45 protein-coding genes (1 of these 45 cut by a window edge) are annotated in these 57,671 nt (G+C 71.9%); 26 read left to right on the top strand and 19 right to left on the bottom strand.

Features of this window, described 5'->3' with window-relative positions; translation table 11 throughout:
* Positions 1-28 carry part of the coding region annotated (locus AB0A95_RS03145) for an anti-sigma factor (RefSeq protein WP_357553899.1) on the bottom strand (this coding region is incomplete at its 3' end). Its footprint begins 611 nt before the window's first position, so 28 of the 639 annotated nt are shown.
* Positions 29-153: 125 nt separating this feature from the next.
* Between AB0A95_RS03145 and AB0A95_RS03140 the strand changes: the two genes are divergently transcribed.
* From AB0A95_RS03140 to AB0A95_RS03115, 6 genes are all read left to right on the top strand, one after another.
* On the top strand, positions 154-807 hold the full coding sequence (locus tag AB0A95_RS03140) for a class F sortase (RefSeq protein WP_357553898.1): 654 nt from the start codon (positions 154-156) through the stop codon (positions 805-807).
* Positions 808-898: 91 nt separating this feature from the next.
* Positions 899-2,074, top strand: a complete 1,176-nt coding sequence (locus tag AB0A95_RS03135; protein ID WP_357553897.1) for a cysteine desulfurase family protein — start codon at positions 899-901, stop codon at positions 2,072-2,074.
* Positions 2,075-2,297: 223 nt separating this feature from the next.
* Positions 2,298-3,371 (top strand): tRNA 2-thiouridine(34) synthase MnmA, encoded by a 1,074-nt coding sequence (gene mnmA / locus AB0A95_RS03130; RefSeq protein WP_357071412.1) that lies wholly within the window; start codon positions 2,298-2,300, stop codon positions 3,369-3,371.
* 37 nt (positions 3,372-3,408) lie between these two features.
* The gene (locus AB0A95_RS03125) at positions 3,409-4,413 is read left to right on the top strand and encodes a methionine synthase (protein ID WP_357553896.1); all 1,005 of its coding nucleotides are present in this window, start codon (positions 3,409-3,411) and stop codon (positions 4,411-4,413) included.
* Positions 4,414-4,449: 36 nt separating this feature from the next.
* Positions 4,450-4,815, top strand: coding sequence for a VOC family protein (locus tag AB0A95_RS03120; protein ID WP_357553895.1), 366 nt, complete (start codon positions 4,450-4,452; stop codon positions 4,813-4,815).
* Positions 4,816-4,845: 30 nt separating this feature from the next.
* Positions 4,846-5,856: an ADP-ribosylglycohydrolase family protein gene (locus tag AB0A95_RS03115; RefSeq protein ID WP_357553894.1), complete on the top strand. Its 1,011-nt coding sequence runs from the start codon at positions 4,846-4,848 to the stop codon at positions 5,854-5,856.
* Positions 5,857-5,975: 119 nt separating this feature from the next.
* On the opposite strand, the gene AB0A95_RS03110 is transcribed toward AB0A95_RS03115, so the two are convergent.
* Positions 5,976-6,518 (bottom strand): type II toxin-antitoxin system PemK/MazF family toxin, encoded by a 543-nt coding sequence (locus tag AB0A95_RS03110; protein WP_357553893.1) that lies wholly within the window; start codon positions 6,516-6,518, stop codon positions 5,976-5,978.
* A 361-nt stretch (positions 6,519-6,879) separates the two neighbouring features.
* Here AB0A95_RS03110 and ligA point away from each other — a divergent pair, with 361 nt between their 5' ends.
* The 6 genes from ligA (at position 6,880) to AB0A95_RS03080 (ending at position 17,746) form a co-directional block, all read left to right on the top strand.
* Positions 6,880-9,015: an NAD-dependent DNA ligase LigA gene (gene ligA / locus AB0A95_RS03105; protein ID WP_357553892.1), complete on the top strand. Its 2,136-nt coding sequence runs from the start codon at positions 6,880-6,882 to the stop codon at positions 9,013-9,015.
* A gap of 157 nt (positions 9,016-9,172) precedes the next feature.
* Positions 9,173-11,890 carry an EAL domain-containing protein gene (locus AB0A95_RS03100; RefSeq protein WP_357553891.1) on the top strand — a complete coding sequence of 906 codons (2,718 nt, stop codon included), beginning with the start codon at positions 9,173-9,175 and terminating at the stop codon, positions 11,888-11,890.
* Positions 11,891-12,035: 145 nt separating this feature from the next.
* Entirely contained in the window at positions 12,036-12,341 is a 306-nt protein-coding gene (gene gatC / locus AB0A95_RS03095) for an Asp-tRNA(Asn)/Glu-tRNA(Gln) amidotransferase subunit GatC (RefSeq protein ID WP_007456314.1), read from the top strand.
* The gene (gene gatA / locus AB0A95_RS03090; RefSeq protein WP_357553890.1) at positions 12,338-13,813 is read left to right on the top strand and encodes an Asp-tRNA(Asn)/Glu-tRNA(Gln) amidotransferase subunit GatA; all 1,476 of its coding nucleotides are present in this window, start codon (positions 12,338-12,340) and stop codon (positions 13,811-13,813) included. The genes gatC and gatA overlap by 4 nt, the downstream gene beginning before the upstream one ends.
* 13 nt (positions 13,814-13,826) lie before the next feature.
* Positions 13,827-15,326 (top strand): Asp-tRNA(Asn)/Glu-tRNA(Gln) amidotransferase subunit GatB, encoded by a 1,500-nt coding sequence (gatB, locus tag AB0A95_RS03085; protein ID WP_357553889.1) that lies wholly within the window; start codon positions 13,827-13,829, stop codon positions 15,324-15,326.
* A gap of 62 nt (positions 15,327-15,388) precedes the next feature.
* Positions 15,389-17,746 carry a pyruvate dehydrogenase gene (locus tag AB0A95_RS03080; protein ID WP_357553888.1) on the top strand — a complete coding sequence of 786 codons (2,358 nt, stop codon included), beginning with the start codon at positions 15,389-15,391 and terminating at the stop codon, positions 17,744-17,746.
* A 308-nt stretch (positions 17,747-18,054) separates the two neighbouring features.
* On the opposite strand, the gene AB0A95_RS03075 is transcribed toward AB0A95_RS03080, so the two are convergent.
* The 3 genes from AB0A95_RS03075 to AB0A95_RS03065 form a co-directional block, all read right to left on the bottom strand.
* The gene (locus tag AB0A95_RS03075; RefSeq protein WP_357553887.1) at positions 18,055-19,617 is read right to left on the bottom strand and encodes a metallophosphoesterase; all 1,563 of its coding nucleotides are present in this window, start codon (positions 19,615-19,617) and stop codon (positions 18,055-18,057) included.
* 61 nt (positions 19,618-19,678) lie between these two features.
* Entirely contained in the window at positions 19,679-20,851 is a 1,173-nt protein-coding gene (locus AB0A95_RS03070; protein WP_357553886.1) for a PQQ-dependent sugar dehydrogenase, read from the bottom strand.
* Between the two features lie 81 nt (positions 20,852-20,932).
* A complete protein-coding gene (locus AB0A95_RS03065; RefSeq protein WP_357553885.1) occupies positions 20,933-22,750 on the bottom strand; it encodes a SpoIIE family protein phosphatase in 1,818 nt (605 codons plus the stop codon).
* A 186-nt stretch (positions 22,751-22,936) separates the two neighbouring features.
* Between AB0A95_RS03065 and AB0A95_RS03060 the strand changes: the two genes are divergently transcribed.
* Complete coding sequence (locus AB0A95_RS03060) at positions 22,937-23,863, top strand: 2-hydroxyacid dehydrogenase (protein ID WP_357553884.1); 927 nt, start codon at positions 22,937-22,939, stop codon at positions 23,861-23,863.
* 14 nt (positions 23,864-23,877) lie between these two features.
* Here AB0A95_RS03060 and AB0A95_RS03055 read toward each other — a convergent pair whose 3' ends face one another.
* Positions 23,878-24,252 carry a PH domain-containing protein gene (locus tag AB0A95_RS03055; protein WP_357553883.1) on the bottom strand — a complete coding sequence of 125 codons (375 nt, stop codon included), beginning with the start codon at positions 24,250-24,252 and terminating at the stop codon, positions 23,878-23,880.
* A gap of 215 nt (positions 24,253-24,467) precedes the next feature.
* On the opposite strand from AB0A95_RS03055, the gene AB0A95_RS03050 reads away from it, so the two are divergent.
* The gene (locus AB0A95_RS03050) at positions 24,468-26,858 is read left to right on the top strand and encodes a GGDEF domain-containing phosphodiesterase (RefSeq protein WP_357553882.1); all 2,391 of its coding nucleotides are present in this window, start codon (positions 24,468-24,470) and stop codon (positions 26,856-26,858) included.
* A gap of 6 nt (positions 26,859-26,864) precedes the next feature.
* Here the strand turns inward: AB0A95_RS03050 and AB0A95_RS03045 are convergent, their stop codons facing one another.
* Positions 26,865-27,890 (bottom strand): LacI family DNA-binding transcriptional regulator, encoded by a 1,026-nt coding sequence (locus AB0A95_RS03045; protein WP_357553881.1) that lies wholly within the window; start codon positions 27,888-27,890, stop codon positions 26,865-26,867.
* Positions 27,891-27,995: 105 nt separating this feature from the next.
* Here AB0A95_RS03045 and AB0A95_RS03040 point away from each other — a divergent pair, with 105 nt between their 5' ends.
* The 3 genes from AB0A95_RS03040 (at position 27,996) to AB0A95_RS03030 (ending at position 32,561) form a co-directional block, all read left to right on the top strand.
* On the top strand, positions 27,996-30,440 hold the full coding sequence (locus AB0A95_RS03040; protein ID WP_357553880.1) for a glycoside hydrolase family 2 protein: 2,445 nt from the start codon (positions 27,996-27,998) through the stop codon (positions 30,438-30,440).
* 94 nt (positions 30,441-30,534) lie between these two features.
* Positions 30,535-30,873: a metalloregulator ArsR/SmtB family transcription factor gene (locus AB0A95_RS03035; RefSeq protein ID WP_357553879.1), complete on the top strand. Its 339-nt coding sequence runs from the start codon at positions 30,535-30,537 to the stop codon at positions 30,871-30,873.
* Positions 30,870-32,561, top strand: a complete 1,692-nt coding sequence (locus tag AB0A95_RS03030; RefSeq protein ID WP_357553878.1) for a SulP family inorganic anion transporter — start codon at positions 30,870-30,872, stop codon at positions 32,559-32,561. Before AB0A95_RS03035 ends, AB0A95_RS03030 begins: the two co-directional genes overlap by 4 nt.
* Before the next feature lie 184 nt (positions 32,562-32,745).
* Here AB0A95_RS03030 and AB0A95_RS03025 read toward each other — a convergent pair whose 3' ends face one another.
* From AB0A95_RS03025 to AB0A95_RS03005, 5 genes are all read right to left on the bottom strand, one after another.
* Entirely contained in the window at positions 32,746-34,143 is a 1,398-nt protein-coding gene (locus tag AB0A95_RS03025; protein ID WP_357553877.1) for a stress response protein, read from the bottom strand.
* A 338-nt stretch (positions 34,144-34,481) separates the two neighbouring features.
* On the bottom strand, positions 34,482-34,745 hold the full coding sequence (locus tag AB0A95_RS03020; protein WP_357553876.1) for a hypothetical protein: 264 nt from the start codon (positions 34,743-34,745) through the stop codon (positions 34,482-34,484).
* Between the two features lie 93 nt (positions 34,746-34,838).
* Positions 34,839-35,819: a hypothetical protein gene (locus AB0A95_RS03015; protein WP_357553875.1), complete on the bottom strand. Its 981-nt coding sequence runs from the start codon at positions 35,817-35,819 to the stop codon at positions 34,839-34,841.
* Entirely contained in the window at positions 35,816-36,076 is a 261-nt protein-coding gene (locus AB0A95_RS03010) for a hypothetical protein (RefSeq protein ID WP_357553874.1), read from the bottom strand. The genes AB0A95_RS03015 and AB0A95_RS03010 overlap by 4 nt, the downstream gene beginning before the upstream one ends.
* Positions 36,077-36,163: 87 nt before the next feature.
* Entirely contained in the window at positions 36,164-36,334 is a 171-nt protein-coding gene (locus tag AB0A95_RS03005; RefSeq protein WP_357553914.1) for a DUF397 domain-containing protein, read from the bottom strand.
* Positions 36,335-37,157: 823 nt separating this feature from the next.
* On the opposite strand from AB0A95_RS03005, the gene AB0A95_RS03000 reads away from it, so the two are divergent.
* Positions 37,158-37,976: a DUF3152 domain-containing protein gene (locus tag AB0A95_RS03000; RefSeq protein WP_357553873.1), complete on the top strand. Its 819-nt coding sequence runs from the start codon at positions 37,158-37,160 to the stop codon at positions 37,974-37,976.
* Between the two features lie 84 nt (positions 37,977-38,060).
* Here the strand turns inward: AB0A95_RS03000 and AB0A95_RS02995 are convergent, their stop codons facing one another.
* Both AB0A95_RS02995 and ilvD read right to left on the bottom strand, forming a co-directional pair.
* A complete protein-coding gene (locus AB0A95_RS02995) occupies positions 38,061-38,900 on the bottom strand; it encodes a hypothetical protein (RefSeq protein ID WP_357553872.1) in 840 nt (279 codons plus the stop codon).
* Between the two features lie 124 nt (positions 38,901-39,024).
* Positions 39,025-40,872: a dihydroxy-acid dehydratase gene (gene ilvD, locus AB0A95_RS02990; protein ID WP_357553871.1), complete on the bottom strand. Its 1,848-nt coding sequence runs from the start codon at positions 40,870-40,872 to the stop codon at positions 39,025-39,027.
* Between the two features lie 111 nt (positions 40,873-40,983).
* On the opposite strand from ilvD, the gene AB0A95_RS02985 reads away from it, so the two are divergent.
* From AB0A95_RS02985 to serA, 5 genes are all read left to right on the top strand, one after another.
* Positions 40,984-43,353 (top strand): EAL domain-containing protein, encoded by a 2,370-nt coding sequence (locus AB0A95_RS02985; RefSeq protein WP_357553870.1) that lies wholly within the window; start codon positions 40,984-40,986, stop codon positions 43,351-43,353.
* Between the two features lie 188 nt (positions 43,354-43,541).
* Positions 43,542-45,425 carry an acetolactate synthase large subunit gene (locus tag AB0A95_RS02980; RefSeq protein ID WP_357553869.1) on the top strand — a complete coding sequence of 628 codons (1,884 nt, stop codon included), beginning with the start codon at positions 43,542-43,544 and terminating at the stop codon, positions 45,423-45,425.
* Between the two features lie 69 nt (positions 45,426-45,494).
* Positions 45,495-46,010, top strand: coding sequence for an acetolactate synthase small subunit (ilvN, locus tag AB0A95_RS02975; RefSeq protein ID WP_088946549.1), 516 nt, complete (start codon positions 45,495-45,497; stop codon positions 46,008-46,010).
* Between the two features lie 92 nt (positions 46,011-46,102).
* Positions 46,103-47,116, top strand: coding sequence for a ketol-acid reductoisomerase (gene ilvC, locus AB0A95_RS02970; RefSeq protein WP_357071524.1), 1,014 nt, complete (start codon positions 46,103-46,105; stop codon positions 47,114-47,116).
* 500 nt (positions 47,117-47,616) lie between these two features.
* Positions 47,617-49,215, top strand: a complete 1,599-nt coding sequence (gene serA, locus AB0A95_RS02965) for a phosphoglycerate dehydrogenase (RefSeq protein WP_357553868.1) — start codon at positions 47,617-47,619, stop codon at positions 49,213-49,215.
* Between the two features lie 106 nt (positions 49,216-49,321).
* On the opposite strand, the gene AB0A95_RS02960 is transcribed toward serA, so the two are convergent.
* Together AB0A95_RS02960 and AB0A95_RS02955 are read right to left on the bottom strand one after the other, a co-directional pair.
* Positions 49,322-49,678, bottom strand: a complete 357-nt coding sequence (locus AB0A95_RS02960; protein WP_357553867.1) for a hypothetical protein — start codon at positions 49,676-49,678, stop codon at positions 49,322-49,324.
* Between the two features lie 468 nt (positions 49,679-50,146).
* Complete coding sequence (locus tag AB0A95_RS02955) at positions 50,147-50,989, bottom strand: FAD:protein FMN transferase (RefSeq protein WP_357553866.1); 843 nt, start codon at positions 50,987-50,989, stop codon at positions 50,147-50,149.
* Positions 50,990-51,216: 227 nt separating this feature from the next.
* On the opposite strand from AB0A95_RS02955, the gene AB0A95_RS02950 reads away from it, so the two are divergent.
* Entirely contained in the window at positions 51,217-52,248 is a 1,032-nt protein-coding gene (locus AB0A95_RS02950) for a 3-isopropylmalate dehydrogenase (RefSeq protein WP_357553865.1), read from the top strand.
* Between the two features lie 146 nt (positions 52,249-52,394).
* Positions 52,395-53,492, top strand: coding sequence for a branched-chain amino acid aminotransferase (locus tag AB0A95_RS02945; protein WP_357522206.1), 1,098 nt, complete (start codon positions 52,395-52,397; stop codon positions 53,490-53,492).
* 64 nt (positions 53,493-53,556) lie between these two features.
* Here AB0A95_RS02945 and AB0A95_RS02940 read toward each other — a convergent pair whose 3' ends face one another.
* From AB0A95_RS02940 to AB0A95_RS02930, 3 genes are all read right to left on the bottom strand, one after another.
* Complete coding sequence (locus AB0A95_RS02940; protein WP_357553864.1) at positions 53,557-54,312, bottom strand: tyrosine-protein phosphatase; 756 nt, start codon at positions 54,310-54,312, stop codon at positions 53,557-53,559.
* A 56-nt stretch (positions 54,313-54,368) separates the two neighbouring features.
* Positions 54,369-54,827 (bottom strand): PRC-barrel domain containing protein, encoded by a 459-nt coding sequence (locus AB0A95_RS02935; RefSeq protein ID WP_357071545.1) that lies wholly within the window; start codon positions 54,825-54,827, stop codon positions 54,369-54,371.
* Between the two features lie 217 nt (positions 54,828-55,044).
* On the bottom strand, positions 55,045-55,575 hold the full coding sequence (locus tag AB0A95_RS02930; protein WP_357553863.1) for a carboxymuconolactone decarboxylase family protein: 531 nt from the start codon (positions 55,573-55,575) through the stop codon (positions 55,045-55,047).
* A gap of 426 nt (positions 55,576-56,001) precedes the next feature.
* Between AB0A95_RS02930 and cimA the strand changes: the two genes are divergently transcribed.
* Positions 56,002-57,585 (top strand): citramalate synthase, encoded by a 1,584-nt coding sequence (gene cimA / locus AB0A95_RS02925; RefSeq protein ID WP_357553862.1) that lies wholly within the window; start codon positions 56,002-56,004, stop codon positions 57,583-57,585.
* Positions 57,586-57,671: the final 86 nt, after the last annotated feature.

Below are 57,671 nucleotides of genomic sequence, written 5' to 3'. Positions count from 1 at the left end.
GCACCAACGGTCGGCGGATCTCGGTCACCGACGGTCGGCTCTCCGCCGCGCTGACCTGGGCCTGGGCACGTGGTGGTACGCGCTCACCGGTGCCGGCGTACTCCTGCTGTTGGTTGGTGGTGTGCGGATGGCGACCGCGCGGACCGGTCGCAGGTGACGGTGCGCAACCGCGGCGCGCTGGCGGCCCTGGCCGCCGGCGTTGCCGCGCTCACCGTCGCCGCGGTGGTGGCGTGCGGCTCCCAGCCGGCCGGGACCGTGGGCGCCGCGGAGGCGAGCGCGTTGGCCAGCACCCCGACGACCGCCGCCAGCGTTGCGTCGGTCCCGGTGACCGCCGGCGAGTTGCCGGCCGACGCGGCGATCATCCCGCCGGTACGGCTGGTGATCCCGGAGATCGACGTCACCGCCACCGTCAACGCGGTAGGCGTCAACGAGCGGACGAACGAGTTCGAGGTGCCGCCGAGCGTCGACCAGATCGGGTGGTACCGCTACGGACCCGGGCTGGAGGCCCCCACCGGCTCGGTGGTCATCGCCGGTCACGTGGACAGTGCCAGGCAGGGCAGGGGGGCGTTCTTCCGGCTCCGTGAGCTGGACCAGGACGACACCCTGACCGCGACCGGCAGCGACGGCACGGCACGGCGGTACCGGGTCGTCGCCCGGGAGGAGTACGCGAAGACCAGGATTCCGTTGGACCGCTACTTCGCCCGGGACGGCAAGCCGCGACTGACCCTGATCACCTGTGGCGGGCCGTTCGACGCCACGGCGCGCAGGTACCGGGACAACATCGTCGTCACCGCGGCGCCCGCCTGACCGGGCCGGGGTGGGACGTCCCACCCCGGCCGTCGCGCCGGGTCCCCTCCGCCATCCGGGCTCCGCGGTGTCGGCCGTAGGCTGAGCGGTGATGGCTTACCTGGATCACGCGGCGACGACTCCCATGCTCGATGAGGCACTGGAGGCGTACGTCGCTACCGCCCGCGAGGTCGGCAACGCGTCCTCCCTGCACGCGGCGGGTCGCCGTGTCCGCCGCCGGGTCGAAGAGTCCCGCGAGAGGGTGGCCGCGGTGCTGGGCGCGCGGCCGTCCGAGGTGATCTTCACCGGTGGTGGCACGGAGAGCGACAACCTCGCGGTCAAGGGCATCTTCTGGGCCCGCCGGGGAGCCGCCCCGCAACGCCGTCGGGTGGTCTCCAGCGCCGTCGAGCACCACGCGGTGCTGGACGCGGTGGACTGGCTCGTCGAGCACGAGGGCGCCGAGGTCGGCTGGTTGCCGGTGGACGCCGCCGGTCGGCTCGACCCGGAGGACCTGCGCGCCGAGCTGGCCGCGCACGCCGACCGGGTGGCGGTGGTCACCGCGATGTGGGCGAACAACGAGGTCGGCACCGTCCAGCCGGTCGCCGAGCTGGCCGCGGTCGCGGCCGAGCACGGTGTGCCGTTCCACACCGACGCCGTCCAGGCGGTCGGTCAGGTGCCCGTCGACTTCGGCGCCAGCGGTGTCACAGCGCTGACCGTCACCGGGCACAAGTTGGGCGGCCCGACCGGGGTGGGCGCGCTGCTGCTCGCCCGGGACGTGGCGGCCACGCCGCTGCTGCACGGCGGCGGCCAGGAGCGCGACGTCCGCTCCGGCACCCTGGACACCGCCGGCATCGTCGCCTTCGCGGTCGCCGTCGAGAGCGCCGTGAAGGGCCAACAGGAGTACGCGGCCCGGGTGGCCGCACTCCGCGACGACCTGATCGAACGGGTTCGTCGGGCGGTGCCCGAGGTGATCTACAACGGTGACCCGGCCGACCGGCTGCCGGGCAACGCGCACTTCTCCTTCCCGGGCTGCGAGGGCGACGCCCTGCTGCTGCTGCTCGACGCCCAGGGCATCGCCTGCTCGACCGGGTCGGCCTGCTCCGCGGGTGTGGCCCAACCCTCACACGTGCTGCTGGCGATGGGCGCCGACGACGACCGCGCCCGCTCGTCGCTGCGCTTCTCCCTCGGCCACACGAGCACCCAGGCCGACGTCGACGCCCTCATCGCGGCCCTACCCGCAGCGGTAGACCGAGCCCGCCGAGCCGCAGCCCTCCGCACCCCCCGCTAGCCGGCCCCCCACCCCCACCCCCCCCACCCCCCGGGCCCACCCCCTTCCCTCCGCGGTCGATCATGGAGTTGTGGTGCCGAGAAGATGGCGAATGGCGGCTTTTGTCACCCACCACAACTCCTTGATCGACCGCGGAGGGAAGGGGTGGAAGACGTCACTTCGCCGCCGACGGAGCCGGTACGGGGTGGGTGGGTAGGCTGGCGGTGGGGAAGGGAGTGCGCTGGTGAGGGTTTTGGCGGCTATGTCGGGCGGGGTCGACTCGGCCGTGGCGGCGGCGCGGGCGGTGGCGGCCGGGCATGACGTGACAGGCGTACACCTGGCGCTGGCCCGCAATCCACAGACCTACCGGACCGGGGCGCGCGGCTGCTGCACCCTGGAAGACTCCCGGGACGCGCGACGGGCCGCCGACGTGATCGGCATCCCCTTCTACGTCTGGGACATGGCCGACCGCTTCCACGAGGACGTGGTCGACGACTTCGTCGCCGAGTACGCTGCCGGCCGCACCCCGAATCCCTGCCTGCGCTGCAACGAGAAGATCAAGTTCACGGCGGTGCTGGACCGGGCGGTGGCCCTGGGCTTCGACGCGGTGGTCACCGGGCACCATGCTCGGCTCGGTCCGGACGGGCTGCTGCGGCGCAGCGTCGACATCGCCAAGGACCAGTCGTACGTGCTGGCCGTGCTCACCCGCGAGCAACTGGACCGGTCGATCTTCCCGCTTGGCGACTCGACGAAGGCGCAGGTCCGCGCCGAGGCCGCCGAGCGTGGCCTGGCGGTGGCCGACAAGCCGGACTCGCACGACATCTGCTTCATCGCCGACGGCGACACCCGCGGCTTCCTGGCCGGACGGCTCGGCGAGGCGCCCGGCGACGTGGTCGACGCGAGCACCGGCGCGGTGGTCGGCAGTCACCGCGGCGCGTACGCGTACACGGTGGGGCAGCGTCGTGGGCTGCACCTGGACCGGCCCGCCCCGGACGGGCGGCCACGCTACGTGCTGTCCATCACGCCGAAGACCAACACGGTGACCGTCGGCACCGCCGAGGCGCTGGAGGTGTCCGAGGTGCGCGCCGTTCGTCCGGTCTGGACCGGCGGCGCACGCCCGGACGCGCCGGTCGAGTGCGAGGTGCAGCTGCGTGCGCACGGCGACGTGGTCCCGGCGACCGTCGCCCTCGACGGTGACCTGCTGCACGCCGAACTGCGCCGGCCGGTCCGCGGTGTCGCCGCCGGTCAGGCTGTGGTCGCGTACCGGCCGGACCCGGCCGGCGACGTGGTCCTCGGCTCGGCGACCATCACCGCCTGACTGCGCGGCACGGCCGTTCGCGGGATAGCCTTCGGCCGTGACAGATCAGGCGTGGCCCTGGCCGGCCGGCGCGGCAACCGGACTTGGTTCGCTGCCCGGCACCGACATCGGCGAGGCCCAGCGGGTGGTCCTCGGTGAGCTTCCCGAGCTGCCCCACCTGCCCGAGTTGCCGGCCCGTGGCCCCGGCGCGGACATGATCGGCCGGTCCGCCGGGCTGCTCGTCGAGCTGCCCGTCGAGGTGTACGCCGGACGGTGGCGGGTCGCCCCACGCCCGGGGCGCGACCTGCGCCGGGCCGCTGACCTCATGGAACGCGACCTGGACCAGCTCGCCGAGCAGGCCGAGGAGTACGACGGCCCGATCAAGGTGCAGGCCGTTGGCCCGTTGACGCTGGCCGCCTCCCTGGAGTTGCCGATCGGTGGCCGCCTGTTGCGTGACCCCGGCGCGGTCCGTGACCTGACCGGCTCCCTCGCCGAAGGGCTGCGCGCGCACGTCGCGGCGGTCACCCGGCGGTTGCCCCGGGCGTCGGTGCTGCTCCAACTCGACGAGCCGTCACTGCCGACAGTGCTGGCCGGACGCGTGCCGACCGAGAGTGGCCTGGGCGCGTACCGGGCGGTCGAGTCGGTGGACGCCGCCGCGCTGCTGCGTGAGGTCGTCGACGCGGTCGGCGTGCCGACGCTCGTGCACTGCTGCGCCCCCGACGTACCGCTGGAGCTGATCCGCTCCACCGGCGCCGTCGCGGTCGCCCTCGACCTCGACCTGGTCACCAAACTGGACCCGCTGGGCGAGGCGATCGACGCCGGCCTCGGGTTGCTGGCCGGGGCCGCGCCGACTCGGCCGCCGTCGGCCGGTGGCACGCCGACCTCCGCGCAGATCGCCGATCGGGTACGTCAGGTCTGGGACCGCCTCGGCTTTCCTCGTCGGCAGTTGGCCGAGCAGGTGGTGCTCACCCCGGCCTGCGGTCTCGCCGGTGCCACCCCGGAGTACGCGCGTGCGGTGCTCGCGGCCTGTCGGGACGCCGGCCGGCGGCTGGCCGAGGACTGAGGTTTCCCGTCGTACCGGGTGGGCAGGATGACGGTCATGATTGGACAGCTGCGTTCAGTGGTGATCGATTGCCCGGATCCCCGGGCGTTGGCGGAGTTCTACGCCGAGCTGCTCGGCGTGCCCATCGCCGAGGGTGAGACGGAGTCCGACTGGGTGGTGCTTGGCGGTCCGCCCGGCCACCAGCCGCGTCTGGCCTTCCAGCAGGCGCCCGACCTGCGGCCACCGGCCTGGCCGGACCCGGAGCGTCCACAGCAGTTCCACCTGGATGTGACGGTGGACGACATCGAGAGCGCGGAGAAGGCGGCGCTTGCGCTCGGGGCTCGGCGGCTGCCGGGCGAGGGCGAGGGTTTCCGGGTGTACGCCGACCCGGTCGGCCACCCGTTCTGCCTCTGCTGGGACTGAGCCCGACGTGGGTTGCGGCGGCCGGGCATCATGGCCGCCGTGATCCCCACCTCTTCGCAGCGCGCCTCCGGTTCACTCTTCGGCCTCGCCTACGGTGACGCGCTCGGCAAGCCGACCGAGTTCCTGACCGTCGCCGAGATCGCGCACCGGTACGGCCCGACCGGCCCACGTGAGCTGTCCGGCGAGCCGGCACCTGTCACCGACGACACCCAGATGGCACTCGCGGTGGGCTGGGCGCTGCACGAGGCGCCCTCGCTCACCCCGGAGGCGGTGGAGCCGCTGCTGCGGCAACGCTTCCTCGCCTGGTCGGTCAGCCCGGACAACAACCGTGCCCCGGGCATGACCTGCCTGCGAGCCTGCGCGGAGCTGGGCCGTGGGCTGCGCTGGCAGGAGGCGACAGTGGCCGGGTCGAAGGGGTGCGGCGCCAACATGCGGGTCACCCCGGTCGGGTTGCTCGACGTCGACCTGGACACGCTGGCCGGGCTGGCCCAGTTGCAGGCCGGGATGACCCACGGCCACCCGACCGGGCTGGCCGCCAGCGAGCTGACCGCGTACGCGGTCTTCGCGCTGCGCGCGGGCGCCACACTGCCCGAGCTACCCGCCCTGCTCACCGAGCGGGCGCTCGCCCAACGCCTGATCTACCGGGAGCGGTGGCTCGGTGACCTCTGGCAGCGTCCCGGTACGCCGTCGCCGGAGACGTTCATCGCCCGAGGCTGGGACGAGTGCCTCGTCGCCCTGGGCCGACTGACGACCGCCCTGAGCCAGCCGGACGACGGCGGCGACCCGTGCCGGGCCACCGGGGAGGGCTGGGTTGCCGAGGAGGCGCTGACCACCGCGTTGCTCTGCGCCATTCGGCACGCCGACGACCCGGTGGCCGCCCTGGCCCGGGGCGCGACCACCGCCGGCGACTCCGACTCGATCGCCGCCCTGGCCGGCGCGTTCGTGGGTGCGGCCGTCGGCATGGCCGCCTGGCCGACCGGTTGGATAAACCGCATCGAGTACGCGGACCAACTCACCACCCTCGGCGCCGCCTGGGACTGACCTCACCTGCCTCGCCGGCCTGCCTCGCTGTGATCCACTCGGTTTCCTGAAAGTCGGGGTGTCCCGTGGTGTCGGATGCCGCGTTTTGCAGGAAGCCGAGTCGATCACGCCGTCTTTGGTCAAGGGGTGGGCAGGTGACGCAGGCTGCGGACCCTGCGCCACAGGTCGGCGTCGCAGCGGCCGGCGCGGTCGGCGAACGCGGCCGAGCTGAGTCGGATCGGCTCGGTCAGGCTCAGGTAGCTGTCGTGCTCCGCGCCGGGATCCCAGTCCCGGGTGGGGATCCGTACGTGGTCGTCCCGGTCACTCTTGTCCTGACTGGTGATCTTCAGGACGTCCGCTCCTCGGGAGTCCGCCCGCAGCACCAGACAGGGCCGCACCTTCGAGCCGCTGCCATCGGCGTACGGCACGTCGGCCCACCAGATCTCGCCCGGTGCCGGGGCGTCCCGCCGGTCGGTGTCGCGTGAGCGGGGCTTGGCACCCGGCCGGTCCGTGCCGCGCGGTCGAGGTGGGGTGGGCCGACGACCACCGGTGCCGCCCGTGGCACGGCGATCCGGTCGGGGGCCCGACGGGCGGGTGGAAACCCGGTGCCGCCAGCTGTTCCATGCCCAACCCGCACCCACGGCCAGCAGGATCGCCACCGCCCAGAGCAGCGCCTCGCGCATAGCGTTACCTCCTGCCACCGACGGAGGGCATCTCCGCCGCCTGCCCACCGGGGACGAACCCCCGCCTGACGGCTCGCGGGCCGCGCTGTCCGGCGATCCTCGCACGTCGCCGCCCATGCCGCCCGCCAACCACACCGCGGCTGCCCCAACCCCCAACGGAACCCCGGGGAAATCCCCTTGATCACTTGATGCTGAGCAAGGGGATCGGCCCGTCCGAGCCACCGAGCATCAACTGATCACGGAACGCGGCGGAGAGGAACGTCGCTGCGATCGCGGGCGGGCAACGGATTGTCCCACCGGCCCGATACCGTGCCGGAGTAGCGTGATCAGGGAGGTCGCAGGCGTGTCCGAAGGTGGCGGTGTGTCCGAGGAGCAGATCGGTCAGCAGGTCAGCCCGGAGCAGGAGGCGGCGGCCGGGGCTGAGCCGACGCCGCAGGCCCGGGAACGGCACGCCATGCTCAGTCAGGAGTTGACCGAGCATCAATACCGCTACTACGTGTTGGACGCGCCGATCATCGCCGACGCCGAGTTCGATCGGCAGCTGCGCGAGTTGGAGGCGCTGGAGGCGGAGTTCCCGGCGCTGCGCACGCCCGATTCGCCGACCCAGCGGGTGGGCGGCACGTTCTCCACCGACTTCACCCCGGTCACCCATGCCGAGCGGATGCTGTCGCTCGACAACGCCTTCGCCGACGAGGAGTTGGCGGCCTGGGCCGAGCGGGTCGAACGGGACGCGGGCGGCCCGGTGCCCTACCTGTGCGAGCTGAAGGTCGACGGGCTGGCCATCAACCTGACCTATGAGAAGGGCAGGCTGGTCCGGGCCGCCACCCGGGGTGACGGTCGCACCGGTGAGGACGTCACCGCCAACGTACGCAGCATCCGGGACGTGCCCGGCGAGCTCGCCCCCTCCGCCGAGTTCCCGGACATCCCGGAGCTGTTGGAGGTCCGGGGCGAGATCTACTTCCCGATCGCCGCCTTCGCCGATCTCAACGCAAGTCTGGTCGAGCAGGGCCGGGCACCGTTCGCCAACCCGCGCAACGCCGCCGCCGGCAGCCTGCGGCAGAAGGACCCGCGGATCACCGCCTCCCGGCCGCTGCGCCTGGTCGTGCACGGCATCGGCGCCCGCCGGGGGTTCCAGCCCACGGCCCAGTCCGAGTCGTACGCGGCGCTGAGGTCGTGGGGGTTGCCGACCAGCGATCGGTGGCGGGTCGTCCCGGATCTGGCTGGCGTGGCGGAATACATCGCCCACTACGCCGAGCACCGGCACGACGTCGAGCACGAGATCGACGGGGTGGTGGTCAAGGTCGACCCGGTCTCCATCCAGGGTCGGCTCGGTTCGACGAGCCGTGCCCCGCGTTGGGCGATCGCCTTCAAGTACCCGCCGGAGGAGGTCACCACCAAGCTGCTCGACATCGAGGTCGGTGTGGGGCGCACCGGGCGGGTCACGCCGTTCGCGGTGCTGGAGCCGGTGCACGTGGCGGGCTCGACTGTCGCCCAGGCCACTCTGCACAACGCCAGCGAGGTGGAACGCAAGGGCGTGTTGATCGGTGACACGGTGGTGGTGCGCAAGGCGGGTGACGTGATCCCCGAGGTGCTCGGCCCGGTGGTCGACCTGCGTCCCGCCGACGCGCGTGCGTTCGTGATGCCCACCACCTGCCCGTCCTGCGGCACGCCACTCGCCCCCGCCAAGGAGAGCGACGTCGACATCCGCTGCCCCAACACCCACAGCTGCCCGGCGCAGTTGCGGGAGCGGGTGTTCCATCTGGCCGGCCGTGGCGCGTTCGACATCGAGGTGCTCGGCTACAAGAGCGCGGGAGCACTACTGGACGCGCAGATCATCACCGACGAGGGCGATCTGTTCCAGCTCGACGCCGAGCAGTTGGCCCGGTCCCCGTTCTTCGTCAACAAGGACGGCACCCTCGGCAGCAACGCGGCCAAGTTGTTGGACAATCTCGCGGTCGCCCGGCAGCGCGAGTTGTGGCGGGTGCTGGTGGCGCTCTCCATCCGGCACGTCGGCCCCACCGCGGCTCGGGCGCTGGCCCGGCACTTCCGCTCAATGGACGCCATCGAGGCGGCCACGGAGGCGGAGCTGTCCTCGGTCGACGGGGTCGGGCCGACCATCGCGGCGAGCCTCCGGGAGTGGTTCGCGGTGGACTGGCACCGCGAGGTCGTCCGCAAGTGGGCCGAAGCCGGCGTACGAATGGCGGAGGACGTGGTCGACGAGGGGCCGCGCCCGTTGCAGGGGTTGACAGTGGTGGTGACCGGCACGCTCGCCGGTTTCTCACGGGACCAGGCCGTCGAGGCCGTGGAAACCCGGGGCGGCAAGGTCAGCGGGTCGGTCTCGAAGAAGACGGGCTTCGTGGTCGTGGGGGACAACCCGGGTTCCAAGGCCGACAAGGCGGCCAGCCTCAAGGTGCCGGTGCTCGACGAGGCAGGGTTCCAGCTTCTGCTGGACGCGGGGCCGGATGCCGCACGGGAGGTCGCTCAACCGGGCGGCTGACCCGGCACGCGACGTGGTGCGGTGACAGGTCGCGTATACCAACTTAATTACGACTACGACCGATTCGTGACTGTCATACCGGGAAACTGGGGGCTGAGGGCGTTTCATTGGGTCACGACGCGCGCACCGGCACGTCGACGGTCGGTCGGGAGGTGTGGTGGAGGTCGCCGATCCACGCAACTCGCTGCCCCCGGGGCGAGTGGCGCCGTTCGCTGCCTTCGTCGCCGGCATCCTGGTGGTGGCCACGCTGACCGCGGCCGTTCCACTCGCGACGCTGCCCGGTGAGGTGTCCGGGCTGCCTGTGGCGTTCTGGACGATGGCCGCCCTCGCCGTGGTCTGCGATGCCCGCCCCTTCGTCCCGCCGGGGCGCCGGCAGACCTCGGCGGTGTTCCCCTCCACCTGCTTCACCTTCGCGATCCTGCTGGGTTGGGGCCTCGGCCCGGCGGTGGCGGTGCAGGCGGTGGGTGTCGTCGTCTCGGGCTGGCGGATGCGGCACGCGGCGTGGCGGACGGCGTTCAACGTGGGGCAGTACGCGTGTGCGCTCGCCGCCGCGTACGGGGTGATCCTGCTCGGGCCGGGCACCATCTTCTCCGGCGGACGGTTGCACTGGACCGACGTGGCCGCCGTCGGCGGCGCGACACTGGCCTGGTTCGTCGTCAACTACGGGTTGGTCAGCTGGGCGGTGCGGCTGCGCTTCGGGGACCGGTGGTGGCCCACCCTCCGCCAGGGGCTCGGCTTCGAGTTGCTCTCCACCGGTTCGCTGCTGTTGCTCGCCCCGGTGCTGGTCGCCGCCGCGCGGGTCAGTGCGGCGCTGATCCCGCTGGTGCTGGTGCCGCTCTTCGCCGTCTACCGGATGGCCCGGCTGACCGTCGAACAGCAGCACCTCGCCGCCGCCGACCCGCTGACCGGCCTGCCCAACCGCAAGGCCCTGTTGGTCGAGGTGGCGGAGCAGGTGCACCTGCATGCCGAGCGGACGGCCCGGGGCGGCCCGGACGGGCAGTTGGCGCTGCTGCTGATCGACCTGGACCGCTTCAAGAACGTCAACGACGCCCTCGGGCACGCGGTGGGCGACCGGTTGCTGGTCGAGGTGAGCGCGCGGCTCACCGACGTGCGGCCCCGACCCCAGATGATCGCCCGGCTGGGCGGCGACGAGTTCGCCATCGTGATGACCGGGCTGACCGACGTCGGTCAGGCGCGGGAGTTGGCCGACCAGGTGGTCCAGGCGTTGGCCGAGCCGGTGCCGCTCGACGGGCTTCCGTTGGATGTGGGCGGGTCGATCGGGATCGCCCTCTTCCCCGAGCACGGGGAGGACTTCGCCACTTTGATGCGCCACGCCGACGTGGCGATGTACGACGCCAAGCACCGCAACGACACGGTTGCCGTCTACGCCCCCGAATCGGACCACAACTCCGCCGAGCGTCTCGGCCTCCTCGCCGATCTGCGCCGGGTGCTGGAGTCCGGCCCACCGGTCGTCGAGCCGTTCGACGCCAACCCGGCCACCCAGGCCGAGCAGGGCGACCAGGGTGAGCGGGCCGGGCCGGGCGAGCGAGCCGGCGAGAGCGAGCGGGCCGGCGAGAGCGAGCGGGCCGGGCGGGGCGACGGGAACGGCCGGCACTCCGTACCGGATGAGGTTGCCGCGGAGCGGGCGGTCGGCGTACCCCTCAATGCGACGGCCGAGGTGCGCGGCGGTGACGGGGCGGCGCTGCCCACCGGGGCCGCGGCCGAGGCCGCGCCACACGCGGACCCGGCACCGGCGATCGTGACGGCACCGCCGCCCGGTCGACGGTGGGGGCGTCGTCGGCGCGGCGACGCGGAGGTGGCGCACGCCGACGAGCTGATCAAGCGGATCGCCACCGGAGCCGACCCGATCCGGGGCCGCAACACCCGCGCCACGGTCGGCGGCAACCGGCCGGGCCAGACCGGGGAGCGACGTGCCGGGCTCGGAAACGACAGGCGGTCGCCGAACGGAGGCGCTGTCGCCGCGATGGGCAACGGTGGCCTCGGGCCGCTGCGGGACATCGGGCCGGGCTCACCGGGGCGACCGCTCGAATCGACGGGGTGGGCGCACGCGGATGGCGGTCCGGCCGACGACGCCGGGGAAATCACTATGTATTACCAGCCGCAGATCGCCATCGCGACCGGCGAGGTGGTCGGTGTCGAGGCCCTGCTGCGGTGGCGGCACCCGCGGCGGGGCATGGTCGACCCGGAGGAACTCATCCGGGTCGCCGAGCAGAGCGCCGTGATGCGGCTGCTCACCCGTCGGGTGGTCGACGACGTGGTGGAGCAGCTCGCCACGTGGTCGGCGGCCGGCGTCGGCCTGCGCGCGGCGCTGAACGTGAGCGTGCGCGACCTGCACACCGGCGAGATCGCCGACCAGATCGCCGACCGGCTGGCCCGTTACGGGGTGCCGGCCGAGCGGCTACAGGTGGAGATCACCGAGGGCGCGTTGATGGCCGACCCGCGCCGGGTGCTGGCGACCATCTCCCAACTGCACCGGATCGGGGTGGGCATCGCGCTTGACGACTTCGGCACCGGCTACTCGTCATTGCAGCACCTGCGCAGGTTGCCGCTGTCCGAGGTGAAGGTGGACCGGTCGTTCGTCCTCGGCATGGCCGACGACGCCGACGACGCGGCGATCGTCCGGTCGATGATCGACCTGGCCGGCGCCCTGGGGTTGCGGGTGGTGGCCGAGGGCGTCGAGGACGAGCGGACCTGGCGGATGTTGCACGCCGCCGGTTGCGACGCGGCGCAGGGCTGGTTCTACGCCCGACCCATGCCCGCCGCGGAGCTGGTCACCTGGCTGGCCCGGTACCGGCCGGTGCGCCCCACCGGCGGGCACCCGCAGGCCGACGTCACGCGTCGCCCCACCCGCTGACCCGGCACGTGGCCGGCGGAGGGGGAGTCCGGGGACGCGGCACCGGAGCGGAGCAATAGACTCGCTCCGGTCACCGCGCGTCACGCTCCAGTCGTCGCGCGGCCGGCACACCGCCCGACCAGCAGGACATCAGAAGGGGGCACGGATGGCCGCCATCTCCCGCGAGGAGGTCGCGCACCTGGCACGCCTGTCGCGGCTCGCCGTCACCGAGGAGGAGCTGGACACGTTCGCCGGCCAGCTCGACGTGATCCTCCAGGCGGTCGCCCAGGTCGGCGAGGTCGCCGCCGCGGACATTCCGCCGACCTCGCACTCGGTGCCGTTGACCAACATCTTCCGCGAGGACGTGGTCACGCCGTGTCTGACCCCGCAGGAGGCGCTGTCCGGCGCGCCCGACGCCGAGGACCAGCGGTTCCGCGTTCCGCGGATCCTGACCGAGGACGTGGCTTCATGACCGATCTGACGAGAATGACCGCGACGGAGATCGCCGCGCTGGTCGCTGGCGGCGAGGCCTCCGCCGTCGAGGTGACCCAGGCGCACCTGGACCGGATCGCCGCTGTCGACGACCGGGTGCACGCCTTCCTGCACGTCGACAGCGACGGCGCGCTCGCCGCGGCCCGCGCGGTGGACGAGCGCCGGGCCGCCGGCGAGGAGTTGGGCCCCCTGGCCGGTGTGCCGGTCGCGGTGAAGGACGTGCTCGCCACCCGCGGCGTGCCGACCACCGTGGGGTCGAAGATCCTGGAGGGCTGGCGCCCGCCGTACGACGCGACGATCGTGCAGCGGCTGCGCGAGGCCGGCACGGTGATGCTCGGCAAGACCAACATGGACGAGTTCGCGATGGGCTCCTCCACCGAATACTCGGCGTACGGCCCAACGCACAACCCGTGGGACCTGAGCCGGATCCCGGGTGGCTCGGGCGGTGGCAGCGCTGCCGCGCTGGCCGCGTACGAGGCGCCGCTGGCGATCGGATCGGACACCGGCGGCTCGATCCGCCAGCCCGGCGCGGTCACCGGCACCGTGGGCGCGAAGCCCACCTACGGCGGCACCTCCCGGTACGGGCTGGTCGCCTTCTCCTCGTCGCTGGACACTCCCGGCCCGTGTGCCCGTACCGTGCTCGACGCGGCGCTGCTGCACCAGGTGATCGGTGGGCACGACCCGCGGGACTCCACCTCGATCCCGCAGCCGGTGCCGGACGTGGTGGCGGCGGCGAAGCTCGGTGCGACAGGCGACCTGACCGGGGTGCGGCTCGGCATCGTGAGCGAGTTCGTCGGCGAGGGCGCCGAGCCGGGCGTGATGGCCGCGTTCCGCGAGTCGGTGGACGCGCTGACCAAGATGGGCGCCGAGGTCGTCGAGGTCTCCTGCCCGACGTTCGCGTACGCGCTGCCGGCGTACTACCTGATCGCCCCGAGCGAGTGCTCCTCCAACCTGGCCCGGTTCGACGGCGTCCGGTTCGGCCTGCGGGTCGGCGACGACGGCAACAGGTCGCTGGAGGAGGTCATGTCGTTGACCCGGGAGGCCGGCTTCGGCCCGGAGGTCAAGCGCCGCATCATGATCGGCACGTACGCGCTGTCGTCGGGTTACTACGACGCGTACTACGGGCAGGCGCAGAAGGTTCGCACGCTGATCACCCGGGACTTCACCGCCGCGTTCGAGCGGGTCGACGCGTTGATCTCGCCGACCACCCCGTTCACGGCCTTCCCGATCGGTGCCCGCACCGCCGACCCGTACCAGATGTACCTGGCCGACCTGTTCACCATTCCGACGAACCTGTACGGCGGGCCGGGCATCTCGGTGCCCTGCGGCCTGTCCGACGGGCTGCCCGTCGGCCTACAGGTGATGGCCCCGACGCTGGCCGACGACCGGATGTACCGGGTCGCCGCCGCGTTGGAGTCCGCGATCGGCACGTTCACCCCACCGGCACTGTGAGGCAGGAGCCCAGATGACCACGACACTGCCCGCGTACGACGAGGTCGTTGCGCGCTTCGAGCCGGTGATCGGCCTGGAGACCCACGTCGAGCTGGGCACGAACACCAAGATGTTCTGCGGTTGCCCGACCGACTTCGGTGGCGAGCCGAACACCCGGGTCTGCCCGGTGTGTCTGGGCCTGCCCGGTTCGCTGCCGGTGGCCAACAAGGCGGCCATCGAGGCGATCATCCGGATCGGCCTGGCGTTGAACTGCTCGATCGCCGAGTGGTGCCGGTTCGCCCGGAAGAACTACTTCTACCCGGACATGCCGAAGAACTTCCAGATCAGCCAGTACGACGAGCCGATCTGCGTCGACGGTTACCTGGACGTCGAGGTGGGCGGCGAGACGGTGCGGATCGAGATCGAGCGGGTGCACCTGGAGGAGGACACCGGCAAGACGCTGCACGTCGGTGGCGCCACCGGCCGCATCCACGGCGCGACCGAGTCGCTCGTCGACTACAACCGGGCCGGCATCCCGCTCGTCGAGATCGTCACCAAGCCGATCACGGGCACCGGCGCGCTCGCCCCCGATGTGGCCAAGGCGTACGTCGCCGAGCTGCGTGACGTGATCCGCACCCTCGGTGTCTCCGACGTGCGGATGGAGGAGGGTTCGCTGCGCTGCGACGTGAACACCTCACTCAACCTGCCGGGCGCGGAGTGGGGCACCCGTACCGAGACGAAGAACGTCAACTCGCTGCGGTCGGTGGAGCGGGCGGTCCGCTCGGAGATGCTGCGCCAGGCGTCGGTGCTCGACGCGGGTGGCCGGATCACCCAGGAGACGCGCCACTTCCACGAGGACACCGGTGACACCACCCCGGGCCGCTCGAAGGAGACGGCCACCGACTACCGGTACTTCCCCGAGCCGGACCTGGTGCCGATCGCCCCGGACCGGGCCTGGGTCGCCGAGCTGAAGGCCGCCCTGCCGGAGCTGCCCCGGGTGCACCGGCGTCGGCTCCAGGAGCAGTGGGGCCTGTCGGACCTGGACATGCAGTCGGTGCTGAACGCGGGCGCGGTCGAGCTGATCGAGGCCACAGTCGCGGCCGGCACCACCCCGGCCGCGGCCCGCAAGTGGTGGCTGGGTGAGCTGTCCCGCCGGGCCAACGAGAGTGGCGTGGAGCTGGCCGAGATCGGTGCCACCCCCGCCCAGGTCGCCGAGCTTCAGGGGCTCGTCGACGCCGGCAAGCTCAACGACAAGATGGCCCGCACGGTGTTGGAGGGCGTTGTCGACGGTGAGGGCTCGCCCACCGAGATCATGACCAGCCGGGGCCTGGAGGTCGTGTCGGACACCGGCGCGCTCACCGCCGCCGTGGACGAGGCGATCGCCGCGAACCCCGGCATCGCCGACAAGATCCGCAGTGGCAAGGTCGCGGCGGTCGGCGCGCTCGTCGGCGCGGTCATGAAGACCACCCGTGGCCAGGCCGACGCGAAGACCCTGCGCGAGCTGATCCTGGAGCGCCTCGGCGTCCAGGGCTGACCGGCACACCCACCCCGCACCCCTCGCGAGGGCGTCAACGGCGACGCCCGAATGGAGCCACAGTGACCCAGCACGACCTCGATGTCCTCGACGAGATCCAGCGGCGGGTGCTCTGGCTCGCCACGAGGATCGTGGACGCCGCCAACCACGACCGGGCCACCGGCGACGGTGTGAAGGTCGGTGGCCACCAGGCGTCCAGCGCCTCCCTGGTCACGGCGATGACCGCGCTGTGGTTCGCGCACCTGGACGCCGAGGACCGGGTCGCGGTGAAACCGCACGCGTCGCCGGTGTTCCACGCCATCCAGTACCTGCTGGGCAACCTGGACCGCTCCTACCTGCCCCGGCTGCGCGCCCGTGGTGGCCTCCAGTCGTACCCGTCGCGCACCAAGGACCCGGACGCTGTGGACTTCTCCACCGGTTCGGTCGGTCTGGGCGCGGCGGCGCCGCTCTTCGCCGCCGCCACCCGGCGGTACGTCGACGCGCACTTCGGGGCCCGCCCGCACTCCCGGTTCGTGGCGCTGATCGGGGACGCCGAGCTGGACGAGGGCAACATCTGGGAGGCGGTGGCCGACCCGGCGACCACCGGGCTGGGCAACGTCATGTGGCTCGTCGACTTCAACCGGCAGTCGCTGGACCGGGTCGTGCCCGGCATCCGGATCAACCAGTGGCGGGGTCAGTTCGAGGCGGCCGGCTGGCACGTCGTGGAGGTCAAGTACGGCCGTCGGCTCGCCGAGGCGTACGCCCGGTCGGGTGGCGATGCGCTGCGCGACTGGATCGACGCGATGCCCAACGAGCAGTACCAGTCGCTGTTCGGGTTGACCGGCCCGCTGCTGCGCAAGCAGTTCCTCGACGGCGCGCCGGCCGGCATCGACGAGCTGATCGCCCACGTCAGCGACGAGGAGCTGGGCCCGCTCGTCACCGACCTGGGCGGGCACGACCTGGCCGCGATGCTCGACGCGTACGCCCAGTGTGACGCGGTCACCGACCGGCCCAGCGTCGTCTTCGCGTACACCGTGAAGGGTTGGGGTCTGCCCATCGCCGGCAACCCGCGCAACCATTCCGCGTTGCTCAGCTCGGAGCAGGTCGACACGCTGCGCGTCGCGCAGGGGTTGACCCCGGAGACCGAGTGGGACCGCCTGGACCCGGCGTCACCCGCCGGCATCCGCGCCGGCGCCCGCCGGGAGGCGCTGTCCCGCGCGCCCCGCCAGCGCGCGCTGGGGGTCACCGTCCCGGAAAGCACGGGAGTACGCGCCACCAAGCCGATCTCCACGCAGGAGGTCTTCGGTCGGGTGCTCGTGGACCTGGCGCGCGACCGGGAGGTGGGCCGCTACCTGGTCACCACCGCCCCGGACGTGGCCACCTCCACCAACCTCGCCGGGTTCATCAACAAGACCGGGGTGTTCGCACCCACCGAGCAGCGTTCCTGGACCGAGGACCGGATGCTGCGCTGGACCGAGAGCCCCGCTGGGCAGCACATCGAGCTGGGCATCTCGGAGATGAACCTGTTCCTGCTGCTGGGCCAGCTCGGTCTCTCCTGGGACCTGTCCGGGCAGCCGCTGCTGCCGGTGGGCACTGTCTACGACCCGTTCGTGCTCCGCGGCCTCGACGCGTTCCTGTACGGCACCTACTCCGGCTCCCGGTTCGTGGTGGCCGGCACCCCGTCCGGCATCACCCTCGCCCCGGAGGGTGGTGCCCACCAGTCCACCATCACCGCGTCGGTCGGCCTGGAGCTGCCCGGGGTGACGTTCGTCGAGCCGGCGTACGGCGCCAGCCTGGACTGGCTGCTCTGTGACGCGCTCGGGCAGATCGCCGGTGGGTCGACCCCGGCGGCGACCGCCGCACCCGCTGAGGACGGCGCGTACTACTTCCGACTGAGCACCCGCCCGCTGGACCAGGCGCCGTTCGAGGCGGCCCGGGCGCGGCTCGGCGACGCGGTGCTGCGCCGGCAGGTGGTCGCCGGGGCGTACCGGCTGGTCGACGCGCACCAGGCGTACCCGCACCTGGCCGACGCCCCGGTGGTGCAACTCGCCGCCTCCGGCGCGGTGCTGCCCGAGGTGCTGGCCGCCGCCGCGGAGCTGGCCGACGAGGGCATCGCCGCGCACGTGGTCGACGTGACGAGTCTCGACCGGCTCTACCGGGCCTGGCAGCGCACCCTGCGGCAGGGCGTACGGACGGCCACCGTGCCCAGTGTGCCGGGCGCGCTGCGGTCCGCGTTCGCCGACCGGGTGCCGGTGGTGACAGTGCACGACGCCGCGTCGCACGCGATGGCCTGGCTCGGGTCGGCGGTCGGCGCGCCGGCGGTGCCGCTCGGCGTGGACGAGTTCGGCCAGTCCGGCACCGTCGCCGAGCTGTACGAGTTGCACGACCTGCTGCCCGGCAGCATCGTCAACGCCGCCCTGGCCGCCATCGCCCTGCGCTGACCGCGACGGGAAGCGGTATCACACTGAGTGAGTCGCAGAGGAAAGAACCCGTTCCCAACTCGCGGTGATCGCCCCTGTCACCCCCCACCAGGCCGTTTCTTCCTTTGCTCTGCACCCGCGGATGCACCACCGTTCTGAACAGCGCGAACTGACTGTTGCTCGACCGGCGTCATGCCGTGGGTGGCGTACCGACAGTGACTGGTGCAGATTGGGCAGCAGAGCAAAGGGGGGAGGCATGGGTGGTGGGGGCGCGTCTCTGTTTACTCTCTGTCGCACTTGAGGGACGGTGGTCGCCCTTCGACGCCGCGTCAGCCCGTCGGGCTGGTGGTGGGCGAGGGGGACGCCCCGACGGGGTTCTCCACCAGGTGCCGTTCCAGGTTGACCTGGGCCTGCCCGGTGCCGCCCACGGTGATGGTGTCGTACGCCTGGAGCATCTTCTGCTGGTCGAAGTAGAGCACGCTCATCGACAGCGGGGTCGGTTTCTCACCCTCCAGGCCGCGCAGCCCGGCGCCGCCGGTGGACCCCTCCACCATCAACGTGGTGGGCTGCTGCCCGGGGGCCTGCGGCAGCTTGGAGACCTGCTGGGCGTGGGTGTGCCCGGCCAGCACCAGCGGGCAGGTGCCGGCCAGCGGCCCGGCCGACGCCGGGTCGTGCACCAGCGCGATGTTGACCGGCCGGGGTGACTGGCGCACTGTGGTCGCGAGCTGGTCGCCGACGCCGATCACCTGGTCGGCCACCTGCTGGGTGAGGCCGCTGCCGGCGGGCGAGGTGTTCTTGTCCGGGGTGAAGCGCGGGTCGCCGATGCCGGCGATGGTCAGCCCCGCGACTGTCGTCGTCGAGTTGTTCAGGACTACCGCGTTGGGTTGGCGGGCGACGGCGGCGGCGGTCTTGCCGGAGTCGTGGTTGCCCCGGATGAAGACGTACGGCTTCTTCAGCAGGCCGATCGAGCCGACGAAGGAGGCCTCCGGCTCGCTGCCCCAGTCGGTGATGTCGCCGGTGTCGATCACCGCGTCGATGCCGAACTGCTCCACCACGGTCCGGATCAGTTGCCAGCCGGTGGGATTGAGGTGCATGTCGGAGACGTGCAGCACCCGCGTGGTGCCCGGGGTCGGCTCCAGCAGCGGAAGCGCCGAGACGGTGGTGTAGAGCTGGCTGACGTTGCCGACCAGACGTTGCAACTGCTCGGCGTACTTCGTGTAGTCGTTGGCGATCCGGCGGGCGTCGCCGACGATGGCTGGTGCGTTGACCAGCAGACCCTCGTAGCGTGGCTCCTCGATCGCCTGGGGACGTACGGTGGCGGCCGCCGTGCCGAGGCTCCCGGCGGTGACAAGCAGCGCGAGCCCGCCCGCCCAGGCGGTCCGGCGGACGTTGCGGAAGATCAGCCCGGCCAGGACCAGTGTGACAAGCACCGCCGCGCCGAGGGTCCGCAGGCCGAGCCGCATCACACCGGAGCGGACGTCCTCCACGGCGCTCTGGCTGGCCCGGCTGATGCTGGCCGGGTCGTCGATCAGCGCCTCGGTGCGCCCCTGGTCGAGTGCCCCCAGCCGCACGGTGAGGTGGGTCGGCCCGTCGTGGCTGTCGAGCAGCAGCGCGCCGAGCGGCGGTATGTCGACGGTGGTGCCGCCGTCGCGGGCGGGGGAGATGCTGAGGTTGGCCCGGAACGGCCCGATGTCGGTGTCCACCTGACCGCCGGCCAGCACCCCGAGCACCGCCCCGGCCACGGCCACGGCGAGGACCGCGACCACCAGCCCGATGCGGCGCAGCGGGCCAGCGGGGCCGACCAGCGAGCGCGTCGGGCGTGGCGGAGCGCCGTCGGTCACCGGGGCGTCCCGGTCACCGGCGTCGTCGTGCTCGTCGCGCTGTCCGTCCATGGTGAAATTCTGACCTGCCCGCCGAAAGATCTTGGCAAACCTGAACGGATGGTGACGAATGTCAGCTGCGGCCGCCGTCGCCACCCGCGAAGACCACCCGCAGGAGGCGGTCGTCGTCGCCGGCGGGGTCACCCCGTCCGTCATGGTTGGAGGTGCTCACCCAGAGTGAACCGTCCGGTGCCGCGGCCACCGCGCGCAGTCGACCGTACCGGTTGGTGAGCACCTCACTGGGCTGACCGAGCAGCGTGCCGGTGTCGGTCAGCTCCATCACCCAGAGGCGCTTGCCGCGCAGGCAGCCGGTGACCAGCAGCCGGTCCGTGGCGGCCAGGCCCGAGCAGGACGCGTCCGAGGTCGCCCACTGGGTGATCGGGTCGGTGAACCGCCGGTCGCCGGCCCGCCCCTCGACCTCCGGCCAGCCGTAGTTGCCGCCCTTGGTGATCTGGTTGATCTCGTCCCAGGTGTTCTGGCCGAACTCGACGGCGTACATCCGCTTGGCGGCGTCCCAGGCGAAGCCCTGGACGTTGCGGTGGCCCTGGGACCAGACCGGCGAACCGGGGTACGGGTTGCCCGGGGCGGGCTTGCCGTCTCGGGTGATCCGGAGGATCTTGCCGCCGAGGCTCTTCACGTTCTGGGAGAGGGGGCGCTGACCGGCGTCACCCGTGCTGACGTAGAGCTGCCCGTCCGGGCCGAAGCCCAACCCGCCGCCGTTGTGCACATTGGCCTTGGGGATGCCGGTGAGGATCGGGGTGGGCTGCCCGCCGAGTTGCAGCCGGGCCACCCGGTTGTCCTGCTCGGCCGTGTAGTAGACGAAGATCGTCCGGTCTTGTGCGTAGTCGGGGGAGACGGCGATGCCGAGCAGGCCGCCCTCGCCGGCCGCCGCGACGTCGGCGATCGTCTGCACCGGGCGGACCCGCAGCCCGTCCGGCCCGGACTCGGGGCCGACCTGGAGGATCCGGCCGTTGTCCCGTTCGGTGACCAGCGCCGCGCCGTTCGGCAGAAAGGCGATGGCCCACGGCACCCGCAGACCCTTCGCGAGGACCGTCGCCACCGCCTGCTGGCCGGTGCCGCCGGGGCTCGCCGACGCGGACGGCGTGGGCAGGTTGGGCGGCTCGCCGGCCGGGTCGGGCTCCGGTTCGCCGAAGCTGCAACCCGCGGTGAGCAGCAACGCCGCGCAGGATGCGGCGAGGGTCACCCGGAGGCTACGGACGCGAGGGTACGAGGGACGGGCTCTCACCCGGCCCAGGGTAGCCGGCCGGACGGCCGGGTCGGGCCCGTCGGATCCGACGGGTGCCGGCGGCCCGGGCCGGTGCACCGCTCAGCGTGCCCGTACGGCGAGCAGCGCGGTGTCGTCCTCACGGTGGCGGATCGAGGCGAGCAGCAGGTCGCACAGCTTGTCGAGGGGCAGCGTGTCGGTGTCGGTCAGCCGGACCACCAGCTCGGCCAACCCCTCGTCGATGGATCGGTCCCGCCGCTCGATCAGCCCGTCGGTGTACAGCAGCAGGGTGTCGCCGGTGGCCAGGCTCGTCGACCGGCTGGTCCGCGGGGACGGCCGGGCCAGGCCGAGCAGTGGCTCCGGTATGGCCTCCAGGGCCTCGACCGCCCCGCCGACCCGGACCACCAGGGCCGGTGGGTGCCCGGCGTTGGACCAGGTCACCTCGTGGGCGTCGGCGTGCCGCGGGCAGATCCGGACCAGCGTCGCGGTGGCGGCGATCGGCAGCCGGAGGCCGCGGATCGCGGCGTCCAGGTTGCTCATCAGCGCCCCGACCGTGTCCGGCCGGCCGAAGGCGTTGCCGCGTACCAGGTTGCGCAGCTGCCCCATGGTCGCCGCCGCCTCGATGTCGTGCCCGGCCACGTCCCCGATCGCCGCGATCAGGTCGCCGTCGGGCTGGATGAAGGCGTCGTACCAGTCACCGCCCACCTCCACCCGGTCGGCCGCCGGCTGGTAGCGGGCCGCCAGCTCCAACTCCGCCACCACCGGCAGTCGCGGCAGCATGCTGTGTTGCAGGACCTCGGCGACGTGTCGCTGCTCGCCGTACATCGAGCTGTTGCCGACGGCCTGGCCGGCCCGGCGGCCGATCTCGACAGCGGTGAGCAGGTCGCGGTCGTCGAACTGCTGCCGGTTGGGGTCGTTGACCAGGGTGATCGCGCCCAGCACGGTGCCGCCGACGCCCCGCACCGGCACGCTCAGGTAGGAAGCGATGCCCAGGCGGGCGGCGATCGACGGCATCTCCGGGTCGGTGGTGCCCCTCGCCACGTCGGCCGGGGACGCGACGCCGCCGAGCCGGGGCTGGCCGGTGCGCAGCACCGTCCGGATGATCGAGTCCGGGCCCAGCCCGGTACGCAGCAACTCACCGAAGCGGTGGATGTCGGTCGCCCGGGCCGGATCGCGGTGCACCGAGACCACCTCGCGGGGCAGCCCGGTCGGGCCGATCAGGGTGAGCAGGCACCAGTCGGCGAGCAGCGGCACCATGGCGGCGGCGAGCCGGCGCAGCGCGGTGCCCACGTCCAGCGTGCCGGCGAGTGTCTCGCTCACCCCGGCCAGCAGCTCCAGCCGCTCGTTGGCCTGCACGACCCGCCGCCGCGCCTCCTGTGCGCCGTCCAGTGCGATGCGCAGCCGCAGCTCCGACGAGCAGGCGGCGGCCAGGTCGGCGAGTGTCCGCAGTTGCGCGGCGGTCCACGCGCGGGGCTTGCTGTCGATGGCGCAGAGCGAACCGAGCACCCGGCCGGAGAGGTCGGTCAGCGGCATCCCCGCGTACGCGACCACGCCGAGGTCGTCGATGGCCAGATTGTCCCGGACGTGGGGGGAGAGCCGGGCGTCCGGCAGCACCATCGGCACCTCGACGTCCACCACGTGCTGGCAGAAGGAGTGACTCAACGGGGTCTGCCGGCGCTCCGACCAGGGCTCCGGCAACCCGAACGCGCCGGGGAAGAACTGCCGGTCCGCCGAGACCAGGGAGACCAGCGCGACAGGCACGTCCAGCAGGTCGCTGACCAGCCGGGCGAACCTGTCGAACGCCTCGTCCGGGATGGCGTCGAGCCCGGTGTCGGCGAGCGCGCGCAGCCGCGCCGGGTCGCCGAGCGCCGCCGGTACGACGATCGAACGCCGGGGGGTGGCGGAGGAGCCGTCGGTCATCGAGCACCTGTCTGCTGGGACGGAGGCCGACCGGCCCGCCGACAGTTCGTTATACCTCGTTCCGGCCCGGGTCGAACATCGGTGTGCTGAGTCTCGCCCGCCCCGGCCCCGCGCGCCATCCCCCGGGACGCCGGTTCGCGCCCGCCCCCGCCCCCGCCACGGCGACGGGGACTATCGTCGGCTGACGTGAAGGTATGGATCCCGAACCAGGCCGGCCTCAACCTGATGGGCGAGCTGCCCCCGGACGTGACGGTGGAGGTCCTGGAGCACGTCGACCGACTGCCCTCGCCGGTGGCCGACGTCCGCGTCTGGGTGCCACCGTTCCTGACCGGGGGCGACGCGACGGCGCTGCTGCGTGAGCTGCCCGACCTGGCCGTGGTGCAGTTGCTCTCCGCCGGTGCGGACGCCTGGGCCGGCCGTACGCCGCCGGGCGTCACCCTCTGCGACGCGCGGGGAGTGCACGACCCCTCCACCGCCGAGTGGGTGGTCACCGCGATCCTCGCCCAGCTACGGGCGTTCCCGGCGTTCGTCCGCGCCCAGGCCGAGCGGCGCTGGGCGTACCAGGGGAACGCCCCGACCGACGAGCTGTCCGGCAAGCGGGTGCTCATCATCGGGGCCGGTTCGATCGGCACCGCCGTGCGCGACCGGCTCGCCCCCTTCGAGGTGAGCTTCACCCTGGTCGCCAGGACGGCCCGCCCGGAGCAGGGGGTGCACGCCGTCGAGGAGCTGCCCCGGCTGCTGCCCGAGGCGGACGTGGTGGTGGTGCTGGTGCCGCTCACCGACCAGACGCGTGGCCTGATCGACAAGGACTTCCTGGCCGCGATGCCGGACGGGGCACTGCTGGTCAACGCCGCCCGTGGGCCGGTGGCACACACCGAGGCGCTCGTCGCCGAGTTGGGCACCGGCCGGATCTCGGCCGCGCTGGACGTCACCGACCCGGAGCCGCTGCCCGCCGACTCGCCGCTCTGGGCGATGCCGAACGTGCTGCTCACCCCGCACGTGGCCGGCTCGGTGCGCGGCCTGCTGCCGCGGGCGTACGCGCTGGTCGGTGATCAGGTACGCCGGTTCGCCGCCGGGCAGCCGCTGATCAACGCGGTCGTCGACGGCTACTGACCCGCCCGGGTGCCTCAGCCGGCGTGAGGCACCGTCTGGCCGGTGGCCGACACCAACCGGGGCAGGTCCACGCCGCGAACGGCCGGGAGGGTGATCTGCTGGCCGTCGTCGAGCCGGGCGACCGCTCGGCCGCGCCGGTCGGCGGTCAACTCGCGGACCCGGTCCCAGCCGATGCGGCGTTGCCCGACCAACGCCCGTACGCGCAGCTCACGTGCGTCGGCATCGGTGCCGGCACGCCAGGCCCACACCCCGACGGCGAGTGGGACCAGGAGCACCGGCAGCAGGTAGGCCCGGGCGTCGGCCAGCGGCAGGGCACCGATGAAGGCGATGACCGCGGCGACCAGGATGGCTTGGTTGTACCGGAAGCGGACCGTGTCGGGCTTACTCACCCTCCGATGATCCCATTCCCGGCCGATCCGGCTGGCGGCGGGCGGTGCCGAGGGTGCGGTACGTCGTACAGTGACACAGGTCGTTGTCACCTCTGGGTGACCGACACGTAACCAATTCGGCCACCGATCGTTCTCATTTGTTGGCAGCGGACCAGCGATTTCCGTTGCCCTCGCACCGTCGTACCGCCCCGTGCCCCCTCACGAAGGCGACCGCCGTGCTCCTCGCGTACCCGTTCCGCGTCCTCGTCCTCCGCCGTTCGGCAGCGGAGACCGCCACCTCCACGGCGGTGGCGCTGCTTCTCGCCGCCGGTGCTCTCGACCTGGTCCCGACTCCGGTGGTGATCGCGTTGGCGGCCGGCGCCGGCGCCACGCTCGCCGGGGTGCGGCTCTCCCGGCTGGCCACCCGGCACCGCGTCCACCCGTCACCACGTGCGGCAGGCGTGCTGCTCGACGCGGCGGTGGTGACGGCTGGTCTCACCGCCGTCGCACTGCCCCTGGCCGGTGGCGGGCACACAGTTGCCGTGCTGGTCGGGGCACTGGTCGTGGCGGCCCTGGCCGTGGCCGGGCTGTGCCAGCTCCCCGGCCGGACGCGCCCGTCCACCGGGCTCCGGCTGCGCTGGCTTGTCGAGTCGACAGGCCCGGCGGTCGGGTTGGCCCTCGCCGGCTGGCTCCTGCTGCCCCACGAGGGCCTGCCGGTTCCGGTCCGGTTGGTGGCCGCGTTGGCGCTCGGCGGGCTGGGCATGGCCGCGCTCAACGCGTTCGCCGGGCCGCGGCGACGCGCGGCGACGGCGGTCTGCCGGGGCGGGGTCCTGCTCACCCTGGGCGGGTTGGTGCTGCTGGCCACGCTGCCGTCCGCGCCGACCGGGCGGGCGGCCCTGCTTGCCGTACCCCCGTTGGTGTTCGGAATGTTGCTCGTCGCGGTCGGTGCGGCCGACGCGGCGGACACCGGCGACAGTGGGCCACCGGAGCCGATCGCCTCGGCCTGGCCCCGGTCGGTGCTCCCCGCCGCGGTGCTGCTGCTGGCGGCGGGTCTGCACCTGGGCTCCGGCCACGCGCCGGACCGGACGAGCGTGGTGCTGGCCCTGGTGGCGGTGCCGCCGCTGGTGCTGCGCGAGTTGCTGCGCGCCGGCGACGCACCCACCTCGCCACGACGCGCCGCACATCGCCGGCCCGCCGGCAGCCCGGTGCGGCACCGCCACGCGGCCCAGCCACAGTGGCTGGGTGACCTCTCGACCGCGCAACACCGACCCGACCGCGCCGACGCCGTGGACGGCGGCCCGGTCACCGCGAGCGCTCCCGGCTCGACCTGGTCGCCGGGGGACGGCGCCGGCTGGTCGGCGCTGACCCGGCGGCCCGCTCCGGCGGGAGGTGGTCCGCCGGGCGACCGGGCGGCCCTGCTGGACGCCCTCGCCGCGATCGGCGACGTGCCGGCGCCGTCCGGCGCCCTGCTGTTGGTGGACCTGCACGGCACCGACGGGGCCGGTCCGACCACCCGGGAGGACGTGCTGGCCGAGGCGGTGCACCGGGTGCGCGCCGTCATCGCTGCCGACGATCTGGTCACCGGGTGCACGACTGCCGGCTTCGCCGTGGTCACCGCCGCCGGCCCGATGCTGGCGTACGCGCTGGGCACCCGGCTGCTGGCCGCGCTCGCCCCGCCCTTCGAGGTGGCCGGTGCGGTGGTGCGGGTGCAGACCAGCATCGGGCTGGCCGAGGTGAGCGGTGACCGCCCGGCGGACGTGCTCCGACAGGCCGAGCTGGCCCGACGACGCGCCGTGCAGCTGGGCCGGGACCGGGTCGAGTGGTACGACGCGTTCCTGGAGGAGCAGTTGGTCCGCCGGCTCGACCTGGAACGCGAGCTGCCCGGTGCGGTGGCCCGTGGCGAGTTGGATCTCGTCTACCAACCGGTGGTCGACCTGGCCGACGGGCAACCGGTGGGGGCGGAGGCGCTGCTGCGCTGGCGGAGCCCGGTGCTCGGCACCGTCCTTCCGGCCGAGCTGCTGCCGGTCGCCGAAGATCTGGACCTGGTCGGTGAGTTGGAGTGGTGGGTGTTGGACCGGGCCTGCCGGCAGTTGTCCGACTGGTCGGTGGGTGTCCGGGAGCTGTGGATGGCGGTCAACGTCACGACCCGGGAGCTGACGACGCCCGACTTCGTGCAGCGGACCGCTGCCGTGTTGGCCGCGTACGGGGTGCCGCCGGAGCGGCTGGTGGTGGAGGTGAGCGAGCCACGGGTGGCCGGTGACCTGCCGACAGTGGTGGCCCGGCTGGCCGGGCTGCGGTCGCTGGGCGTCCGCACCGCGCTGGACGACTTCCGGGCCGAGCACGCCTCGCTGGCGCAGCTTCGCCGCCTGCCGATCGACCTGCTCAAGGTGGGCCCGGAGTTGGTGGGCGCACGACCCGATGGGCAGCCACCGCTGATCGACGTGGTCGTCACCGTCGGCGAGCGGCTGGGCGTGGAGATCGTCGCCGAGGAGTTGGAGTCGTCGGCCCAGGTCGAGGGGGCCCGCCGGGGCGGCTGCCGGTACGGGCAGGGCTTCGCGTTGGCCCGCCCGGCGACGGCCGAGCGGGTCGAGGCGTACTTCGAGGAGTTTCCCTCCGCATCCCGCTGAACCGGTTCATCTCGCGCGTGGCCCAGCGGTGCTCCCGCGCGGTGTGAGGCGGGCTGTCTCGTCCTGCACCCGGCCGGCCGGCTGGCCGGCGACGACGGCGAGCAGTTGCCGGGCGGCGTGCGCGCCGTACGCCGGGATGTCCCGGCCCAACGCGGTCAGCGGCGGGTGCACCAGCCGGCACAGCGGCGAGTCGTCCCAGGCCACGATGGACAGATCGGTGGGAACGCCGAGGCCCATCTCCTGGGCGACGGAGAGCCCGGCGATGGCCATCACGTCGTTGTCGTAGATGACGGCTGTGGGCCGCTGGGTCGAGCTGAGCAGCCGGCGGGTGGCCCGCCCACCCTCCTCGCCGCTGTAGTCGGACCAGACGGTCACCGCGTCGACAAGGCCGAGCCGCTGACAGACCGCCGTGAACGCGTCGGTGCGGATCTCGGTGTGCCGCAGGTCGGGCAGGCCGGCGACCCGGGCGATGCGCCGGTGCCCGAGCGCGACCAGGTATTCCACAGTCTCGGTCAACGCCGCCGCGTCGTCGGACCAGAGGCTGGCCAGCTCGCCGGTGCCACCGGGGCCGCCGATCACCACAGCGGGCAGTTGGAGTTGTTCGAGTGCGGGGATGCGACGGTCGTCGGTGCGCAGGTCGCAGACGAGCACCCCGTCCACCCGCCGCTCGCCCCACCAACGCCGGTAGACCGCGATCTCGGCGTCGTGGTCGGCCACCACCTGGAGGGTCAGCGCGTACGAGCGGGCGGAGAGTTCGGCCTCGACACCACTGATCAGCGCCATGAAGAACGGCTCGACGCCGAGGATCCGGGCCGGTCGGCACAGCGCCAGGCCGATCGCGCCGGCGGTGGCGGCGGAGAGGGCGCGGGCGGCGCTGCTCGGGCTGAACCCGATCTCCGTGGCGATGGCCAGGATGCGCTGCCGGGTGGCGTCGGAGACCCCGGGCTGCCCGTTCAGTGCGTACGAGACCGCACCCTTGGACACCCCGGCGTGCCGGGCGACATCGGCGATCGTCGGCCGCTTCACCGGCACGCTCCTTCGGTCTCTGGCCGTTGACAGTCCGGATCGTGCACCATACGGTGGCTCAGCTTATCCGGTTCAGTCCACGTCTTTCGATGCAGAAGGTGCGGTGAAACCGTGAGCCGAGAGGCACTCTACGACGGTTGGACCCTGCGGGCGGCACCCGGAACGCGGGTGCCCGCCGACATCGCCGGGCGGGCCGTGCCGGCGACAGTGCCCGGTTGCGTGCACACCGACCTGCTCGACGCCGGGCTGATCGACGATCCCTACCGGGACGACAACGAGTTGGCCCTGGCCTGGATCGGGCGCACCGACTGGCTCTACCGGACGAGCTTCCGGCGCCCGGCCGGCGACCACGACCGGGTCGACCTGGTCTGCGCCGGCCTGGACACCGTCGCCACGATCATCGTCAACGGCGCAGCGGTAGGCCGCACCGAGAACATGCACCGTGGCTACCGCTTCGACGTCGGCGCGCTGCTGCGCGACGACGACAACGACCTGGTCGTCGCGTTCGACTCCGCGTACCGCTACGCCGAGGCGCAGCGCGAGCGGCTCGGCGACCGGCCCAACGCCTACCCCGAGCCGTTCCAGTTCATCCGCAAGATGGCCTGCAACTTCGGCTGGGACTGGGGGCCGACATTGGTCACCGCCGGCATCTGGCAGGAGATCAGCCTGCACGCCTGGTCCACCGCCCGGCTGGCCACCGTCCGTCCACTCGTCACCATGGAAGGCCGGGACGGCCGCGTCGAGCTGCACGTCGAGGTCGAGCGGGTCGCGGACGTCCCGCTGACCCTCCGGGCGACGGTCGCCGAAGCCCGAGCCGACGTGGTCGTCCCGGCCGGGCAACGCACGGCCGTGCTGACCCTCACCGTCCGCGAGCCCGCGCTCTGGTGGCCCCGGGGGTACGGCGAACAGGCACGCCACCCGATCGAGGCGACACTGCACGCCCCGTCCGGCGAAACACTCGACACCTGGTCGCGCCGGATCGGCTTCCGCTCGGTGCGGCTGGACACCACGCCCGACGAGCACGGCACCCCGTTCGCCCTGTCGGTCAACGACGTCCCGGTCTTCGTCCGCGGGGTCAACTGGATCCCGGACGACACGTTCCCCACCCGTATCACCCGGGACCGGCTGGCCCAGCGGTTCGACCAGGCCGCCGAGGCCAACGTCAACCTGCTGCGAGTCTGGGGCGGCGGCCGGTACGAGTCTGCCGACTTCTACGACCTCGCCGACGAGCGCGGGCTACTCGTCCAACAGGACTTCCTCTTCGCCTGCGCCGCGTACCCCGAGGAGGAGCCGTTCGCCAGCGAGGTGGCCGCCGAGGCCGCCGAGCAGGTGACCCGCCTGACGCCGCACCCGTCGCTGGTGCTGTGGACCGGCAACAACGAGAACATCTGGGGCTGGCACGACTGGGACTGGCAGCCGGCCCTGGCCGGGCGCACCTGGGGGCGCGGCTACTACCTCGACGTGCTGCCCCGGATCGTCGCCGAGCTGGACCCGACCCGCCCGTACTGGCCGGGCAGCCCCTGGTCGGGCACCGAGACGATCCACCCCAACGACCCGGCGCACGGCACCACCCACATCTGGGACGTGTGGAACACCGACGACTACACCAGGTACCGCGAGTACGTGCCGCGCTTCGTCGCCGAGTTCGGCTACCAGGCCCCACCCGCGTACGCGACAGTGCGCCGGGCACTCAGCGACGAACCCCTCGCGCACGACTCACCCGGCATGGCACACCACCAGAAGGCGGCCAACGGCGACGCGAAACTCCAGCGAGGCCTGGACGCGCACCTGCCCGCACCGGCCGACTTCGACGACTGGCACTACCTGACGCAGCTCAACCAGGCCCGAGCCATCCAACTCGGGGTGGAACACTTCCGCTCCCACCGGGGCATCTGCGCGGGCACCATCGTCTGGCAGCTCAACGACTGCTGGCCGGTCACCTCCTGGTCCGCCGTCGACGGCGACGGCCGTCGCAAACCCCTGTGGTACGCGCTGCGCCACGCGTACGCCGATCGGCTCCTCACCGTGCAGCCCCGCGACGGCGGCCTGGCCCTCGTCGCGGTCAACGACGGCGGCACGACCTGGCAGGCGCCGGCCTCGGTGACCCGGCTGACCCTCGGGGGTGAACCCCGGGCGAAGACCACAGTCGACCTCGACGTCCCGGCGTACTCCTCGGTGGTGCTGGTGCTGCCGGCGGACCTGGCGCGGCCGGAAGAGGGCCGCCGCGAGTTGCTGCTCGCGGAGGCCGGTGGCACCGCCGAGCGGGCGCTGTGGTTCTTCGCCGAGGACCGGGAGGTGGAGTGGCCGTCGGCGGTCTGGGAGGCGACTGTCGAGCCGATCGACGGTGGGCAGCTGGTCCGGGTCACCGCCGGCACGGTGCTGCGCGACCTGACGCTCTTCCCGGACCGGCTGGACGCCTCGGCCACTGTGGACGCGGCACTTGTCACCCTGCTGCCCGGCGAGTCGACGACCTTCACCGTTCGGGCCGACGTTGCGTTGGACGCGGCGGCTCTCACCACCCGCCCGGTGCTGCGCTGCGTCAACGACATCGGCTGACGCCCCATGATCGCGCTCATGCGCTCCACCCGGCCGGCTCAGTTGAAGACTTCTTCAAGTGCTAAAGTCTTCGTATTGGTCTGGAGGGATGCTCATGTCGGTGCCGCTGTACCAGGCGAAGGCGGAGCTTTTCCGCACCCTCGGCCATCCGGTGCGCATCCGGGTCCTGGAGTTGCTCCAGGACGGCCCGAAGCCGGTCCGTGACCTGCTCGCCGCGATCGAGGTCGAGGCGTCGAACCTCTCCCAGCAGCTTGCCGTGCTGCGCCGTGCCGGAATGGTCACCTCACACCGCGACGGCCCCCTCGTCATGTACGCGCTCAGCACCCCCGACGTGGCCGACCTGCTGGCCGCCGGTCGACGGATCCTCGGCGCTGTCCTGACCGACCGGGACGCCCTCCTCGACGAGCTGCGCGCCACGAGCGGCGCTCGGTGACCGCCGCCATACTGGCGGCCCGCGAGCGGATCCTCGGACTTCTCCCGGGGCGGGCCGACTGGGCGGCGGTGCGCCGCTCACCGCGCCGCGACCTGCTGGCCGGGCTCACCGTGGCGGTGGTGGCGTTGCCACTGGCCCTGGCGTTCGGCGTCACCTCAGGTCTGGGCGCCCAGGCCGGGCTGATCACCGCCGTGGTCGCCGGCGCGGTGGCCGCCGTCTTCGGCGGCTCCAACCTTCAGGTCTCCGGGCCGACCGGGGCGATGACCGTGGTGCTGGTGCCGGTGGTGCAGCAGTTCGGAGCCACCGGCGTGCTCATGGTCGGCGCGATGGCTGGCCTGGTGCTGATCGCGCTCGCGCTGGCCCGCCTGGGCCGGTACGTCCGCTACCTGCCCACCCCGGTGCTGGAGGGTTTCACCGCCGGCATCGCCGTGGTCATCGCCCTGCAACAGGTACCCGCCGCGCTCGGCGTCACCGACGCGCACGGGGAGAAGGTCTGGGCCGTCGCCGCCGACGCGGTCGCCCGCTTCGTCGTACACCCGAAACCGGCCGCGCTGGCGGTGGCCGTCGCCGTCGCGGCGCTGATGCTGTTGGGCGCCCGGTGGCGGCCCGGCCTGCCGTTCTCGCTGCTCGGCGTGGGTGCCGCCACTGTCCTCGCCGAGCTGGTCCCGGTCGAGCTGGTCCGGATCGGCGCGTTGCCGCAGGGCCTACCCATTCCGTCGCTCAGCTTCCTCGACCTCGGCGCGCTCGGAGTGCTGCTGCCCAGCGCGCTCGCGGTCGCCGCGCTCGCAGCCCTGGAGAGTCTGCTGTCCGCCACCGTCGCCGACGGCATGACCGTCGGCGAGCGGCACGACCCGGATCGGGAACTCTTCGGTCAGGGGCTCGCCAACCTCGCCGTCCCGCTCTTCGGTGGCATTCCGGCGACCGCCGCCATCGCCCGCACCGCGGTGAACGTCCGCGCCGGAGCGGCCTCGAAGCTGGCGGCCCTCACCCACGCCGTCGCCCTCGCCGCCATCGTGCTGGCCGCAGCCCCGTTGGTCGGCCGGATCCCGCTCGCCGCCCTGGCCGGCGTGCTGCTGGCCACCACGGTCCGCATGGTGGAGGCCGGTGCGTTGTGGGCGCTGGCCCGCTCCACCCGGGGCGACGCGGTCGTGCTGGTACTCACCTTCGCCGTCACGGTGATCTGGGACCTCGTCACCGCCGTGGCGGTCGGCGTCGGCGTGGCCGTGGTGCTCGCCCTGCGCGCGGTGGCCCGCAGCGCCCGACTGGAACGGGTGCCCCTCGACCCCGGTGAACACAGCGCCGAGGAGTACGCGCTGCTCACCGAACACATCGTCGCGTACCGGCTGGACGGGCCACTCTTCTTCGCCGCGGCGCACACCTTCCTGCTCGAACTCTCCGAGGTCGCCGACGTTCGCGTGGTCATCCTGCGGATGTCCCGCGTGACCACCATGGACGCCACCGGCGCGCACGTCCTCGGCGACGCGATCCGACGGCTACGCGGACGCGGGATCACCGTTCTGCTCTCCGGCATCACCCCCGCCCACGACCAGGTGCTCACCACCCTCGGCGTGGCCGACGACCTGCGCCGCGAGGAACTGGTCTTCCCGGACACCCCCACCGCCATCCGGTACGCCCGTGCGGTCGCGCTCCCCGCGGTGGGCCACCCGACGGTCGTACCCGCCGACTGAGCAGTGCCGGCCGACCGGTGCCGGCCGACCGGTCGCGGGCCTGGCCGCATCGATCCCGATCGGCGTGGCCATCAACCTCGTCACCGGCCAAGGCGGGCACCGGGCGGAGACTGCGGTGAGCGTGATGCCTCACAGTCATCTTGATGCCTGTGAGGCATCACGTGCAGGGCGCACCGGGTTCGGATCACTCCTCCAACTGGCTGCCAACTGCGGAGCTGCTGTCCCTCCCCGTCGACGTATCGAACTCCGGGCTGTCCTGGGACGAGATGGCAGTGGAGACGAGGCTGGCCGCGACCGGCTGCACGGGCGCGACGTCTTCGGGCGTACGCAGGCGCGGCGGCGTGGGCATCCACGGTTTCAGGTTCTGGATGATTTGCTCGTAGAAGTCGTCGATCGCGTGCAATACGGAATCGATGAACGCGCCCCGTCCGCTGCCGCGCTTGGTTCCGGCCGCCGTGCTCTGCGCGACCCGGAATGCTCGCAGTTCACGTGCGGGATCGCTGATCAACGTGGTGGGCTCGGCTCGGACCTGGCGTAGCAGATCGGTTGCTCCACCGCCTCGTGCGTGCATGGCGAACGCTTCGATCCGGACGGTGTCCGGCGCGTCTTTCAGCTGGCGAATCAGCCAGTTGACCCTGGTGGTCGGTCTGCCGGTGCGAGGGGCCTCGACATCGATGTGGCAGACGATTTGCCCGGCCCGCAGATCGGCTGTGACGTGGAGAGGGGCGACTGCGCCGGGAATCCTGATGCTGCCGGTCAGAGTCCCCATGGTGGAGAGTTGGGTGACCAGCGACTGGGTACGGGCGGCTGGATCGGTGAGATCGCGGCGGCTCAGCGCGGGGGTGACATCGGTACCCAACTGCCTGCCGAGACGCAGACACGCGTAGCGAATCAGGGCGTCGAAGCGGCCGGCCACCTCCGCCGCGCCGCTGTCAGCTGCTCGTAGCGTTCCTGCTGACACTCCCTCGCGCACCTGCACCCACGCCGGCCCCATGTCGCTGAACTCCAGTGCACCTGAGCGAGGATGCTCGAGATACCTGATCAGCTCGCCCAGGATCCATGCCTGGTCCGGATCGGCGATGCCGCGGTATTCCTTCTGAATCACCGCCTGGGTCAGGATCTCCGTCCAGGGCAGGTGGTACAGGGCCACCTTGCGCAGTTTCCGGCGATCGATCGCGGTCGGATGCTGACCCGGGACGGGGGCGATCTCGTTGGAGATCGTGATGAGGGCGTCGAAGCCCTGCTCCCGGGCGATGTCCAGGTACGCCTCCAACTGCTCGGTCTTCAACGCGTTGCTGCCGGTCTTCACCTCTACCAGAGCGGTCCACTGCCGCTGCCCTCGCGTGACGCGGATCAGGCCGTCTGGAAAGAGCTGCTGGTTGCCGAGCTTGAACGGAACCTCGATGAAAGTCTGCACCGATCCGGCCGGTGCGCCGAGGGACTGGGTCAGGGCCCGCCCGAACTCACGCACCGCGCTCATTACCGCCAGTAGGGCGGAGGTAGCCCGACGTTCTTGTTCGTCCGATCCATTGATGCCGGATGTGGGGATCAGTCGGGCAGCAAGCCAGGTCTCCTCAGACATGCAAGTCACTCCTCGTGCAGACGGTGGTACGAGAAGTTACTCGCGAACTGGGCCGGAAAGCGGCGCGACCGTTAGAGCGTGCGCACGGAAAGAGTTACCCAAAGGGATGCCGGGCGATCCACCCGGCCGGGTCCGCTCGCCAATCGGAGACGTCGGCGTCGGCAGTTTGGTCTCTGTCTGCGGTTGTGTCCGCTAGCTGACTGCGAGCGAGTTTGCAGGCGGATCAGGTGAGCAAGAAGTCGGGTTCGCGCTCGGCAGCGGAACCGGCCGGTGGCCGCCTCGATGGCGATGCGAAGGGACGCCTTGACCTCGCCAACGCTCGTTGTGGTGGTCGGCGTTCAGCCGAGGACGCTGATGTAGCGGCGTGCCGCCTCCGAGCTGCCCTGCACGAGGGCCATGGCTTCGGCCAGGCGCTGCTTGCTCTGCTCACCGCGGGCGATGGCCTCGGCGATCGTCGGGTGCCCGGTGCCGGCGGAGATGGCGCGTAGTCGGGTCAGCATCTGTTCGGTGTTCTCGGCAGCGGCCCGGATCTGGCTGATCGTGGCGTTGCCCTGCTCGGCACCCTGCATCAGCGCGGCCTTGGCTACCTCGATGCTGGCCATGCCGCCCTCCGTCTGTCGATCGCGCCAACGAGTTCACGTTTGCGTGGTCGAGCGGACACTATTGGGGATGGTGGCGGTACGCAGCCCTGCCGGCTACAGGTAGTCAGCGGCCGTACGCTCTACGTCGGCGATGAACTCTTCAAGCTGCGTCTCGGTGAGATCGCGATCCTGTAACAGCTTGCCGAGGAACACGATCTGCATCTGGAGGGCGGTCTCAGGGCTGAGATTGTCGATCAGTCCAACCTCACCGAGGGCCGCGCGGACCAGGCCTTCCATCTCCAGGGCGGGCAGTGACTCCGAGCCTGGAAACTGGGTGCGCGTCTCGGCGACGAAGCGGGCGACGTCGGTGGGGGAGTGCCCGGCGGCCAAGCGGTCGTTGACCGCGATGGCGAACGCGGCACCGATCACCTGGTTTCCGCCGTGCCAGCCGGAGGTCTCCAACCCGTCCAGGAGTTGGTCCACCGTTCCCCAGTCACGCCGTGCCATCCCGCGGATCAGGAGGTGCCCCGCCGCATCAGGTGCTTCGTTCAGGAGACGTTGCCCGACCGGAGGGCTGACCATCGGGGTCGTGGTGCCGGGCTGGTGAGCCCCTGACGGGCCCTGCGGGCCTCGGATAATCGTGAAAGCTTCCCTGGCCGCCGCCACCGACTTCTGGGTGTTGTCCTGGACGTCCTCGACCTTCCTGGTCATCGTACTCAGGAAGGAGGCGACATTCTTCCGAGCGGATTCGCGCTCGACGGTCTCGGCGAGCAAATCCTCACCGGACGGTGTGGCCGAGTCAGAAGGTTGTGTAGCCGGGGCAGAGCCGGGAGCGATGGCGTTGGAGTAGTCACCGATGCGATCGGCCGCCTCACTGATCAGGCGGGCGAGCTTGCCGGCCTTCTCGCCAGCGGTCTTGCTCTCGGTAACGGCGCCGGTGAGTTCGGGATGCCTGGTGCCCCGCGCTGCCTGGGCGTAGTGCGCGTTGGCTTCTTCCGCGTCGGACTGAGCGCGATGCGCCACGACGGCGGCGCTTTGCAGGGTGTCGATGGCGCTTCGTAGCTGGGCGACGACATCGCCGAGGCTTCCGCTCATCCGAGGATGGCGAGGTAGTCGGCAGCGTGATCCTTAGCCGCCTTGATTCGGCGTAGCAGCAACTCGACCTCGTTCGCAGCCTCGCGGAGAGCTTTGCGGGACTCCTGCGCCTCGCCGCGTTCACTGTCATGCAGGGTGGCGATTGCCAGTGCGGACGCATCGGCAAGCCTGGCGCTGGCCTTCTCGATGCTCACCCGAGCGTTGTCGAGCGCTTGATCGCCCGTCCGGATCGTCACCTTGACATCGCCGATGGTCACTGCCGCACGTTAGCCGCCCCCGGCCGTCGGGCGCAGCCCTCGCGTTGGGTGGGTGCCCAGGCCGGGCCCGAGACACCCGCCGAAGCCTCAGCGTGAGGTGCGGCTCGCTTGTACGAAGCTGGCCCAGGCGGTTGGGGTAAAAGTGAGGGCCGGGCCCTGCGGGTCCTTGCTGTCGCGTACGGCGACGATGCCGGGCAGGTTATCGGCCCTCAGCTGCCCGGCGCGCAGGCCCTCTGGCGGGTCGGCCGCTGGTGGCACACCACCCTGCGCCCCGGCGAGCCGGTGGAGATCCTCGCGGAGCAGCCTGCGCCCGTCGGCGTTGCGCTGCTTCACCTGCGGCGACACCCACCGCCTGCATCAGGTCGTGCTGGTCACCGTCACCGACCTGCGGCACCGGGTGGTGCACCTGACCTGGCACGCCGGCACACCAGAGGGTGCCCCGATGGTCGGCACCCAGCCCAACGGCCGGCCCATTGTCCAGCTCCCCGAGAGGTATCGGCTCGGTACCTGGGCTGCCATCCTCGGCGCGCGGCCCGAGGATCTTGCCGACATTGACGGGGGACACGAGATCGGCAAGGACCTGCGCGACGGGTACGTCACCCTGCCCGGGCCGGCGCCGACCCGGTCGGGGAGCAGAACCCGCGACCTGAGCGGCCTGCGACAGGACAAAATTGCTGATCGAGCGCCGGGCGTCCGGGCGCTGGAACCCTTGACCACCGGCCGTCGTCCTGCCCTGGGTGGGGGGTGCACAGGTCGCCTTCCTTTGCTCTGCACCCGCGGGTGCAGAGCAAAGGACAACCGACCACCCCGCACACCCCGGCCGCCTCGAAGACGTCGGCCGGGGCGGGGATTCAGCGGCACGGCAGAGGCACTCGTCGTGGCCGCCAATCCGATCGGCCTCGGCGAACCGTGCCAGTGTCAGGTAGCGACCACGGAAAGTATTTGCGGACCGGGAGATGTTGTCCGCTCTGCCAAGGTGGGGCAGGGTATCGATGTCGATCACCCTGACCTTTTCCTTACTTCCAGTGACGTAGCCTTCCGGTTGCTCATCTGATCGTGATCGATTTCTGGAGGTTGCAACGTGCGGATCAACGGACGGCTGCTCGTGCCGATCTCGTTGGCGGTGGTGATGGCAACCGCTGCCTGTGGTCTGGCGTCAGCGCCGGCTTCCCAAGGCGCCGAAACCGGCCGCGCAGGTTGGAGTGACCCGCCCCCCAGCGATACGCCGAGCTCCAGCCCGACTCCGAGGATCCCGACCGACGCGGAGATTCCCACCAGGGCCGCCGGCACCTTCACCACCGCCTCCGGCACCGGGCGCGTGATCGGCAAGGGCAAGAAACGGGTGCGCTACAGCGTCTCGGTGGAGAAGGGGATCGCCTGGGGTGACATCCCCGCCTGGAAGCCGACCCAGTTCGCCGAGAGCATCGAGCAGGTGTTGGCGGCACCGAACGGGTGGGCCAGCTCCGCGCAGCACCCGGTCACCAACGACGCGGTGAATCTGAGCCGGGCGTCGTGGTCCTTCCAGCGGGTCAGCACCTCACGCATCGACGTGGATGTCCGCCTCGCCACACCGAGGACGGTGGACAGGCTGTGCGGTGCGAGCGGCGTGGACACCGAGGGGGTCTACTCCTGCAAGTACGGCAAGACCATCATGATCAATTTGCGGCGTTGGCTCCAGGGCTCGCCGGGATACCCGGTCACCATCGACGAGTACCACGCGGGCGTCATCAACCACGAGTTCGGCCACTTCCTCGGCTTCGCGCACATGAAGTGCGGCGGACCCGGCAAGCCCGGCCCAGTCATGATGACCCAGACGATCGACCTGGGCGGGTGCGTGCCCAACGTCAGCCCGTTCAACGAGAACGGCCAGTTCATCAGCGGCCCGTGGGCGCCGTCCTGAGCCGGCGACCCCTGCGGCGACCACGGGAACGGCGCTGCCCGGCTGGTGCGTATCCGCACCATCCGGGCAGCGATCCGGGTCCGCTCAGATGTCGGCGGTCAGGCTGCCCAGCATCTCGGCCACGTCGGCGGTCTGCGCCGCCGGCGGCGTCTCGATGGCCACCGACTTGCCGTAGTCGGTGTAGTCGATCACGATGTCGCCCATCTTGCCCATGACAATGCCGCCCCGACGCGGCCGGTACTGCTCGTCGACCCACAGGTCGAGCTTGAGCTCCTTGACCCCCTGCGCGGCGAGCGTCTGCTCGGTCTCGGTCCGCCGCTTTGAGTCGATCTGCGCGAGGTAGGTCGGCACCGGAGTGGTGACTGTGTAGTGGACTGTCGACGCCCCGTTCACCGTCTCCTGCCCCACCACCGTCGTGCCCTCGATGGCGAGCAGCGTCTTGGCCTGCCTGACCGGGTCCATCTCCTCGAACTGCTTGCCGACGTCGGCGCCCGCCTTGCCCCCGGCCACGGCGGCCATGTCCATCTTCATCCAGCGTTTCCCGCCCAGTTTGCCGCGGGTCTCCGCCGGAATCTCCACGAAGACCACCGTACCGATCATCCGCATGGTGACCGTGGTGCCTTCCGGATTGGTCGTCGTCATCTCGGCCTTGATCGGGTCACCCAGGTCCAGGACACCCTGCATCGAGACGAGTTGACCGCCCATCGTGCCCTTCATCGTCAGGGTCACCGAATCGGTCCTGGTGGTGGTGTCGACAGTCTTCCGCAGCGACCCCTTGAGATCACTGGCCAGCAACTCCAGGACGCCGGGCTGCTTGTCGGGTGCCTCGGTCGACCCGGGCTGCGGGCCGCAGGCGGCGCCAACGAGCGCGGTGAGCGCCGCGACCGCCACCACAGCGGGCTTCTTCCACAGTGACACGTGCACGCCTCTTCCCCCGTAGGAACCCGGGGTCCTCCCCGGATAGACCGACGACACGCTAGCCCGTGCGGCCCACCCGCCGGCACCGGCTCTTCCCGGCTGATGCCGGCTCCGGCGTGAGCGCCCTGGGTTACTCCGGGACGCGGCGGTAGGCGCCGTCGCTGGCCGAGGTGGCCATCGAGGCGTACGCGCGTAGCGCCGCCGACACCGGGCGCTGCCGGTCGGTCGGGGTGTACGGCTTGTCGCGCTTCTCCTCGGCCACCCGTCGTGCCTCCAGCTCCTCGGCGGACACGTTCAGCTCGATCGACCGGTTCGGGATGTCGATGACGACCTCGTCGCCGTCGCGGACCAGGGCGATCAGCCCACCGGAGGCCGCCTCGGGGGAGACGTGCCCGATGGAGAGACCGGAGGTGCCGCCGGAGAAGCGGCCGTCGGTGAGCAGGGCGCAGGACCGGCCCAGCCCGCGTCCCTTGAGGAACGACGTGGGGTAGAGCATCTCCTGCATGCCCGGGCCGCCCTTGGGCCCCTCGTAGCGGATCACCACCACGTCCCCGGCGACGACCTGCTTGGCGAGGATCGCGGTCACCGCGTCGTCCTGCGACTCGTAGACCTTCGCCGGGCCGCGGAAGGTCAGGCAGTCGTCCGGCACGCCGGCGGTCTTCACGACGGAGCCTTCCGGTGCCAGGTTGCCGTGCAGGATGGCCAGCCCGCCGTCGGCGGAGTAGGCGTGCCCCAGGTCCCGGATGCAGCCGCCGGCCGCGTCGGTGTCCAGCGACGACCAGCGGTTGGTGGTGGAGAACGGCTCGACGGTACGCACGCCACCCGGCGCGGCGTGGAACAGCTCGACGGCCGTCGGGGTCGGTGAGCCGCCGCGGACGTCCCAGTCGGACAGCCACTGGGCCAGCGAGGGGGAGTGCACGGCGTGCACGTCCCGGTTGAGCTGCCCGGCCCGGTCCAACTCGCCGAGGATCGCCGGGATGCCGCCGGCGCGGTGCACGTCCTCCATGTGGTAATTGGGGGAGTTTGGCGCGACCTTGGCCAGGCAGGGCACCCGCCGGGAGATGGCGTCGATGTCGGTGACGCCGAAATCCATCTCGGCCTCGCGGGCCGCGGCGAGCAGGTGCAGCACCGTGTTGGTGGAGCCGCCCATCGCCACGTCCAGGGCGACCGCGTTCTCGAAGGCGGCCTTGGAGGCGACGGTGCGGGGCAGCACCGAGTCGTCGTCGCCGTCGTACCACCGCTTGGAGATCTCGACGACGGTGCGGCCGGCCTCGACGAAGAGCGACCGGCGCGCGGCGTGGGTGGCCAGCGTCGAACCGTTGCCGGGCAGCGCGAGCCCGATCGCCTCGGTGAGGCAGTTCATCGAGTTGGCGGTGAACATGCCGGAGCAGGAGCCGCAGGTCGGGCAGGCGGAGCGCTCGATCTCACCGAGCTGCTCGTCGGTGACCGACTCGTTCGAGGAGGCGATCATCGCGTCGATCAGGTCGATCTTGCTGTGCACGACACCCTCGATCGCCATCGTCTTGCCGGCCTCCATTGGGCCACCGGAGACGAAGACGGTCGGGATGTTGAGCCGCAACGCGGCCAGCAGCATCCCCGGGGTGATCTTGTCGCAGTTGGAGATGCAGACCAGGGCGTCCGCGCAGTGCGCGTTGACCATGTATTCCACCGCGTCGGCGATCAGCTCGCGGCTGGGCAGCGAGTAGAGCATGCCGCCGTGGCCCATCGCGATGCCGTCGTCGACCGCGATGGTGTTGAACTCCCGCCCCACCCCGCCGGCCTCGGCGACCGCGTCGGCGACCAGGCCGCCCATGTCCTTGAGATGGACGTGACCAGGCACGAACTGGGTGAAACTGTTGGCGATGGCGACGATCGGCTTGCCGAAATCGTCGTCGGTCATCCCGGTGGCCCGCCAGAGGGCCCGGGCGCCGGCCATCGTCCGACCGTGTGTGGAAGTCCTCGATCGCAGCTCAGGCATACCCACCAGCATGACACCATCGCCACGCCGACCCTCCCGCGTATGCGCCGTGTCCCAACAGATGCACACCCAGCCCCCCAAGGCGCGCGCCGATCCGGCACTCTTGGAGACGTGCATATCCCCCCGGGCATGGTCGCTGTCGCGGCGCTCAGCGGGCTCGTCGCCGCTGCCGCCACAGTGCTGCTGACCGTGATCGCCGGGCGGCGGGTGGGGCCACGTCGGCCGGCACACGTGCTGCTCGCGGTGGCCGCCGGGGTCGCGCTGCTCAGCCTGTTGGCCGGGGTGGTCGCCGCGCTCGGCGCCAACCACCACTGGGCCGCCGAGCAGGGGCAGCGCACGGGCTGGGCGACAGCCGTGGCGATCGGCACGGCGGTGAGTGGGCTGGCCTTCGCCGCCGGTCTGCTCTGGTTGCCGGGTGTGGCCGCCACCGCGGCGGGGCGGGCCCGGCTCGCCCTGGACGGGTTGGTCGTGGCGGCGGCGCTGTGGTTCGTCGGCTGGGTGCTCTTCTCCGAGCCCACCCGGTTGCTCGGCATGGCCACCCCGATGGCCTGCCCGGCGATCCTGGTGGCCACGGTGAGTGCCGCGCTCGGAGCCGGCCTCGCCGCGACAGTCGTCTTCCGGGCCGCGCTACGCCGGCGACTGACCGCGCTGGGCCTCGGCATCAGCGCGGTCACCTGCGGCGGGATGGGCCTCAGCACCGGGCTCTGCCAGGCCGGGCCGACCATCGCGCTGACCGGTGCGGCGGTGCTCGCCGCTGGTCTGCTGGCCGTCGCGCTCGCCGCGCACTGGGCCGACCGGCCGGGGCAGGCCGAGGTCGACCTGATCGGTCAGGACGGCGAGTACGGGATCGCCCCGATGATCGCGATGACCGCCTCGGCGATGCACCACCTCGCCCAGGACGGTCGCTTCACCGCGCCGGGCGTCGTGGCCGCCAGCGTGGAGGGCTTCGCCCTGGTGGCGCGGCAATACCTCACTCTTCGCGACGTCCGGGAGTACGCGGGCCGCCTGGTCGAGCGGGAGGCGCACTTCCGCGAGCTGGCGCACACCGACCCGCTGACCACGCTGGCGAACCGGCGCGGGCTGCTGCGCGCCCTGCACGCCGCCGCCGCGGCGGGCACTCCGTGCGTGCTGCTCGGTCTCGACCTGGACGGCTTCAAGAACGTCAACGACATGCGCGGCCACGACGTGGGCGACGCCGTGCTGGCCGAGGTGGGCCGGCGGCTGCGGAGCAACCTGCGCCCCGGTGACGTGGCCGCCCGGCTGGGCGGCGACGAGTTCGCCGTCCTCATGCAGGGTCAGCCGGCCGAGGCGGACCGGGTCGCCGAGCGGCTGCTCGGGGTGCTCAACCGGCCGTACGACGAGCCGGAGGGGCCGGTCTTCCTGTCGGTGAGCATCGGGGTGGCGGGGTGGGCCGGCGAGCCGGACGTGGAGCTGCTGCTGCGCCACGCCGACCTGGCACTGCGCTACGCCAAGCAGCGCGGCAAGAACCGGATCGAACGCTACGACGCCGCGTACGACAAGTTGCTGCGCCGACGCACGACGGTGGAGCACGAGCTGCGTGGCGCCATCGAACGCGACGAACTGCGGTTGGCCTTCCAGCCGGTGGCGTCGCTGCCGTCGGTGCGGCCGGTCGGCGCGGAGGCGCTGCTGCGCTGGCACCACCCCGAGCTGGGCAACGTCGGTCCGGACGAGTTCATCCCGCTCGCCGAGGAGTGCGGCATGATCGCCCCGCTGGGGGCCTGGGTGCTGCACCAGGCCTGCTACCAGCTCTCCCGGTGGCTGGCGGACGGCCACGACGTCTGGGTGTCGGTGAACGTCTCGCCGCACGAGCTGCACGCCCCGGCGTACGTGGTCCAGGTCGCCGAGGCGCTGCGCGCGCACCACGTGCCGCCGCAGCGGCTGGTGTTGGAGGTCACCGAGCACGCGGTCGCCACCGACCTGGACGAGCTGATCCGGCGGCTGACCGCGCTGCGGTTGACCGGTGTGCGGATCGCGCTCGACGACTTCGGGGCCGGCTACTCGTCGCTGGGGCAGTTGCGCCGGCTGCCGATCGACATCCTGAAGATCGACCACAGTCTGGTGGCCGAGCACGAGCCGGTCCGGCCGGTCGACCAGGACGGCCCGGCCTTCGCCCCGATGGTCGACATCGTGATGCGGTTGGGCCACCAGTTGGGGCTGGAGGTGATCGCCGAGGGGGTGACCGCGCCGACCGAGTTGGCCGCGGTGGTGGCCGCCGGCTGCCGGTTCGGCCAGGGCGCGCTCTTCGGCTGGGGGGTGCCGGCCGAGCACCTGGAAGCGATGCTGGAGGCGGCCACGTCACCGGGCGCGCGGTCCGCGCCACTGCCCGCGCCACGCCGGGTCCCGGGCGGGTACGCACAGGTCACGCCGCCTGCCGATGGCGCGTCGCCGGGCGACGCGCCGACGTCCGTTGACCAACATGTGGGAGCAGTTGACTCATCGCGTGAGATGCGTCAGGCTTAGCCGCATGTCGTCGTACCGGTCGCTGCGAGTACTTACCTGAGCGCACTCTCCCTCATTGAGAGTGCGCTGGCCCCGTGCATCTGCACGAGGGCCGTTTTTATTGCCATCGGAACCTGGCGAGGCGGGCCCCGCCCGTGTCGCATCGCTTGACTAGCCACCAGCCACTCCAGCCGAAGGCCAGAACCGCCATGACGAGACCCACGCCCGAGACCCTCGCCCACTCCGCCCGCCGAGCCCGCGCGGCCGCCGACCCGACAGTCGACGTCGACCCGGCCGCCGCACGCCCCGCGGCCACCCCGGCCGTTCCGGTGGTACGGCCATCCGCTCCGGCCCAGGTCACCGGGGCCGGCTCGCTCGTGCGGTCCCTCGAGGCGCTCGACGTCGACGTCGTCTTCGGCATCCCGGGCGGCGCGATCCTGCCGGCGTACGACCCGCTCTACGACTCCTCCGTCCGGCACATCCTGGTCCGGCACGAGCAGGGCGCGGGGCACGCGGCGACCGGGTACGCGCAGGCCACCGGCAAGGTCGGCGTGTGCATCGCCACCTCCGGGCCGGGCGCGACGAACCTGGTCACCCCGATCGCCGACGCGTACATGGACTCGGTGGCGATGGTGGCGATCACCGGGCAGGTGGCCCGACCGATGATCGGCACCGACGCCTTCCAGGAGGCGGACATCCAGGGCATCACCCTGCCGATCACCAAGCACAACTTCCTCGTCCAGAACGCCGAGGAGATCCCGCAGGTGCTGGCCGAGGCGTTCCACCTGGCCAGCACCGGCCGGCCCGGCCCGGTGCTCGTCGACATCCCCAAGGACGTGCTCCAGGCGTCGACCACCTTCACCTGGCCGCCCACCCTGGGCCTGCCCGGCTACCGGCCCACCCTGCACCCGCACGGCAAGCAGATCCGGGAGGCGGCGCGGCTGATGGCCGCCGCCCGCCGGCCGGTGCTCTACGTCGGCGGCGGGGTGCTCAAGGCCGGTGCCACGGACGGGCTGCGCCAGTTGGCCGAGCTGACCGGCATCCCGGTCATCACCACGCTGATGGCGCTCGGCGCGTTCCCCGACTCGCATCGGCAGCACCTGGGCATGCCCGGCATGCACGGCACCGTCGCCGCTGTCTACGGCCTACAGAAGTCGGATCTGATCGTCGCGCTCGGCGCGCGGTTCGACGACCGGGTCACCGGCAGGTTGGACTCGTTCGCCCCGGACGCGACGGTGGTCCACGCGGACATCGACCCCGCCGAGATCGGCAAGAACCGGCACGTGGACGTGCCGATCGTCGGGGACGCCAAGCACGTCATCGACGAGCTGATCGCCGCGGTGACAGTCGAGCGGTCAGCGGGGCGTGTCACCGATCTGGGTGACTGGTGGACGCAGCTGGACGACCTGCGCGACCGCTACCCGCTCGGCTACGACGAGCCGTCGGACGGCACGCTCTCCCCGCAGTACGTGATCAAGCGGCTGGGCGAGATCGCCGGCCCGGACACGATCTTCGTGGCCGGGGTGGGCCAGCACCAGATGTGGGCGTCCCAGTTCATCTCCTACGAGAAGCCGTACACCTGGTTGAATTCCGGCGGCCTCGGCACGATGGGGTACGCGGTGCCGGCGGCGATGGGCGCCAAGGTCGGCAAGCCGGACACCGTGGTCTGGGCGGTCGACGGCGACGGCTGCTTCCAGATGACCAACCAGGAGTTGGCCACCTGCGCGTTGGAGGGCATCCCGGTCAAGATCGCCGTTATCAACAACGGCAATCTCGGCATGGTCCGGCAGTGGCAGACACTGTTCTACAACGAGCGCTACTCCAACACCGACCTCGGCACGCACAAGCACCGCATTCCTGACTTCGTCAAGCTCGCCGAGGCGCTGGGCTGCGTCGGGTTGCGCTGTGAGAACGCCGACGACGTGGACAAGACCATCGCCGCCGCCATGGAGATCAACGACGCTCCGGTCGTGATCGACTTCGTGGTCGGCAAGGACGCGATGGTCTGGCCGATGGTCGCCGCCGGCACCAGCAACGACGAGATCATGTTCGCCCGCGGCGTCCGCCCGACCTTCGACGAGGATGACATCTGACATGAGTGAGCACAGCGACCGAATCCTTGCCCAGGGTCGTGGCACCACCGAGCGAAGCGAGGCCGCGGCATGACCATGCACACCCTCTCCGTGCTCGTGGAGAACAAGCCCGGCGTGCTGGCCCGCGTCTCCGGCCTGTTCTCCCGGCGCGGGTTCAACATCGACAGTCTCGCCGTGGGTGAGACCGAGAACCCGGACGTCTCCCGGATCACCATCGTGGTCAACGCCGAGTCGTCGCCGTTGGAGCAGGTCACCAAGCAGCTCAACAAGCTGGTCAACGTACTCAAGATCGTTGAGCTGGACCCGCAGGTCTCAGTCGCCCGGGAGTTGCTGCTGGTCAAGGTCCGCGCCGACCGGTCCGCCCGGTCCCAGGTGCTGGAGACCGTCAACCTGTTCCGCGCCCGGGTTGTCGACGTCGCACCGGACACGCTGACCATCGAGGCCACCGGCACCCCGGACAAACTCGACGCGCTGCTGCGCGATCTCGAAGCCTTCGGCATCAAGGAGATGGTCCAGTCCGGGTTGGTGGCGATCGGGCGCGGCTCGCGTTCGATCACCGCCGGGCCCGCGCTGCGGGCCGCCTGACCGCCACCGGTCGGCCCCGGTGGGCCGTGACCGAACCCATCCGCACAGACCACGACGGGCCGCCCCGGCCGTCGTACGAAAGGGAAGTTCTCATGAGCGTTGAGGTGTACTACGACGACGACGCCGACCTCGGCCTGATTCAGGCCAGGAAGGTCGCGGTGATCGGCTACGGCAGCCAGGGTCACGCCCACGCGCTGTCGCTGCGTGACTCGGGCGTCGACGTGGTGATCGGTCTGCCGGAGGGCTCGAAGAGCCGTCCCAAGGCCGAGGAGCAGGGCTTCCGGGTTCTCACGCCGGCGCAGGCCTCCGCCGAGGCCGATGTGATCATGGTGCTCGCACCGGACACCGCGCAGCGTTCCATCTACACGGAGTCGATCGCCCCGAACCTCGCTGCGGGCAAGGCCCTCTTCTTCGGCCACGGCTTCAACATCCGGTACGACCTGATCAAGCCGCCGGCCGACGTGGACGTGGCGATGGTCGCGCCGAAGGGCCCCGGCCACCTGGTCCGCCGCCAGTACGCCGACGGCAAGGGCGTGCCCTGCCTCGTCGCCGTCGAGCAGGACGCCAGCGGCAACGCGTTCGCTCTCGCCCTCGCGTACGCCAAGGGCATCGGTGGCACCCGTGCCGGCGCGATCAAGACCACCTTCACCGAGGAGACCGAGACCGACCTCTTCGGCGAGCAGGCGGTGCTCTGTGGCGGTGCCTCGGCGCTGGTGCAGACCGGTTTCGAGGTGCTCACCGAGGCGGGCTACGCCCCGGAGGTCGCCTACTTCGAGTGCCTGCACGAGCTGAAGCTGATCGTCGACCTGATGTACGAGGGCGGCATCGCGAAGATGCGCTACAGCATCTCCGACACCGCCGAGTACGGCGACCTCTCCCGTGGCCACCGCATCATCGACTCGCGGGTCAAGGACGAGATGCGCAAGATCCTGGGCGAGATCCAGTCCGGCGAGTTCGCCCGCGAGTGGGTCGCCGAGGACGAGGCCGGCCGGCCCAACTTCACCAAGTGGCAGGCCGAGGGCGCGGCGCACCCGATCGAGGAGACCGGCAAGAAGCTGCGCGGCATGATGAGCTGGGTCGACCGCCCGATCACCGAGACCGCCTGACGGTCCGCACGACAACCCCTACCGGACCCGGGCCGGCGCTCTCCCCAGCGCCGCGCCCGGGCCGGTGCCTGCCCGGGCGCCCCGCGCGCCCGAGCACCGCGTCCGCTCCGCGCGCCCGCCCGCGCCAAGATCCGCGCAACATCAGGGATGGTGGCCCCTCGGGGCCTCCACGAGGCAGCTATTTCCCTGATCTTGCGCGGATCTTGGCGTTGTGGGCGCGCGGGCTGTCGACGCGCCCGTGCGCGACTACGTACGGTGTCGGCGGCCGGCGTCTTGCGGGCGTGACCGTTTCGGTGCGGTGAACGGTCGATGTCCGTCGCTCGACCGGGCGTGTGAGGGCACTCACCCCACAGACCAGAACACGCCGCCCGGCCCGGCCCCTACGATCGCCTGTAGGTGCAGCCAGCCGGCACCTGACGGCCACGGCACGGATCAGCGCAGGGCGCAGTGCGGCGCCCGGCCGCCCGGGCCGATCGCAAACACGACCTCTACGAGGACCGATGAATCCTGTCGTACTGATCGCCGAAGAACTCGCCCCCGCCGCCATCGAGGTGCTCGCCCACGACTTCGACGTCCGTCACGTCGACGGCACCGACCGTCCGGCCCTGCTCTCGGCGCTCTCCGAGGCCGACGCCGTCATCGTGCGCAGCGCGACCCAGATCGACGCGGAGGCGGTCGCCGCCGCGCCGCGACTCAAGGTGGTCGCCCGGGCGGGTGTCGGGCTGGACAACGTCGAGGTGCCGGCCGCCACCGCGCGGGGCGTGATGGTCGTCAACGCGCCCACCTCCAACATCGTCTCCGCCGCCGAGCAGGCCGTCGCGCTGCTGCTCGCCGTCGCCCGCAACACCGCCAGCGCCAGTGCCGCGCTCAAGGCGGGGGAGTGGAAGCGGTCCAAGTACACGGGCGTCGAGGTGCAGGGCAAGACCGTCGGCGTGGTCGGGCTCGGTCGCATCGGTGTGCTCTTCGCACAGCGCATCGCCGCGTTCGGCACCAGGCTGATCGCGTACGACCCGTACATCCAGCCGGCCCGTGCGGCGCAGCTCGGCGTCCGCCTGGTCGGGTTGGAGGAGCTGCTGCGGGAGAGCGACTTCATCTCCATCCACCTGCCCAAGACGCCGGAGACGGTGGGCCTGATCGGTGAGAAGGAGCTGGCGATCGTCAAGCCCGGCGTTCGCATCGTCAACGCCGCCCGTGGTGGCCTCGTCGACGAGCAGGCCCTCGCCAACGCCATCGCCGAGGGTCGGGTCGCCGGTGCCGGCGTCGACGTGTACAGCAAGGAGCCGTGCACCTCCTCGCCGCTGTTCGCCTTCGACAACGTGGTGGCCACCCCGCACCTGGGCGCCTCCACCAACGAGGCGCAGGACAAGGCCGGTCTCGCCGTGGCCAAGAGCGTCAAGCTCGCGTTGCAGGGCGAGTTCGTGCCGGACGCGGTCAACGTGCAGGCCGGCGGCGTGGTCGCCGAGGACGTGCGGCCGCTGCTGCCGCTGGCCGAGAAGCTCGGCCGGGCGTTCACCGCGGTCGCCGGCGGCGTCGCCGCCAGCGTCACTGTCGAGGTCCGCGGCGAGATCGTCGCGCACGACGTGTCGGTGCTCAAGCTCGCCGCGACGAAGGGTCTGTTCAGCTCGGTCGTCGAGGAGCAGGTCACCTACGTCAACGCCCCGCACCTGGCCGCCGAGCGTGGCGTCGAGGTCACCCTGACGCCGCTGGCCGAGACGGCCGAGCAGCCCACCCTGGTCACCGTGCGCGGCGCCCTGCCGGACGGCCGGACGGTGAGTGTCTCCGGCACCGTCACCCACTCGGGTGCTCGCGACGTGCTCAAGCTGACCGAGGTGGACGGCTTCGACGTGGAGATCGGCGCCGAGGGCATCCTGCTCTTCCTGCGCTACGCGGACCGGCCCGGTGTCGTCGGCACGGTCGGCACCCTGCTCGGCGAGTCGGGCATCAACATCGCCGCGATGCAGGTGGCTCGGCGTGAGGCGGGCGGCGAGACGCTGATGACGCTCACCGTCGACCAGGCGCTCGGTGCCGAGCTGCTCACCTCGGCCGCCGATTCGATCGGCGCCACCGCGGCCAGCGCCGCTGACCTTCGCGACGAGTAGTCCACGGCACGCGGCAGGGGGGCCCGGCGATCCGCTGGGCCCCTTTGTCGTACCCCGGGGTGGGGGTCGGCCCGCACCGGGTCGACCAGCCGGGCCGGGCAGTCGATCAGCCGGGCAGTCGGGCCGGGGGCGGGTAGACCGAGCCGTCCTGCGGGTCGAAGAGCATCAGCCCGTGCTCGCCGGCCAGCCGCTCGATGTCCAGTAGCACCTGGTCCGCGCAGGTCGGGTGCAGGTTCAGCTCGACATGGTCGTGGGCGGCGTGCAGTGGAGCCACCGCCCACGGGCTGTCCGCGCCGGGGTGACGGTCCGGATAGGAGGCGGTGATCGCCCGGTAGAAGCCGACCACCCGCGGGTCCGGGTAACGGTCCACGTGTCGCCCCTGTCGGCAACCGTTGACCGCTGTCCGTACGTCCTCGGGCGTCGCCCCGTCCTCCAGGGCCCACACGCTCAGATCGAAACTCACGGCGGATAGCGTGCCATCCGCCGTTCACCATGTCGAAACTGCCTCGCCGCCGGTCACCGCCGAGTCCCGGGGCCTCCCGTCACGACGGTCCGGTGTAGAGACTCTTGCGTCGAGTTGCGTCGATTCGCTAGCGTACGTACTGCGGTCACTGGCCGAGTGCGAGGCGCCGGCCCGTCTTCGGGTGGCGCGGTCGACGTCCGACCCGACCGGTCCGCACCCCTCGATTGTGCGAGCCACGCGCACTCGTCGCTGATCGGCCCCCACGGTCGTTGCCGAGAGCGTGGGGGCCGATCGCAAGCCCGACCGGTCGTCGACCACCGGAGCGGCGTGTCCGCCGGCAGCGGGCGACCGAGATGCGAATCGGGCCGGAGCGCCGCGGCGAGACGGGCTCGGCGCGGCGTCGGTGTGCCCAGCGCTCATGTGCCAGCGCCGGTGTGTTCAACGACTGCCTGCTCGGCGCTGGTGTGCTCAGCGGCGGTGTGCGAAGAGCGCGCGATAGTCGGAGTCGCCGCGGAACCACGCCAGGCCGGTGGGGCCGGCGGCGTACAGCGCGGTGGCGTAGGCGTCGGCGATCGTCAGGTCGGGGCCCACGACGGTGGCGGCGACGAGCTGGTCGGCCGGCTCGCCGGTGTGCGGGTCCACCACGTGCCCCTGCCGTCCACTCACCCCGGAGGTGCCGACCGCGCCCGCTGTCATCTCCAGCACCAGTGGCGCGCGCTCCGGTGCGGTCGGGTGGTGCACGGCGACCCGCCAGGGCCCGCCGTGCGGCGCGTGGCCACGGACGACGAGGTCGGCCCCGGTGACGACGGCGTAGTCGTGGATGCCGGCGGCCCGTAGCCTCTGCGCGACGCGTTCCACAGCCCAGCCACCGAGCAGGCCACCCGGGTCGAAGCCGCCGGGCACCGCCCAGGCGTCGAACCACCCGTCGGTGGCCGCGCGCATGGCCGCGCAGCGGTCCACCAGGTCGGCGAGCGGGGGGTACGAGTCGGGGCTGATCTCGCCCCGACGCAGGCGGGAGACCAGGCTCTCCGGCCGGTTGGGGCCGTAGGTGAGGTCGATGGCGCGCAACTCCGCGACGCTGTCCCGCAGGGCCTCGCCCACACCCCGGCGGCCGAGCCACTCGGGGGCGTTGAGGAGCAGTGTGTATTCGGCGGTCGCCGTGCGGACTGTGTGCTGCACCGCGATCCGGCCCTCGGTGGCGCCGGACGGGTCGATGCGGTGCCGGCGGCTGCCGAGGCGGAGGTCCGGCCGGCGGTTGCGGAACGCCGACGGGTCCGGCCAGCGGGTCCGCGGCTGCTCGTCGATGCGCATCGCATCTGCCCCCTCGCACTCGGCGCCGCGTCGTCGCGGTCAGTCGTCGACGGGTCCCCGCGACCCGCCGGCCACCAGGGTAGGCAGCGCACATGATCGCCTCATGAATCCCAGCTGAGAGGCTGCTGTGTATGACGGTTTCCCATATTTTGGACGCCGCGTACCGGGAGGCGGGACGGCGACGTACCGTTGCCCAGAACGGAACCGTTGAGCAGAGGAGTGCGGTCGTGGCGCGGATCGCGGTGGTGGCCGGGGACGGCATCGGGCCCGAGGTGGTCGCGCAGGCCCGTAAGGTCCTCGACGCGGTGCTGCCCGACGTGCAGGCCACCGAGTACGACCTCGGCGCGGCCCGCTGGCACCGTACCGGAGAGGTCCTGCCCGACTCGGTGCTGACCGAGCTGGCCGGGCACGACGCGATCCTGCTCGGCGCGGTCGGCGACCCGACGGTTCCGCCGGGTGTGCTTGAGCGGGGCCTGCTGCTCAAGCTCCGGTTCGCCTTCGACCAGTACGTCAACCTGCGTCCCTCCCGTCTCTGGCCCGGGGTCGCCGGCCCGCTCGGCAACGTCAAGCCGGGCGAGGTCGACCTCGTGGTGGTGCGTGAGGGCACCGAGGGTCTCTACGCCGGGGCCGGTGGAACGCTGCACCGCGACACCCCCGCCGAGGTCGCCACCGAGGAGAGCCTGAACACCCGGCACGGCGTGGAGCGGGTGATCCGCGACGCGTTCGCCCGCGCCGGCCGCCGCGAGCGGCGCAAGGTCACCCTGGTGCACAAGACCAACGTGCTCACCCACGCCGGGTCGCTGTGGTCGCGCACCTTCGACGCGGTCGCCGCGGAGCACCCGGACATCGCCACCGAATACCAGCACGTCGACGCCGCCGCCATGTTCCTGGTCACCCAGCCGCAGCGCTACGACGTGGTGGTCACCGACAACCTGTTCGGCGACATCCTCACCGACATCGCGGCCGCCGTCACCGGTGGGATCGGGCTGGCCGCCAGTGGCTGCATCAACCCCGAGGGCGCGTACCCCTCGATGTTCGAGCCGGTGCACGGCTCCGCGCCGGACATCGCCGGGCGAGGCATCGCCGACCCGGTCGCCGCCGTGCTCTCCGCCGCGCTCCTGCTGGAGCAGCTCGGGCACGGCGAGTCCGCCGCCCGGGTCAACGCCGCGGTGGCCGCCGAGCTGGCCAGCCGTACTCCGGGCATGACGCTGCGTACCGAAGAGGTCGGCGACCGGCTCGCCGCCCACGCCGTAGCCTGACCGGCCTGGCCCGGCACCGGCCTGGCCGGGCACCCTTCCCAGCCCGGGTGGCGTTACCCGCTGAACGACCGTTCGGGGTAAGTTTCTGGCACAGCCCATCCGGTGTGCGGTCCCGCATGCCGTTGTCCCGCAGGGAGGTCAGCGCGATGAGCGGTGGTGACATGCTCGACTTCGAGATCCGTCCGAATCCCGCGCCGGTATCGGCCGCCGATCGGGCCGCCCTGCTGGCCAACCCCGGGTTCGGCCGCGTCTTCACCGACCACATGGTCACCGTGCGTTACGCCGAGGGTAAGGGCTGGTACGACGCCCGGGTGGAGGCACGCGGCCCGATTCCGATGGATCCGGCCAGCGCGGTGCTGCACTACGCGCAGGAGATCTTCGAGGGGTTGAAGGCGTACCGGACGGCCGACGGTGGCGTGACCATGTTCCGGCCGGATGCCAACGCCGCCCGCTTCGTCACCTCGGCGCAGCGGATGGCGATGCCGGTGCTGCCGCCCGAGGTGTTCGTCGACTCGCTGCACAAGCTCATCGAGATCGACAGGGACTGGATCCCCACCGGCGCGGACGGCAGCCTCTACCTGCGGCCGTTCATGTTCGCCAGCGAGGTCTTCCTCGGCGTCCGCCCGGCCAACGAATACCTCTACATGGTGATCGCCTCGCCGGTCGAGTCCTACTTCAGCGGTGGGGTCAAGCCGGTCACCGTCTGGGTCTCACCCGACTACACCCGGGCCGCGCCCGGTGGCACCGGCGCGGCCAAGTGCGGCGGCAACTACGCCGCGTCGCTGGCCGCCCAGGCCGAGGCGATCGAGGCCGGCTGCGACCAGGTCGTCTTCCTGGACGCGGTGGAGCGCCGTTTCGTGGACGAGCTGGGCGGCATGAACGTCTTCTTCGTCTACGACGACAACTCGATCGTCACCCCGCCGCTGACCGGCACGATCCTGCCGGGCATCACCCGCGATGCGGTCCTCACGCTGGCCGGGGCAGCCGGGCACCGGGTCGAGGAGCGGCCGGTCAGCTTCGCCGACTGGCAGGCCGACGCGGCCAGCGGTCGCCTCCGGGAGGTGTTCGCCTGCGGCACCGCCGCGGTGGTCACCCCGATCGGTCAGGTCCGCTTCCCGGACGGCGAGTTCCTGGTCGGCGGCGGCGAGCCCGGCCGGGTCACCATGACCCTCCGTGAGCAGTTGATGGACATCCAGCGTGGCAAGACCGCCGACGAGTACGGCTGGGTGCAGCGGGTCCTCTGACCGACGTGGCTGGCCGGCCCGTCCCCAGCGGACGGGCCGGCACAGTCAGCTCCGCCTCGGCGGGTCACGCCTCGGTCGGCTCGGCGAGCAGGTGGTCGCGCAGCGCGGCGAGCTGCTCGTCGGTCACCCCGGCGTGCCGCAGGTACGCCTCGATCGAGCCGTGCCCCTCGCGTAGCTCGTCGAGGAAGATCTGCATCGCCTCGGCGGGCGAGGCCAGGAACGGCGCCGGCACGTCCCCGCTGGCCGGGCTGGTGGCCTTCAGCCAGGCACTGAACCGGGCCGACGCCTCGGTGCTGAGCGCGTAGTCCGCGGTGATGTCCGCGTCGTCGACGCCGAGCACGGCGAGGGTCAGCGCACAGACGATGCCGGTGCGGTCCTTGCCGGCGACGCAGTGCACCACCACCGGTGCATTCGCGGAGTCGGCGATCAACCCGACCGCCTCGGCCAGCCCGGCGGTGCCGGTCTGGGCCAGGTCCGCGTACCGGTCCGCGAGGTAACGGGCCAGGCTGGCGCCCTCCTCGTGCGGTGTGCCCGCCCAGTCGTCGTGTTCCGGGTGGATGTTGCGGTAGGTCAGCCCCTGGTATGCCGGCACCCGGCCGTCCCGTTGCACCTCGCTGGGGCGGCGCAGGTCGATGACGGTGCGGATCCCGATCGCGGCGAACGCGTCCTGGTCCTGCTCGGTGAGGCGGTGCAGCGAGTCGGAACGGAAGAGCCGGCCCCGGCGTACGGGTCGGTCGCCGTGGCCGAGGTAGCCACCGACCTCCCGGAAGTTGAAGGTGGCGGGCAACGAGATCTGGCGACTGTCGTCGATGGCGTCCACGTGGACACGGTAACGGCCGGCGGGGCCACACCCCACCGGCCGTCGGGTCGAACACGTTACCGGGCCGTGCCCGGCGGGAGGGCGCCGTACGTCTCGTCGTAGTAGCCGCCCAACTGATCCCGGTAGCTCGGGTCGCTGTGACTGCTCTCGTCGTACTCCGGGGCGGCCTTGATCTGGTCCCGGGTCCGGTCGACGGAGACGGTGCGCTGGTCGTGGTCGACCTGGTTGACGGTGCCGGCCGGCAGCATCACCTTCTTGCCGAAGATCCAGGGGCCGGTGTCCACCACCAGGTAGCTGCCGCCCACCTCGTGGCTGGCACTGTCGATCTTGCCGACTCCGCCGTCACTGGCCTCGACCTTGTAGCCGACCAGGTCGGCGTCGGCCACCCCGGCCTGGTCCCGGTACCGCCAGGGGTCGAACGTGCCGGCCGGCGCGCCGCCGGGCACGGCACCCTGGTCGCCGCCGCGCAGCGGGTCCGGCCCGGCGTGGGTGGCGTGCGGATCGATGCTGTCCATGCCGTTCACTCCTGACTGTCGCCGATCGTCTCGGCGTAGGCGGGTACGTCGTCCCCGCAGGAGCTACCCGGCCGTCGGGGGCCGGAAACGGCACCGGGCCAACGCCCGCGAGGTGCGGCACCGGGCCAACGCCCGCGAGGTGCGGCATCGGGCCAACGCCCGCGGGGTGCGGCGACGGGCCGCGGGGCGCGGTGCCGGTCCGTCGGGGTGTACCTGTTCAGGCGAGGGCTGCCTCGGCGTCCAGGGTGACCGCCGCGGCGTGCACCACCGCGGAGATCCGCAGGGCCTCGTGTATCTGCTCGCGGGTGTAGCCGCTGCGCCGCAGCTTCTTCTCGTGCAACTCCAGGCACACGCCGCAGCCGGCGATGGCCGACACGGCGAGGCACCAGAGTTCGAAGTCGCCCTTGTCCACGCCGGGCCGCGCGATGATCCGCATCCGCAGCCGGGCCGGCATCGAGGCGTACTGCTCGTCGCCGATGAGGTGCTTGGCCCGGTAGTAGACGTTGTTCATCGCCATGATCGCGGCGGCGCCCTTGGCCGCCTCGACGCCCTCCGGACCGAGGTGCCCGAGCGCCTCGGCCGCGATCTCCCGCAGCACCACCGGGTTGCGGGCGGCGACCGCACAGGCCAGCGCGGTGCCCCAGGTCTGCGTCGGGGTCAGCGTCGAGGTGCCGACCGTGGAGCCCAGGTTGAGCCTGATGTCCCTGGCGTACTCCGGCAGGGCCGCCATGATCGCGTCCAGTCCCATGGTCAGACCCCGGCACCGGCGAGGAGCGTGTTGGCGTCGAGGGTGTCGGACACGCAGGCGGTGGGTTCGCACGCGGGGAAGCGGTCACCGAAAGTGAGCACAGGTCCTCCTCTTGAGCGGCACGGCGGCCGCGACTGGATCGTGCCAGGCATTCTGGCATCGCTGTTTCCGCCGGTGGGCGGGCTGAGCGTCGGTGTGGCCGGGCACCGATGTCGTGCGCCGGTCGCCCCGGATCAAGGGCACCCTCCGTAGTCATCTCGGTATGTGGATTGTTGTTCCCACGTTCGGCCGGCGGTGGCAGAGTGGGGATCGTGACCAGCACCGACCTGATTATTGCGACCTAGCGCGCCGGCCTTCCCCTCCGCCGAGCGCGCAGACCTCCCGCACCCGCGGGAGGTCTTTTTGTTGCTCAGAGAAAGGATCCTGATGACGTTCCAGGTCTACGACACGACCTTGCGCGACGGCGCCCAGCGCGAGGGGCTCACCTATTCGGTGATCGACAAGCTGGCGGTGGCCCGGTTGCTCGACGAGTTCGGCGTCGGCTTCATCGAGGGCGGCTGGCCGGGTGCGGTGCCCAAGGACACCGAGTTCTTCCGCCGGGCGCGTACCGAGCTGGACCTGCGGCACGCCGTGCTCGTCGCGTTCGGCTCCACCCGCAAGGCCGGTGTCGCGGTCGCCGAAGACCCCCAGGTGCGCGCCCTGCTGGACGCGCAGACCCCGGCGGTGACGCTTGTCGCCAAGGCCGACAGCCGACACGTCGAGCGCGCGCTGCGCACCACCGGCGCGGAGAACCTGGCGATGATCCACGACACCGTCAGCCACCTCGTCCGCGAGGGCCGACGGGTCTTCGTCGACGGCGAACACTTCTTCGACGGCTACCGGCACGACCCCGCGTACGGCGCGGCCGTGGTGCAGACCGCGTTGGCCGCCGGCGCCGAGCGGATGGTGCTCTGCGACACCAACGGCGGCATGCTGCCGTCCCAGGTGACAGCCGTCATCGCCGATCTGACCGACAGGCTGGGGATCGACCCCGGGCTGCTCGGCATGCACGCCCAGAACGACACCTCCTGCGCGGTGGCCAACACGATCGCCGCCGTGGAGGCGGGCGTCCGCCACGTCCAGGGCACCGCCAACGGGTACGGCGAACGCCCCGGCAACGCCGACATCTTCGCGGTCGCCGCCAACCTCCAACTCAAGCTCGGCATGCCGGTCCTACCGGAGGGCTGCCTGGAGCAGATGGTGCGGGTCTCGCACGCCATCGCCGAGATCGCCAACATCGCCCCCGACACCCACCAGGCGTACGCCGGGGCCGCCGCCTTCGCCCACAAGGCGGGGCTGCACGCGAGCGCGATCAAGGTCGACCCGTTGCTCTACAACCACGTGGATCCGTCGGTGGTGGGCAACGACATGCGGATCCTGATCACCGAGATGGCCGGCCGGGCCAGCGTCGAGCTCAAGAGTCGCGAGCTCGGTCTGGACCTGGCCGACAGTCCGGAGGCGCTGACCCGGGTCACCAATCGGGTCAAGGAGTTGGAGGCCGGCGGGTGGTCCTTCGAGGCCGCGGACGCCTCCTTCGAGCTGCTGGTCCGCTCCGAGCTGCCGGAGGGCGGTCCGGCCCGACCGTTCACTCTGGAGTCGTACCGGGTGCTCGTCGAGCACCGCGAGGACGGTTCGGTGGTCTCCGAGGCGACCGTCAAGATCCGGGTACGCGGGGAGCGGGTGATCGCCACCGCCGAGGGCAACGGCCCGGTCAACGCGCTCGACGAGGCGCTGCGGGTGGGGCTCGCCCGGCACTACCCACAGTTGCGCGCCTTCGAGCTGGCCGACTACAAGGTCCGCATCCTCGAGGGCAGCCACGGCACCGGCGCGGTGACCCGGGTGCTGCTGGAGACCGCCGACGGCACCGGCCGCGACTGGACGACGGTAGGCGTACACCCCAACGTCGTCGAGGCCAGCTGGCACGCCCTGATCGACGCCCTCACCTACGGCCTGGCCCCCACCACGGTCTGACCCCCACCCCACCCCGCCCCCACCCCCGCGATCTTGCACGTTGTGTCGCAGATCTACGCCGGCTGCCCTTGATGTGGGGGCAGAAA

This window comes from Micromonospora sp. NPDC049230, assembly GCF_040647875.1.
Taxonomy (GTDB): domain Bacteria; phylum Actinomycetota; class Actinomycetes; order Mycobacteriales; family Micromonosporaceae; genus Micromonospora.
Note: the sequence above shows the minus strand (reverse complement) of the source record. Positions and strands in the feature narration are given on the sequence as shown.

Coding starts and splice junctions, on each gene's coding strand:
- AB0A95_RS03110 (WP_357553893.1), bottom strand. CDS start 6,518: ATGCGCGAGGCGCTGCTCTGGGCGGTGGCGATCCTGCTGGCCGTGGGT.
- gatC (WP_007456314.1), top strand. CDS start 12,036: ATGGCCGCCATCTCCCGCGAGGAGGTCGCGCACCTGGCACGCCTGTCG.
- AB0A95_RS03025 (WP_357553877.1), bottom strand. CDS start 34,143: ATGTCTGAGGAGACCTGGCTTGCTGCCCGACTGATCCCCACATCCGGC.
- AB0A95_RS03020 (WP_357553876.1), bottom strand. CDS start 34,745: ATGGCCAGCATCGAGGTAGCCAAGGCCGCGCTGATGCAGGGTGCCGAG.
- AB0A95_RS02980 (WP_357553869.1), top strand. CDS start 43,542: ATGACGAGACCCACGCCCGAGACCCTCGCCCACTCCGCCCGCCGAGCC.
- AB0A95_RS02935 (WP_357071545.1), bottom strand. CDS start 54,827: ATGGACAGCATCGATCCGCACGCCACCCACGCCGGGCCGGACCCGCTG.
- AB0A95_RS03065 (WP_357553885.1), bottom strand. CDS start 22,750: ATGACCGACGGCTCCTCCGCCACCCCCCGGCGTTCGATCGTCGTACCG.
- AB0A95_RS02955 (WP_357553866.1), bottom strand. CDS start 50,989: ATGCGCATCGACGAGCAGCCGCGGACCCGCTGGCCGGACCCGTCGGCG.
- AB0A95_RS02945 (WP_357522206.1), top strand. CDS start 52,395: ATGAGCGGTGGTGACATGCTCGACTTCGAGATCCGTCCGAATCCCGCG.
- AB0A95_RS02930 (WP_357553863.1), bottom strand. CDS start 55,575: ATGGGACTGGACGCGATCATGGCGGCCCTGCCGGAGTACGCCAGGGAC.
- ilvC (WP_357071524.1), top strand. CDS start 46,103: ATGAGCGTTGAGGTGTACTACGACGACGACGCCGACCTCGGCCTGATT.
- gatA (WP_357553890.1), top strand. CDS start 12,338: ATGACCGATCTGACGAGAATGACCGCGACGGAGATCGCCGCGCTGGTC.
- AB0A95_RS03135 (WP_357553897.1), top strand. CDS start 899: ATGGCTTACCTGGATCACGCGGCGACGACTCCCATGCTCGATGAGGCA.
- AB0A95_RS03015 (WP_357553875.1), bottom strand. CDS start 35,819: ATGAGCGGAAGCCTCGGCGATGTCGTCGCCCAGCTACGAAGCGCCATC.
- AB0A95_RS03120 (WP_357553895.1), top strand. CDS start 4,450: ATGATTGGACAGCTGCGTTCAGTGGTGATCGATTGCCCGGATCCCCGG.
- cimA (WP_357553862.1), top strand. CDS start 56,002: ATGACGTTCCAGGTCTACGACACGACCTTGCGCGACGGCGCCCAGCGC.
- AB0A95_RS03075 (WP_357553887.1), bottom strand. CDS start 19,617: ATGGACGGACAGCGCGACGAGCACGACGACGCCGGTGACCGGGACGCC.
- serA (WP_357553868.1), top strand. CDS start 47,617: ATGAATCCTGTCGTACTGATCGCCGAAGAACTCGCCCCCGCCGCCATC.
- ilvN (WP_088946549.1), top strand. CDS start 45,495: ATGACCATGCACACCCTCTCCGTGCTCGTGGAGAACAAGCCCGGCGTG.
- AB0A95_RS03115 (WP_357553894.1), top strand. CDS start 4,846: ATGGCCGCCGTGATCCCCACCTCTTCGCAGCGCGCCTCCGGTTCACTC.
- gatB (WP_357553889.1), top strand. CDS start 13,827: ATGACCACGACACTGCCCGCGTACGACGAGGTCGTTGCGCGCTTCGAG.
- AB0A95_RS03035 (WP_357553879.1), top strand. CDS start 30,535: ATGTCGGTGCCGCTGTACCAGGCGAAGGCGGAGCTTTTCCGCACCCTC.
- ilvD (WP_357553871.1), bottom strand. CDS start 40,872: ATGCCTGAGCTGCGATCGAGGACTTCCACACACGGTCGGACGATGGCC.